At 59.0% G+C, this 56,966-nt stretch carries 52 protein-coding genes and 2 tRNA genes (2 of these 54 running past the window's edge); 18 read left to right on the top strand and 36 right to left on the bottom strand.

Translation table 11 applies throughout. The features are described from left to right. Both BMX80_RS02475 and BMX80_RS02470 read right to left on the bottom strand, forming a co-directional pair. Positions 1-235 carry the 5' end (the start) of an efflux RND transporter permease subunit gene (locus tag BMX80_RS02475; RefSeq protein WP_074864712.1) on the bottom strand. 2,819 nt of this gene lie to the left of the window's left edge, so the window shows 235 of its 3,054 coding nt (coding positions 1-235); its start codon is at positions 233-235; the stop codon falls past the left edge of the window. A 3-nt stretch (positions 236-238) separates the two neighbouring features. Continuing rightward, positions 239-1,369, bottom strand: a complete 1,131-nt coding sequence (locus tag BMX80_RS02470; protein WP_074864709.1) for an efflux RND transporter periplasmic adaptor subunit — start codon at positions 1,367-1,369, stop codon at positions 239-241. 92 nt (positions 1,370-1,461) lie between these two features. Here BMX80_RS02470 and BMX80_RS02465 point away from each other — a divergent pair, with 92 nt between their 5' ends. Then, positions 1,462-2,097, top strand: coding sequence for a TetR/AcrR family transcriptional regulator (locus tag BMX80_RS02465; protein WP_074864706.1), 636 nt, complete (start codon positions 1,462-1,464; stop codon positions 2,095-2,097). Here BMX80_RS02465 and BMX80_RS02460 read toward each other — a convergent pair. The 3 genes from BMX80_RS02460 to BMX80_RS02450 are packed head-to-tail and all read right to left on the bottom strand — an operon-like array spanning position 2,085 to position 5,991. Continuing rightward, on the bottom strand, positions 2,085-3,092 hold the full coding sequence (locus tag BMX80_RS02460) for an AraC family transcriptional regulator (protein WP_074864703.1): 1,008 nt from the start codon (positions 3,090-3,092) through the stop codon (positions 2,085-2,087). The genes BMX80_RS02465 and BMX80_RS02460 overlap by 13 nt on opposite strands. 41 nt (positions 3,093-3,133) lie before the next feature. Next, positions 3,134-4,321: a CaiB/BaiF CoA transferase family protein gene (locus tag BMX80_RS02455; protein ID WP_074864702.1), complete on the bottom strand. Its 1,188-nt coding sequence runs from the start codon at positions 4,319-4,321 to the stop codon at positions 3,134-3,136. Next, the gene (locus tag BMX80_RS02450; RefSeq protein WP_074864699.1) at positions 4,318-5,991 is read right to left on the bottom strand and encodes an AMP-binding protein; all 1,674 of its coding nucleotides are present in this window, start codon (positions 5,989-5,991) and stop codon (positions 4,318-4,320) included. Before BMX80_RS02450 ends, BMX80_RS02455 begins: the two co-directional genes overlap by 4 nt. A 185-nt stretch (positions 5,992-6,176) precedes the next feature. Between BMX80_RS02450 and BMX80_RS02445 the strand changes: the two genes are divergently transcribed. Together BMX80_RS02445 and BMX80_RS02440 are read left to right on the top strand one after the other, a co-directional pair. Beyond that, complete coding sequence (locus BMX80_RS02445; RefSeq protein ID WP_074864697.1) at positions 6,177-7,175, top strand: AraC family transcriptional regulator; 999 nt, start codon at positions 6,177-6,179, stop codon at positions 7,173-7,175. Further along, positions 7,175-8,320: a glycerate kinase gene (locus BMX80_RS02440; protein WP_074864694.1), complete on the top strand. Its 1,146-nt coding sequence runs from the start codon at positions 7,175-7,177 to the stop codon at positions 8,318-8,320. Before BMX80_RS02445 ends, BMX80_RS02440 begins: the two co-directional genes overlap by 1 nt. Positions 8,321-8,362: 42 nt before the next feature. Here BMX80_RS02440 and BMX80_RS02435 read toward each other — a convergent pair whose 3' ends face one another. Further along, entirely contained in the window at positions 8,363-9,190 is an 828-nt protein-coding gene (locus BMX80_RS02435; RefSeq protein ID WP_074864692.1) for a peroxiredoxin family protein, read from the bottom strand. Between the two features lie 294 nt (positions 9,191-9,484). Between BMX80_RS02435 and BMX80_RS02430 the strand changes: the two genes are divergently transcribed. From BMX80_RS02430 to BMX80_RS02415, 4 genes are all read left to right on the top strand, one after another. Continuing rightward, the gene (locus BMX80_RS02430; protein WP_074864689.1) at positions 9,485-11,074 is read left to right on the top strand and encodes a GMC family oxidoreductase; all 1,590 of its coding nucleotides are present in this window, start codon (positions 9,485-9,487) and stop codon (positions 11,072-11,074) included. A gap of 215 nt (positions 11,075-11,289) precedes the next feature. Further along, positions 11,290-12,054, top strand: coding sequence for a flagellar motor protein PomA (gene pomA / locus BMX80_RS02425; RefSeq protein WP_071872117.1), 765 nt, complete (start codon positions 11,290-11,292; stop codon positions 12,052-12,054). A 9-nt stretch (positions 12,055-12,063) separates the two neighbouring features. Beyond that, positions 12,064-12,945 (top strand): MotB family protein, encoded by an 882-nt coding sequence (locus BMX80_RS02420; protein WP_074864686.1) that lies wholly within the window; start codon positions 12,064-12,066, stop codon positions 12,943-12,945. A gap of 17 nt (positions 12,946-12,962) precedes the next feature. Beyond that, positions 12,963-13,361 carry an anti-virulence regulator CigR family protein gene (locus BMX80_RS02415; RefSeq protein WP_074864683.1) on the top strand — a complete coding sequence of 133 codons (399 nt, stop codon included), beginning with the start codon at positions 12,963-12,965 and terminating at the stop codon, positions 13,359-13,361. 16 nt (positions 13,362-13,377) lie between these two features. On the opposite strand, the gene BMX80_RS02410 is transcribed toward BMX80_RS02415, so the two are convergent. The 29 genes from BMX80_RS02410 to BMX80_RS02270 form a co-directional block, all read right to left on the bottom strand. Continuing rightward, a complete protein-coding gene (locus BMX80_RS02410) occupies positions 13,378-13,989 on the bottom strand; it encodes a hypothetical protein (RefSeq protein ID WP_071872157.1) in 612 nt (203 codons plus the stop codon). A gap of 142 nt (positions 13,990-14,131) precedes the next feature. Next, a complete protein-coding gene (locus tag BMX80_RS02405) occupies positions 14,132-14,731 on the bottom strand; it encodes an FMN-dependent NADH-azoreductase (RefSeq protein WP_074864681.1) in 600 nt (199 codons plus the stop codon). Between the two features lie 168 nt (positions 14,732-14,899). Further along, on the bottom strand, positions 14,900-16,039 hold the full coding sequence (locus BMX80_RS02400) for a sodium ion-translocating decarboxylase subunit beta (protein WP_074864678.1): 1,140 nt from the start codon (positions 16,037-16,039) through the stop codon (positions 14,900-14,902). A 12-nt stretch (positions 16,040-16,051) separates the two neighbouring features. Further along, positions 16,052-17,827, bottom strand: a complete 1,776-nt coding sequence (oadA, locus tag BMX80_RS02395; protein ID WP_074864675.1) for a sodium-extruding oxaloacetate decarboxylase subunit alpha — start codon at positions 17,825-17,827, stop codon at positions 16,052-16,054. A 25-nt stretch (positions 17,828-17,852) separates the two neighbouring features. After that, positions 17,853-18,116, bottom strand: a complete 264-nt coding sequence (locus BMX80_RS02390; RefSeq protein ID WP_074864672.1) for an OadG family protein — start codon at positions 18,114-18,116, stop codon at positions 17,853-17,855. Between the two features lie 205 nt (positions 18,117-18,321). Continuing rightward, positions 18,322-19,755, bottom strand: a complete 1,434-nt coding sequence (mgtE, locus tag BMX80_RS02385; protein ID WP_071872110.1) for a magnesium transporter — start codon at positions 19,753-19,755, stop codon at positions 18,322-18,324. Between the two features lie 140 nt (positions 19,756-19,895). Further along, positions 19,896-19,972: transfer RNA gene (locus BMX80_RS02380), tRNA-Arg, on the bottom strand. Between the two features lie 145 nt (positions 19,973-20,117). Beyond that, positions 20,118-20,208, bottom strand: a tRNA-Ser gene (locus BMX80_RS02375). A gap of 59 nt (positions 20,209-20,267) precedes the next feature. Beyond that, positions 20,268-20,453 carry a carbon storage regulator CsrA gene (gene csrA / locus BMX80_RS02370; protein ID WP_071872109.1) on the bottom strand — a complete coding sequence of 62 codons (186 nt, stop codon included), beginning with the start codon at positions 20,451-20,453 and terminating at the stop codon, positions 20,268-20,270. 176 nt (positions 20,454-20,629) lie between these two features. Beyond that, positions 20,630-21,862, bottom strand: coding sequence for an aspartate kinase (locus BMX80_RS02365; protein ID WP_071872108.1), 1,233 nt, complete (start codon positions 21,860-21,862; stop codon positions 20,630-20,632). A gap of 81 nt (positions 21,863-21,943) precedes the next feature. Continuing rightward, a complete protein-coding gene (alaS, locus tag BMX80_RS02360) occupies positions 21,944-24,562 on the bottom strand; it encodes an alanine--tRNA ligase (RefSeq protein ID WP_074864670.1) in 2,619 nt (872 codons plus the stop codon). A 180-nt stretch (positions 24,563-24,742) separates the two neighbouring features. Then, positions 24,743-25,747, bottom strand: coding sequence for a succinylglutamate desuccinylase (gene astE, locus BMX80_RS02355; protein ID WP_074864667.1), 1,005 nt, complete (start codon positions 25,745-25,747; stop codon positions 24,743-24,745). A 114-nt stretch (positions 25,748-25,861) separates the two neighbouring features. Continuing rightward, positions 25,862-26,149, bottom strand: coding sequence for a GTPase (locus tag BMX80_RS02350; protein ID WP_074864664.1), 288 nt, complete (start codon positions 26,147-26,149; stop codon positions 25,862-25,864). Between the two features lie 15 nt (positions 26,150-26,164). Then, entirely contained in the window at positions 26,165-27,511 is a 1,347-nt protein-coding gene (gene astB, locus BMX80_RS02345) for an N-succinylarginine dihydrolase (protein WP_074864659.1), read from the bottom strand. Then, a complete protein-coding gene (gene astD / locus BMX80_RS02340; protein ID WP_175474871.1) occupies positions 27,511-28,977 on the bottom strand; it encodes a succinylglutamate-semialdehyde dehydrogenase in 1,467 nt (488 codons plus the stop codon). Before astD ends, astB begins: the two co-directional genes overlap by 1 nt. Further along, positions 28,978-29,997 (bottom strand): arginine N-succinyltransferase, encoded by a 1,020-nt coding sequence (astA, locus tag BMX80_RS02335; protein ID WP_074864653.1) that lies wholly within the window; start codon positions 29,995-29,997, stop codon positions 28,978-28,980. It abuts the gene before it with no gap. A 9-nt stretch (positions 29,998-30,006) separates the two neighbouring features. Then, entirely contained in the window at positions 30,007-31,029 is a 1,023-nt protein-coding gene (gene aruF, locus BMX80_RS02330) for an arginine/ornithine succinyltransferase subunit alpha (protein WP_074864650.1), read from the bottom strand. 56 nt (positions 31,030-31,085) lie between these two features. Beyond that, a complete protein-coding gene (locus tag BMX80_RS02325; protein WP_074864647.1) occupies positions 31,086-32,306 on the bottom strand; it encodes an aspartate aminotransferase family protein in 1,221 nt (406 codons plus the stop codon). Positions 32,307-32,670: 364 nt separating this feature from the next. Further along, positions 32,671-33,657, bottom strand: a complete 987-nt coding sequence (locus BMX80_RS02320; RefSeq protein WP_074864644.1) for a GlxA family transcriptional regulator — start codon at positions 33,655-33,657, stop codon at positions 32,671-32,673. 4 nt (positions 33,658-33,661) lie between these two features. Continuing rightward, entirely contained in the window at positions 33,662-34,426 is a 765-nt protein-coding gene (locus tag BMX80_RS02315) for an ABC transporter ATP-binding protein (protein WP_071872156.1), read from the bottom strand. Between the two features lie 14 nt (positions 34,427-34,440). Continuing rightward, positions 34,441-35,559, bottom strand: coding sequence for a succinylglutamate desuccinylase/aspartoacylase family protein (locus BMX80_RS02310; RefSeq protein ID WP_074864641.1), 1,119 nt, complete (start codon positions 35,557-35,559; stop codon positions 34,441-34,443). A gap of 2 nt (positions 35,560-35,561) precedes the next feature. Next, on the bottom strand, positions 35,562-36,260 hold the full coding sequence (locus BMX80_RS02305) for an ABC transporter permease (RefSeq protein WP_074864638.1): 699 nt from the start codon (positions 36,258-36,260) through the stop codon (positions 35,562-35,564). Further along, positions 36,257-36,946: an ABC transporter permease gene (locus BMX80_RS02300; RefSeq protein WP_074864635.1), complete on the bottom strand. Its 690-nt coding sequence runs from the start codon at positions 36,944-36,946 to the stop codon at positions 36,257-36,259. Before BMX80_RS02300 ends, BMX80_RS02305 begins: the two co-directional genes overlap by 4 nt. Positions 36,947-37,073: 127 nt before the next feature. Continuing rightward, positions 37,074-37,850, bottom strand: coding sequence for an ABC transporter substrate-binding protein (locus BMX80_RS02295; RefSeq protein WP_074864632.1), 777 nt, complete (start codon positions 37,848-37,850; stop codon positions 37,074-37,076). Between the two features lie 290 nt (positions 37,851-38,140). Then, positions 38,141-40,096 carry an acetate--CoA ligase gene (gene acs / locus BMX80_RS02290; protein WP_074864629.1) on the bottom strand — a complete coding sequence of 652 codons (1,956 nt, stop codon included), beginning with the start codon at positions 40,094-40,096 and terminating at the stop codon, positions 38,141-38,143. A 120-nt stretch (positions 40,097-40,216) separates the two neighbouring features. Further along, complete coding sequence (locus tag BMX80_RS02285; RefSeq protein ID WP_083394213.1) at positions 40,217-40,999, bottom strand: substrate-binding periplasmic protein; 783 nt, start codon at positions 40,997-40,999, stop codon at positions 40,217-40,219. Positions 41,000-41,208: 209 nt separating this feature from the next. Next, positions 41,209-41,709: a methyl-accepting chemotaxis protein gene (locus BMX80_RS18070; protein WP_407922771.1), complete on the bottom strand. Its 501-nt coding sequence runs from the start codon at positions 41,707-41,709 to the stop codon at positions 41,209-41,211. A 628-nt stretch (positions 41,710-42,337) separates the two neighbouring features. Continuing rightward, entirely contained in the window at positions 42,338-42,904 is a 567-nt protein-coding gene (locus tag BMX80_RS02275) for a response regulator transcription factor (RefSeq protein WP_074864624.1), read from the bottom strand. Position 42,905: 1 nt separating this feature from the next. Continuing rightward, on the bottom strand, positions 42,906-44,180 hold the full coding sequence (locus BMX80_RS02270) for an ATP-binding protein (RefSeq protein ID WP_074864991.1): 1,275 nt from the start codon (positions 44,178-44,180) through the stop codon (positions 42,906-42,908). A gap of 274 nt (positions 44,181-44,454) precedes the next feature. Here BMX80_RS02270 and BMX80_RS02265 point away from each other — a divergent pair, with 274 nt between their 5' ends. The 7 genes from BMX80_RS02265 to BMX80_RS02235 all read left to right on the top strand — a co-directional run bounded on the left by BMX80_RS02265 (position 44,455) and on the right by BMX80_RS02235 (position 51,336). Next, complete coding sequence (locus tag BMX80_RS02265; RefSeq protein WP_074864621.1) at positions 44,455-46,050, top strand: ABC transporter substrate-binding protein; 1,596 nt, start codon at positions 44,455-44,457, stop codon at positions 46,048-46,050. A 62-nt stretch (positions 46,051-46,112) separates the two neighbouring features. Beyond that, complete coding sequence (locus BMX80_RS02260) at positions 46,113-47,123, top strand: ABC transporter permease subunit (protein ID WP_074864617.1); 1,011 nt, start codon at positions 46,113-46,115, stop codon at positions 47,121-47,123. 9 nt (positions 47,124-47,132) lie between these two features. Then, positions 47,133-48,035 carry an ABC transporter permease subunit gene (locus BMX80_RS02255; RefSeq protein ID WP_074864615.1) on the top strand — a complete coding sequence of 301 codons (903 nt, stop codon included), beginning with the start codon at positions 47,133-47,135 and terminating at the stop codon, positions 48,033-48,035. A 10-nt stretch (positions 48,036-48,045) separates the two neighbouring features. Further along, on the top strand, positions 48,046-49,014 hold the full coding sequence (locus tag BMX80_RS02250; protein ID WP_074864613.1) for an ABC transporter ATP-binding protein: 969 nt from the start codon (positions 48,046-48,048) through the stop codon (positions 49,012-49,014). Then, positions 49,011-49,982, top strand: coding sequence for a peptide ABC transporter ATP-binding protein (locus tag BMX80_RS02245; protein WP_074864611.1), 972 nt, complete (start codon positions 49,011-49,013; stop codon positions 49,980-49,982). The genes BMX80_RS02250 and BMX80_RS02245 overlap by 4 nt, the downstream gene beginning before the upstream one ends. Positions 49,983-50,069: 87 nt before the next feature. Further along, positions 50,070-50,774 (top strand): SIMPL domain-containing protein, encoded by a 705-nt coding sequence (locus tag BMX80_RS02240; protein ID WP_074864609.1) that lies wholly within the window; start codon positions 50,070-50,072, stop codon positions 50,772-50,774. Positions 50,775-50,970: 196 nt separating this feature from the next. Beyond that, positions 50,971-51,336 carry a histone-like nucleoid-structuring protein, MvaT/MvaU family gene (locus BMX80_RS02235; protein WP_071872084.1) on the top strand — a complete coding sequence of 122 codons (366 nt, stop codon included), beginning with the start codon at positions 50,971-50,973 and terminating at the stop codon, positions 51,334-51,336. 212 nt (positions 51,337-51,548) lie between these two features. On the opposite strand, the gene sbcB is transcribed toward BMX80_RS02235, so the two are convergent. Then, on the bottom strand, positions 51,549-52,967 hold the full coding sequence (gene sbcB, locus BMX80_RS02230) for an exodeoxyribonuclease I (protein ID WP_074864607.1): 1,419 nt from the start codon (positions 52,965-52,967) through the stop codon (positions 51,549-51,551). Positions 52,968-53,127: 160 nt separating this feature from the next. On the opposite strand from sbcB, the gene BMX80_RS02225 reads away from it, so the two are divergent. The 4 genes in view from BMX80_RS02225 to BMX80_RS02210 are tightly spaced (each overlapping or abutting the next) and all read left to right on the top strand, a layout consistent with a single transcriptional unit that may run on beyond the window. Beyond that, positions 53,128-53,829 (top strand): RDD family protein, encoded by a 702-nt coding sequence (locus BMX80_RS02225; RefSeq protein WP_074864605.1) that lies wholly within the window; start codon positions 53,128-53,130, stop codon positions 53,827-53,829. Further along, positions 53,826-54,800, top strand: a complete 975-nt coding sequence (locus tag BMX80_RS02220) for a stage II sporulation protein M (protein WP_074864601.1) — start codon at positions 53,826-53,828, stop codon at positions 54,798-54,800. Before BMX80_RS02225 ends, BMX80_RS02220 begins: the two co-directional genes overlap by 4 nt. Continuing rightward, positions 54,787-56,382 carry a DUF4129 domain-containing protein gene (locus BMX80_RS02215; RefSeq protein ID WP_074864599.1) on the top strand — a complete coding sequence of 532 codons (1,596 nt, stop codon included), beginning with the start codon at positions 54,787-54,789 and terminating at the stop codon, positions 56,380-56,382. Before BMX80_RS02220 ends, BMX80_RS02215 begins: the two co-directional genes overlap by 14 nt. Beyond that, a protein-coding gene (locus tag BMX80_RS02210; protein WP_074864597.1) for a DUF4350 domain-containing protein crosses the window boundary here: on the top strand, positions 56,379-56,966 show its beginning. It continues 693 nt past the right edge of the window; only the first 588 of its 1,281 coding nucleotides appear in the window; the start codon lies at positions 56,379-56,381; its stop codon lies beyond the right edge, outside the window. Before BMX80_RS02215 ends, BMX80_RS02210 begins: the two co-directional genes overlap by 4 nt.

Raw genomic sequence — 56,966 nt, 5'->3', positions numbered from 1 at the left:
CGCCGGTTTCCATCAGCTTCTTCTCGATGCGCTCGGTCACTTGCCGCGACACATCCTCAGCACTGGCACCCGGCCAAATGGTACGCACCACCATGGCCTTAAAGGTAAAGGGCGGGTCTTCGCTCTGCCCTAAGCGGTCGTAAGCAAAGAAGCCGGCCAGCGCCAACAGCACCATCAGGTAGCGCACTAACTCGCGGTTACGCAGCGCCCAGGCGGATAAGTTAAAACGCGACATAGCTTATTCCTCGCCAACCGTGGCGGGGCCGCTGACATTCAGCGGGCGATTCTCGCGGTCAATCGGCTTGACCTCTAAGCCATCGCGCAGCAATTGCACGCCGGCAGCAACCACGTAATCGGCCGCGCTCAAGCCTTCCAGTACCGGCACTAAGCGCTCACTAAAGGCGCCTAAGCGCACCGGAGTTTTCTTCACGGTAGAGGTTTGCGCATCGAGCACAAACACGTAGGCCGCGCCCTCTTCGGCGCTCACCGCCGACAGCGGCACGGCAAGGCCGGCGCTCTCACCGATTAAGAAGTACACCCGCGCACTCTGGCCGAGTTCCGCCGGCACTTGGTTGTCAGAAAACGCCACGCGTGCCGCGTAGGTTCGGGTCACCGGGTCCGCCGCTGGGGCTAGCTCACGCAGCTTGCCGATAAAGCGCTTACCGGGCTTAGTCCACAGCTCCACGCCCACTTCTTGACCAAGCTTAAAGGCCTCGATGCCTTGCTCCGGCAGGTTGATGGATACTTCACGCTCGCCATCGGTGGCCAAGGTGAACACGGTTTGCCCCGCGCCGACCACTTGGCCAGACTCGACCAAACGGCGCGAAATCACCCCGTCGCTCGGCGAGCGCAGAATGGCGTAGTCGTTTTGATTTTTCGCCACATCCAGCTCGGCACGCATTTGCTTAACGCGCGCAGCGGCGGCTTTGTAGACATTCTCGGCGTTCTCAAACTGCGATCGGCTAACCAACTGACGCGACACCAGCTTGCCGTAGCGGTCGCGCTCGGAGCGCGCCAAGCTCATGTCTGCCTCGGCAGCCGCCAGCTGAGCTTGCGCGGCTTGCAGACGCAGGTTGACGTCTTCAGCACTCAGTTCAGCCAGCGGTTGGTCTTTCTTCACCCGCTCGCCAACTTCGACTAAACGGCGCGCTACTTTGCCGCCAATGCGGAAGGCCAGCTCGGGCTCGTAACGGGCGCGAACTTCGCCGGGATAGGTTTCCAGCACGCCGCCACTGGGCACGGGCTGAACAAAAATCGCCGGACGGACCTGCTTCTCGACCACTTCTTCTTGGCCGCAGGCCGCCACTAACAAGGCCAGTGAGGTAACAGCACCGGCTTTCGCCAGACGGGGTAACATGGACTTAAACATTTCGCTGCGCTTCCCAACTAAGTTTCGGGATTATTTATACTGGCGAGTATACTAAGATTACAAAACCCATCAGTCCAGTTTTAGACAAAAGCATGAACAAGACAAAAAAGCCACGTCAGAAGCCAGGTCGGCCAAAGGATCTGGAAAAGAAGCAGGCCGTGCTGGACGCCGCCAAATGTCTGTTCTTAAGCCAAGGCTATGACGCCACCAGTATGGACGCGATTGCCCAGAGCGCTGGGGTGTCCAAACTGACCCTGTACAGCCACTTCAATGACAAGGACACCCTGTTCAGCCACGCCGTGCGCTCGCACTGCGAAACGCAAATGCCCTCCGAGCTGTTTAACTACAAGCCCGAGCAAAGCATTGAGCAGCAGCTGCGCAACATTGCCTATGCGGTGGTCAGCCTGATTTACGACCCCGAGGCCATTCAGCTGCACCGCCTGATTGTGGCTGCCTCGCAGAAAGACAATCGCCTCGCGCAGCTGTTTTTCGACGCCGGCCCCAAGCGTTTGATCATGGAGCTTGAGCGCCTGCTGCGTGACGCCTGCGCCGCCCAGCAATTACAGATTGCCGACCCAGCCCAAGCCGCCGATCAGTTCTTTTGCTTGGTGAAGGGGCTCAACCATATGCGCGTGCTAACGGGCTGCCTCGACACCCCTGCCCTGCCCCATGAGCAAGAGCACATCGACGCAGCGCTTGAGCTGTTCTTAAAGGCTTACCGCGCCTGAAGGCGAAACTGATAGGGCGTGCTGCCCGTCCAGCGTTTAAAGGCATGAATAAACGCCGCCGGCTCGCTGTAGCCCAGCTGCGCGGCGATTTGTTCAACACTGTGCTGGCTGCGTAGCAGCAACTGCTCTGCTTTATAGCGCCGTGCTTGCGCCAGCAGCTCGCGAAAGCTCACTCCTTCTTCGGCCAAGTAGCGACGCAAGCTACGACCGCTGAGGCCTAAGCTGGCCGCGACCTGATCGGCATCCGGGTATTGGCCCTGAAACACACTCAAGTGCGCCAGCACCTGATCGCGCCAGTACTGCGCCGATTGCATTTGCGCCGCCAAGAGCTGCTCGCACTGTTGCAGATACAGGCTATGCCCGCTTCGATCAGCCACCGGTAGGCTATGACGCAGCGCGCTATTGCTCACGGTAAAACCGGCAGTGGCACAGCCAAACTGCACGGGGCAGGCAAAAAACGTCGGGTAACGCGCGGCATCCGCCGGCTTAGCGTAAGGTAGCTGCACCGACTCTAGCGGCACCGTCACCCCCAGCAAGGCAGTTAAGTCTTTCACCAAGCGCAAGGTGCCGGCCATTTCCGCATCGACGCGAAAGCGCAGCAGTGCCTCCGGTAGCCCAGCAGGTTCGAGCAGCAGCTGGCTGCTCTCGCGACCGGGCACAAAGCGCAGTTGGCAATACAGGTAAGTCAGCTGCTGAAAGCGCACGCCGAGCTGCACGGCTTCCAGCAGATTGGTGCAGGTCATCAGCAGCATGCTGAGCACGCCGTAACCGGCAAAGCGGTATTCATCGCCCACGGCTAGGCCGCAACCGGGGTCACGCAGATTCGGCGCTAAGTCGCTGAGAATCGCCAGTTCTAATTGCCGGCTGATTTGCCCAGCGGGGTCGAGTTGCTCCAGCGCCAAACCACGCTCGGCCAATACGCGCTCCACAGGCTCGCCCAGCGTTTGCAGCGCCTTAAGCACATAAATGAAGCCAAGCATGGGCCGCGTTGCCATAGAAACTCCGCCTTGTTATGCGGCCCACGCTAACACAGGCGTTAGGCGAGTACCTTGTCGGCACGCAGCTGGGCAATCTGCACCTCTGTTAAGCCCAGCTCAGCAAGCACCTCAGCGCCATGCGCACCTAAAGCAGCACCAGCAAAACGCGCTGCGGGCAAGGGCTCGGCAAAGCGAATCGGGCAGGCTAGCTGTGTTTGCACCTCGCTACTGCCGGCCTTGAGCGGCACCGACTGGGTCAGCTCGCGGGCTTTCAGTTGCGGATGTTTGCAAGCCTCGGCAAAGCTCAGCACCGGTTCAACGCAAGCGTCCAACGGCGCAAACACCTGCTGCCAGTGACTGCCGTCATGCTCGGCAAACGCTTCGGCAATCGCGGCTTTCAGCGCTTGTTGCACCTCAGGGCGCTGATCCAGTCCTTGCTTGGCCAGCTCTGGCTTACCCAGTGCAGCGCACAGTTGCTGCATAAATTGTGGCTCTAAACTGCCCACCGCAAACCATTGGCCATCGCGGGCTTGGTAATAGTCATAGAAGCTGCCGCCATTCAGCGCATGGCCTTCGCGCTCAGGCTCTTGGCCTGCGGCCAAATAACCGGCGGCGCTCATGGCATTCAGGCTGAAGGCGCAGTCGGTCATGCTGATGTCGATAAAGTCGCCCTGCCCGCTGGCTTGGCGCTTAACCACCGCGGCCAGAATGCCGATCACCCCGTGCAGCGAGCCACCGGCCACATCCGCCACTTGTAGGCCCAGCGGCAGTGGGCCGCTGTCTTTTCGGCCGGTGTAGGCACTGCTGCCCGAGAGGGCTAAGTAGTTAATGTCATGCCCGGCGCGATCTTTATACGGCCCGGTTTGCCCGTAGCCGGTAATCGCGCAGTAAATTAGCTGCGGGTTGACCGCTTTTAGTGCCGCATAGCCGATGCCGAGCTTATCCATTACCCCGGGGCGGAACTGATCGAGCACGATGTCGTACTCAGCCACCAACTGCTTAACCACCTCGATGGCCGCCGGCTTTTTTAAGTCCAGCGCCAGCGAGCGCTTATTGCGGTTGAGATAAGCATGGCTGGCCGAAGTACCGCGATCGTGCGGTGGTAGCACGCGGAGCAAATCCATCCGCGTGGGCGATTCGATGCGCAGCACCTCAGCGCCCATATCCGCCAGCAACATCGAGGCAAACGGCCCCGGCAACAAGGTGGAAAAATCCAATACTTTTAACCCTGCAAGCGGCGCACTCATGCCGGCTCTCCGATCTTTTGTGTGTGTTGCGCTTGCCAGAGTACCGGCTGCTCGGGCTTAAGCGCAGCGAGCGATTCGGCAAACAGGCTTTCTAAATGATTACGGCGAATCTTTAACGTCGGCGTCATGCAGCCGTTATCAATCGTCCACGGCTGGCTGACCACATAGGCAAAGCGCACCCGCTCGTGGGCCAATAGCTGACGATTGACGTGGCCTAGGTGTTCGCTTAGGCGCTGTTCAATCTCGGCCTGCGCCAGCTCGCCAGTGGCTGGCGCCAGCTCCAACAAGGCCACCGGTTGATCCATGCCGCTACCGAGCAAACAGACTTGCTCAATGAGCTCTGACGCAGCCAGCAAGCCTTCAATCGGCGCTGGGGCTACATACTTGCCTTTGCTGGTTTTGAAGATGTCTTTCACCCGACCAGTAATGGTTAGGTAGCCGTCGCTATCCAGCTCGCCTTTATCGCCGGTGTGCAGCCAGCCGTCTATCAAGGTTTCGGCGGTCTTTTCTGGCTCTAGGTAATAGCCCTGCATCAAGGCGCGGCTGCGGAACAGAATTTCGCCAGTCTCGCTGATACGCACTTCGTTATTCGGCATGGCCTTGCCCACGGTGCCATGGCGAATCTGCCCCGGCAGGTTAAAGCAGCCATAGGCCATGTTTTCGCTCATGCCATAGCCTTCGTTGAGGTGCAGGCCTAAGCGCGCGTACCACGTAAGCAAGCTGCGCGAGATCGGCGCGGCACCGGTGATCATGATGCGCGCCGCATTAAGCCCCAGCGCTTGGCGAATTTTGCGTGCTACCAGTCGATTAATCAGCGGCAGCTTGAGCAGTTTATCCAGCTTGGCGGCAGGCATTTTCTCCAGCACGCCTTGCTGAAAGCGCGTCCACAAACGCGGTACAGAGAAGAACACCGTCGGCTGCACATCGCGCAGGTCATCGGCAAAGGTCTCCAGCGACTCGGCAAAGCTCACCGGGGCGCCGCTAAACAGGCTGGCCATTTCCACCATAAAACGCTCGGCCACATGGCTTAGCGGCAAATAAGAGAAGAAGCGATCGTCTTCGTTAATCTGCATATGCGCCACCGCCTGCGCAGCGGCAAAGGCCATAGTGCGCGGGCTGTGCATCACGCCTTTGGGGTTACCTGTGGTGCCTGAGGTATACACAATCGTCGCCAGTTCTTCCGCGCTTTGCTGGTGTAGCTGCGCCAACGGCAGAGCTGCGTACTTGGCTTGCAAAGTGGCCCAATCATGCTGGCTAGGCAGATCACACAGCGGCATGGCGATGCGGATCACCTGTTCGGGCACGGCACTGTTTAAATCCGGCAGGTCATCCAAGCGACCAATAATCAGCACCTTGGTCTTGGAGTGCTCCAGCACATAACGCAAGCCGGTGGCCGACTGCGCCGGGTACAGCGGCACGCTGACCAAGCCAGCCATCATGATGGCCAAATCGCTGATAAACCACTCGGCGCAGTTCTTACCCCAAATCGCCACGCGGTCGCCGGGTGCGCAGCCCATTGCCTGTAAGGCTGCGGCTAGGCGGCGGGCTTGCTCATCGACATCTTGCCAGCGCAGGTTCAGCAGCTGCCCGGCGCGCGGCTGACGCAACCAAACACGCTCGGGGTGTTGTTCGACTTGCTGGCGAAACTTCGCCAAGGGTAAGGTTTCCATCCGCGGCCTGCCTTCACATGCATTGTTGTTATGGGCTCACGCAAAAAAACGCGCCGGCAGGTCTGCGACTTGCCAGCGCCAAGTCCATCGCGTGAATCAGCATTCAGACTATGAAGCGTAGCCGGTGCGCTCAATGACAGTAGCGCTCAACCCCATTGACCCAATCGGTCAGCAAGGACTCCCGCATGCCCGAAGCCAGCGTGCCGTTACATTTTGTGCGTGCCGCCCTGCGCGGTGCCGAACGCCACGGCCACGACACCCACGCGCTGCTGCTGCGCGCCGGCATTCGCCCGGCGCTGTTAAACGACCCGCGCACACGCATTGCCCCTGCGCCGTACACCCGGCTAATTCAACTGCTGTGGGAAGAACTCGACGACGAATACATGGGCTTTGGCAACAGCCGCAGCCGGCGTGGCACCTTTGCCATGATGTGCTTGGCGATTATTCACTGCCGCACCCTAGAACGCGCTTTGCAGCGTGGCAGCCGGTTTTATCAGCTGTTTCCCGAGGCACCGCACATCAGCCTAGAGCTGCACGGCGACATGGCGCACCTGCGCTATAACGATGCCGGGCGCTTCGACCCCGACCATTTTCTCTGTGAGTCGTTGCTGGTGATCTGGCATCGCCTAGGCAGCTGGCTTATCGGCCAACGCATTCAGCTGGCAGCCGCCAACTTCGCCTATCCGCGCCCTGGGCATGGCGACGAGTACCGTTTGTTATTCCCCTGTCCGCAAACCTTTGACAGCGCCGCCACCGAGCTGATTTTTCAGCGCCGCTATCTGGACATGCCACTGTTGCAAGACGAGCGCACGCTGAAAGAATTCCTCAAGCACTCGCCAGCTGACTTGCTCTCGCGCCCCGATGACGGCAGCAGCTTGCTGGGGCAAATCCGCCGTTTGCTGGGCCGCGATTGCCGCCACTGGCCAGACCTTGAACAAACCGCCGAACAGCTGCACATGAGCCCGCAAACCCTGCGCCGCCATCTGCGCGAAGAAGGTGCCAGCTTTCAAGAAATCAAAGACCAGCTGCGCCGCGATTTAGCCATTTACCTGCTCGAACGCGACGAACTAAGCCTGCAAGCGATTAGCGAGCAGCTGGGCTTCTCGGAGCCCTCGGCGTTTCACCGCGCGTTTAAAAAATGGACCGGGCAAACCCCCGGCGCTTACCGGCAGAGCGAGCACTGATGCGCATCCTGATCGCCTGCGATGCGTTTAAAGACAGTTTAAGCGCCGAGGCCGCCAACCAAGCCATCGCCCTAGGCTGGCAACGCGCCAGACCCCACGATGAGCTGGTACTGCTACCGATGGCCGACGGCGGTGAAGGCAGCCTTGCGGTGTTGTTAAGCGACGGTCAAGGCCAAGCTCAGCATTGCACAGTCGAAGGCCCACTGGGCCAACCGCGACAAGCGCAGTGGGGCCTGTGGCCCGACGGCCTCGCGGTGATCGAACTGGCCGAAGCCAGCGGCATTCAGCATATAGCGTCTAACGAGCGCAACGCGTTAACCAGCAGCAGCTTTGGCACGGGGCAGCTGATCAACGCCGCGCTGCAAGCGAGTGCCCGCGCTTTGCTGATCACCTTAGGAGGCAGCGCCTGTAACGATGGCGGCGCGGGTATTTTGCAAGCCCTCGGCGCACGTTTGCTGAATAAGCACGGGCAACCACTAAAACGCGGCGGCGCGGCGCTCACTCAATTAGCCACGCTTGATCTAACGCCTTTACCTGCGGCGCTGAAAACAATCCCCATCGCCATTGCCTGCGATGTAGATAACCCACTGTGCGGCCCGCACGGTGCCAGCGCGGTGTTCGGCCCACAAAAAGGCGCCAGCCCTGCCGAAGTGGCCGAGCTAGACAGTGCACTCAATCACTTTGCCGATGTACTCGCCCAAGCTTGTGGCCGCGATCTGCGCACGCAGCCCGGTGCCGGCGCCGCGGGCGGCGCGGCGTTTGCCCTGTTATCGATTGCCCCGCAAGCCACCCTGCAAGCGGGCCTCAGCCTCATTGCCGAACGCCGCCAGCTGCCGGAGCAACTTCAACACTGCGACTTACTGATCACCGGCGAAGGCCGCCTCGACGGACAAAGCCTTGGCGGCAAAACGCCCGTCGCCCTCGCTCGTTTAGCCCAGCAGCACGGCATTCCCTGTATTGCCCTGTGCGGCAGCTTAAGCGCCGAGCCTGCGCAGCTGGCCGCGCAAGGCATTACGGCGGCGTTTAGCCTGTGCCATGCGCCGATGGACTTAGCCACGGCCATCGCTAACGGCGCGGCACTGTTAAGCCAGCAGGCAGAAAACGTGGCGCGGCTGTTGACCCTGCGCGAAACACTGTCGCCCTAATCTGCGCTGCTCCCAAGCATCTTGGAAACGCTGATGGCTGATTTAAGCCAAAGCCAGCTGATCCACCACCTGCAAAAACACCTCCGGCTCGGGGCGCACACGGTAGTTATCGGTCAAATCCACATAACGCACGATGCCCTCGGCATCGCTGATGATCACCGTGGGCAGCACGGTATCGCTGTCGTAACCCAAGGCCTCTAGGCCAGCGGGCGTGCCATCTTCGGCAAACAGTCCTAACTGCTTAGCCATGGCGCCATTGGTATCGACCAAAAAATCCATCGGCGCTTCGAAGCGCGCTGCCAACTGCGCGGTATGTGCTTGGCTTTGCGGGCTGATCAAGCGCACTTTCACGCCGCGCTGATCCAGCGCCCGGTAATGCGCAGCCACTTCTTTAATCTGCGCCATGCACAGCGGGCACCAGTTGCCGCGAAAGAACAACAGCAAACTAATCTCGCCCTGCCAATCCAAGCTGGATACCGGCTCGCCTTGGGCATTGTGAAAGGCCAACGCCGGCAACGGCTGACCAACCACCACACCAGCCTCGGGGCGCTCAAGGCGTGAATACCAAAACACATAAATGGCCCAGCCGAGCAGCGCCAACCCACTCACCGCAAGAGGCTGCCACGCGGGCAACGCCAACGCGCTGCCCAACAAACCTGTGCCAATCGCCAACCAATAACCGGGCAACAAGGCCGAGGTACGCGCCGCTGGCTGTAAAAACAAGCGCAGAAAAAACGCCAACCCTGCGGCACAAGCCACACAGGCAGCGAGCCACGCCAACCCACCCTGCTGATAAAACTGCCAGCCGGCATAGGCCAACAACAGCGGCAAGAGGCTTAAATAGGTTGAGATATACAGTCGCTTGAGCATGCTTTCCCCTTCTGTGCACGAGCCCTGCGGCCGCCTAAGCAAACCAGCAACCACAGTTCAGCGGCACGACAGCAAAGTACCGCTAACCACGGCACAGGTTGATGATGGATTGGGCGATTGTCGTGCATGCCCTGCGGCATAACGGCCAATCCAAAGCACAGACTGCGCACCCACTGGCGTTTAAACGCACAGCTTGACGTTTTGTTACACACAGCGCGCTTGCCTTATGGCAAAAAAGCACTCACGGTTAAGCGCGAAAAGTGACTTGCCCAACATAACAACAAGGAGGCATGCATGGAGTTCGACTACATCATCGTTGGCGGTGGCTCGGCCGGTTGTGCCCTCGCCGCGCGACTGAGTGAAAACGCCAGTAACAACGTTCTGCTGCTCGAAGCCGGCAAAGCCGACAAGTCACCGCTGATTCACTGGCCGATTGGCGTGGTCGCCATGCTGCCCCGGCCGCTCTACAACTGGGCCTATGAAACCGTACCGCAACCGGGCCTAAATGGCCGCCGTGGCTATCAACCGCGTGGCAAAGCGTTAGGCGGCAGTAGTTCGCTGAATGCGATGATTTATATCCGTGGCCACCAAAGCGATTACGACGACTGGGCCGCGGCCGGCAACCCTGGCTGGGGCTGGCAAGACGTATTGCCATACTTCTTAAAGTCAGAGAACAACGAGCGCGGCGCCAATGAATGGCACGGCGACGCGGGCCCGCTCTCGGTGTGTGACGGTCGCTCGGGGCTTGCCGCCTCGGACCGCTTTGTCGAGGCCGGCGTGCAAGCCGGTTACAAGTTCAACCCCGACTTTAACGGCGCCGATCAAGAAGGCGTTGGCCTGTATCAGCTCACGCAAAAGAACGGCCGCCGCTGGAGCGCCGCCCGCGCATACTTAGGCCCCGCCGAAGCAGAAAAGCGCAGCAACCTAAAGGTCATGCCAGAAAGCCACGCACTGCGCTTACTGCTCGACGGCAAAACCTGCACTGGTATTGAAGTGCTGCAACGCGGCCAGCCGGTCACCCTTAAGGCGCGCAAAGAAGTCATCTTAAGTGCCGGTGCGTTTGGCTCGCCGCAACTGCTGATGCTCTCAGGCATTGGTGATGCCGAAGAGCTAGGTCGCCACCAAATTGCCGTGCAGCACGAGCTGCCGGGCGTCGGCAAAGGCCTGCAAGACCACATCGACTACATCTTGGGCTACCAATGCCCGCGCAAGGACGTGTTCGGCATCACCGCCGGCAGCGCGCTGAAAGTCGCCAGCGAAGCGCCGAAGTTCTTTGCCGGTGGTCGCGGCATGATGAGCTCCAACTTTGCCGAGGCCGGCGGCTTCTTACGCTCGGACAAACGCTTAAAGCGCCCGGATTTGCAGCTGCACTTTGGCGCCGCGCTGGTGGAAGATCACGCCCGCACCCTGTACCACGACTACGGCATCGCCTGTCACGTATGCGTGTTGCGCCCTAAAAGCAGCGGCTCGCTACGCTTAGCCTCGGCCAACCCGCTGGATGCCCCGCTGATCGACCCCGGCTTTTTAAATGAAGAAGCCGACCTTGAGCTGCTGCTTAAAGGCACCCGCATGACCCAAGAGATCATGGAGCAATCGGCGCTGCGCGATTACCGTGGCCGCTCACTGCACAAAGAGGCCTATCTCAGCGACGAGCAACTGCGTCGACTGATTCGCCAGCGCGCCGACACTGTGTATCACCCCGTTAGCACCTGCCGCATGGGTAAAGATGAGCTGGCGGTGGTCGACCACACCTTACGTGTCAAAGGCCTAGAGAACCTGCGCGTGGTGGATGCTTCAGTCATGCCCACCTTGATTGGCGGCAACACCAACGCCCCGTCGATCATGATTGGCGAAAAAGCCGCCGACTTGATCAACAACGCTTAATCCCTCGGCAGGCTGTGTGGCCCTCACGGGCCACAATTTCTTCATGCAAAGCCGCACGCACACTTCTATCCTTTAAAGAAATCGGCATCACGACCGACACAAGCACGGCCTGCGCTAAGGTCACAGTGCACAGTCGCCGCTGAGCCTTTACACTGCGCTCAGTCGGGCGTTGGTCGCCTTAGTGGATCAGCCCTTTTTCGCGTTAAGGAGTACAAGTGGATCTCGCAACCTTAGTAGGCCTGATAGGCGCCTTGGGGATCATTCTGGCCGCCATTTTCTTAGGCGGTGACCCCAACTCATTCGTTGACGTGCCCTCCATCCTTATCGTGCTTGTTGGTTCACTCTTTGTGGTGATGGCCAAATTCAGCCTCGGGCAATTCTTGGGCGCGGTAAAAGTGGCTGCGCGGGCCTTCTCGTTCAAGCTCCCGAGCACCGAAGACACCATCACTGAGCTGGTTGAAATTGCCGGTATTGCGCGCAAAGAAGGCGTGCTGGCACTGGAATCTCGCGAGTTCAGCTCGCCCTTCTTAAAGAAAGGCATGCAACTGTTGATCGACGGTCAAAGCGCCGAAACCGTGCAAGAGCTGCTCAACAAAGAGCGCGTACTGACCATTGGCGAAAACAAACTGGGGGCGAAAATCTTCCGCGCCTTGGGCGACGTAGCCCCAGCCATGGGCATGATCGGTACGCTAGTGGGCTTGGTGCAGATGCTGGCCAACATGTCCGACCCTGCGGCGATTGGCCCGGCCATGGCAGTAGCGCTGCTCACTACTCTTTACGGCGCCATGGTCGCCAATATGTTCGCCCTGCCCATCGCCGACAAACTCGACCTACGCGCCGGTGACGAAGCACAAAACCAAGCGCTGCTGATCGACGCCATTATGTCGATTCAAGAAGGCCGCAACCCCCGCATCATTGAGCAAATGCTGCGTGCCTACCTACCGACCGCCAAGCGCGACCTACCCGCCGCAGAAGGTTAAGGAGCCACCATGGACGAGCCGCAAGACGATCCACCAGCAGGCGCCCCCCTGTGGCTGGCCACCTTTGCCGACTTAATGTCGCTGCTGATGTGCTTCTTCGTACTGCTGTTGTCATTTGCCGAGATTGACGCGAAAAAGTTCAAGCAAATTGCCGGCTCTTTGCAAGTCGCCTTCGGTGTGCAGCGCGATGTGTACGCCATGGACGTGCCGATGGGTACCAGCGCTATTTTCGATAAGTTTTCCCCCGGTAAGCCCGAAGAAACTCCGCTGGAAATCGTCCGCCAAGTGACTAGCCAAGAAACGCCCAACTTGGAAACCAACACCAGCCAAATACTCAAAGAAAAAGAACAACAAGAAACCGAAGAAATCACCAAGCAGATCGAGCAGCTGACCGCCAGCTTGAAAGAAGAAGTCGCCCAAGGGCGCATCTCCATCGAGCAAGAGCCCAAGCGCATCATTGTGCGTGTGGAAGAAAAAGGCTCGTTCCAGTCTGGCTCGGCCTACGTGACCGACGCCTTCTTCGACATGCTGCTGCGCATGGCCGATGTGCTGGCCGATATCGAAGGCACCATCACCATCGAAGGGCATTCCGACAACATCCCGATCAGCACTGCGATGTTTCAGTCCAACTGGGACTTATCCGCCTCACGGGCCGCCGCCGTGGCCAACGTGTTGCTGTCTAGCGAAAAGCTAGACCCGTTACAGTTTCGTGTCTCCGGCTTCGCCGACACTAAACCTCGCGTGGATAACGACACAGCAGAGAACCGGGCACTTAACCGCCGCGTCGAAATCATCATCGACAAGAGCAACGGCGAAGGCCACGATGAAAGCAAACAAGCCTTGGGCGATGCGATTCCGGATGATTTCCGCGACAGCATCGACATGAACTAACCGTGTTGAGGTTTTCTATGCTGCGCACACTGTCACTATTTGCTATCAGCCTATGTGTGGCGTTTAACGCCCACGCTGGCAACCACAAAGACAAACATCAAGGCCAGCATGGCAAGCAGGAAGCAGCGGCGCACCATCAAGACGCGCCGCTGATTAACAGCGAAGAGATTCGCCGCATTCTGCTCGGCCAACGTGAGGCCATCGGCCCCGTGAAAGCACTGCCGCCGGGTATGCAAAAGCGCCTTGCCAAAGGTAAGCCGCTGCCGCCGGGCATTGCTAAGCGCTTCTCGCCCAACGTGCTCAGCCAACTACCCCGCTATCCCGGTTATGACTGGGAAATAGCAGGCACCGACGTGGTACTGGTAGAAACCGCCACCCGCGTGATTGCCGATGTGTTGTATGGGGTGCTGCAGTAATCAGGGAAATGCTGGCTTAGCTGTGGTGCTGAAACAAGGCAATCAGATGATCCGCAATGGCGCGACGCAGCATTTGTCGGCTCAGTGCTGATAAATGCTCAAGCCGATCTAAGCGCACACGGTGCAGATGCAGCGAAGGCAAGCGCGATTCGTACTCGCGCAAGTCGCCTTTCACCAGCACCGGCAAAAAGGTATCCCCCGCCGCTTTATAACGCTGCACTAAATCTTTTAGCCCCTCGCGAAAAGGCAGCTCTTTTGAGCCGGCAAGGCGGTTTAAACCCGGTATTTTCAAGTACAGCCCAGCATGGCCCATGGTTTCGCCGGGCATGATATGGATGCCGGTTTCTTCTACCGCGCAGGCGGGAATATCGTGGAAGGTGTCATGCCAGTTGCGCTCGTCGGGCAAGATGGTCAGCGCACCACGCTCGTCATCCTCGGGCACCACAAAGCTGTAAGCGCTGTAGAGTTTTTCGACAAAGCCCGAATAAATACACAGGCGATTCTCAAAGCGGCGCAGAAAATCGATAGCCTCACGGCGATTGGTGATGCTGTCTAAGTCCCACTCTAAGTGCGACTCTTTTTCTAGGGCATCCCAATCATTAACCAGTGGCTGTGGTGAGGCGGACATAGCGGTAATTCCCAACAACGATGCCAAGCGCATCGCAAAAAACACGCCAAACAAGGCGTAACCGGCTGCCGGGCAGCAGCACGGCGATAGCACCGCGCCAGCCTGCCCGAAAGTGTCACATACAGCCTTTAGCTGGCTACCCTCAAGCCACCCGAGCTAGAGCTTGCTGCGCCTTGTTAAGCCCTTGCGTGGCGCTGTCTTGCCCCATATTTAGGCCTTCAGCGTGAACGAACTGCACGTCATCAATGCCCATAAAGCCGAGCACTTGGCGCAGATAAGCCTCCTGATGATCGCTCGGCAAGCCGGCATGCACGCCGCCGCGGGCAGTAAGCACCACCGCGCGCTTACCGCTGAGCAAGCCTTGCGGGCCTTGCTCGGTGTATTTAAACGTCACGCCAGCGCGCAGCACATGGTCAAACCAGGCCTTTAACGTGCTGGGAATACTGAAGTTGTACATGGGCGCAGCCAGCAGCAAAACATCGGCGGCCAAGAGTTGCTCAATGGCCTGATCGGAACGCAGCACAGCGGCTTGCTGGGCGGCTGTCTGCTCCGCCTTGGGCAACATCCAACCGGCGAGCAAATCGCCATCCAAATGCGGCAAGGGCTGTTTAGCCACGTCGCGCACCACCACCTGGGCGTGCGGCTGCTGTGCCTGCCACTGGGCAATAAAGTCTTGTGTGAGCTGGCGGGAGATGGAGCCCTCATGGCGGGCGCTAGATTCGATGACTAATAACTGCGACATGGCGAGATACCTCGGTCAGTGACTGTGCAGCCACAATACCTAGCGATATATCGATAAAAAAGCACAAAAAAACCATCATTAATATCGACATATCTGATGAATAGCCAGCGCATCGCCCAAAGCAACAAGGCGCCCTAAGGCGCCTTGTACATAACCACCAGCGATTAACTAGCCTGCTGCAAACGTCAGCAGCACACCGGCTGCCACCGCAGAGCCAATCACCCCAGCCACGTTCGGGCCCATGGCATGCATCAACAGGAAGTTCTGCGGGTTGGCCTCAAGGCCTACCTTGTTCGACACCCGCGCTGCCATCGGCACCGCCGACACACCGGCCGAGCCAATCAGCGGGTTAATCGGTGTCTTACTGAACTTGTTCATGATCTTCGCCATGATCACCCCTGCAGCGGTACCACCACAGAAGGCCACCATACCCAGCACCATGATGCCGAGGGTTTTGATCTGCAGGAAGGCTTCTGCCGACAGCTTGGCACCCACGGTTAAACCCAGCGCGATGGTGACAATGTTGATCAGCGCGTTGCGGGCGGTATCCGCCAAGCGCTCAACCACACCGGACTCGCGCAGCAAGTTACCGAAGCAGAACATGCCCACCAGCGGCGCGGCGTCTGGCAGCAACATACCAATCAGCAAGCACAGCACGATGGGGAAGACGATCTTCTCGGTTTGCGACACCGGACGCAGCTGCGTCATCACGATGGCGCGCTCTTCCTTAGTGGTCAGCGCACGCATGATCGGCGGCTGCAACAGCGGCACCAAAGCCATGTAGGAGTAGGCAGCCACAGCAATCGGACCGAGCAAATCAGGCGCCAGCTTCGAGGTCACGAAGATCGACGTTGGGCCGTCGGCCCCGCCGATAATCGCAATCGACGCGGCTTCTTGCAGGCTGAAGTCCATGCCCGGAATACCGGCAGCGGCCAGCGCCAAGGCACCCAGCAAGGTGCCGAAAATACCGAACTGCGCGGCAGCACCAAGCAGCAAGGTTTTCGGGTTGGCCAGCATAGGCCCGAAGTCGGTCATCGCACCGACGCCCATAAAGATCATCAGCGGGAACACAGTGGTCGGCAGGCCAACCTCATACAGCAGGTGTAGCAAGCCCGCGCCTTCCGCCATGTTAGCCACTGGAATGTTGGCCAGAATGCCGCCAAAGCCAATCGGAATCAGCAGCAAGGGCTCGAAGCCCTTTTTAATCGCGAGACAGATCAATCCCGCGCACACGCTGATCATCAAAAACTGGCCAAACTCGAGGTGGTAAATCCCCGTGTTGTGCCAAAGCTGCAACAACTTATCCATGCTGCAGTCCCCTTAAGCGATGGTCAGCAGGGTATCGCCAACGGACACGGCATCGCCGACCTTGACGTTCACACTGGCCACAGTGCCGGCCTTAAAGGCGCGGATTTCGGTTTCCATTTTCATGGCTTCGAGAATCATCACCAGCTCGCCGTCTTCCACCTCTTGGCCTGGCTGCACCAGCACCTTGAAGATGTTGCCGGCCAATGGCGCGCTTTGCGGCTCGCCATCACCACTGGGTGCGGCCACCGGCGCCGGGGCACTGGCAGCGCCACCCACAGCCTTGATGCCGCTGATATCGCCGCCGTCGCTAACTTCCACCACGTAGCTCTTGCCGCTGACGTTAACGGTGTAGACCTCTGGCTTACCGGCTTCACGGGCCACAGTTTCTTGGCCAGTCGGCACGGGCTCGAAGGCCTCTGGGTTGCCACGGTTCTCAAGGAACTTCATGCCAATCTGCGGGAACAGCGCCACGGTCAGCACATCGTCGATCACCTCGGCGGCAAGCTTGATGCCCTTGCTCTTCGCTTCGCTGGTGACTTCGGCAGTCAGCTTGTCCATTTCTGGCTCCAGCAGATCAGCCGGGCGACAGGTGATGGCCTCGGCGCCATCCAGCACGCGCGCTTGCAGTTCAGCGTTGTAAGCCGCCGGCGCTGCGCCGTATTCGCCCTTGAGCACGCCTGCGGTTTCTTTGGTGATCGACTTATAGCGCTCGCCAGTGAGCACGTTGATCACCGCTTGGGTACCAACGATTTGCGAGGTTGGTGTTACCAGCGGGATAAAACCTAAATCCTCACGCACACGCGGGATTTCTTGCAGCACTTCGTCAAACTTGCCCGAGGCGCCCTGCTCGCGCAGCTGGTTTTCCATGTTGGTGAGCATGCCGCCCGGCACTTGGGCGACCAGAATGCGCGAATCGACGCCTTTCAGGTTGCCTTCAAACTTGGCGTACTTCTTGCGCACATCGCGGAAATACGCGGCGATCTCTTCCAACAGGTTGAGATCTAAGCCAGTGTCACGGTCGGTACCTTGGAACATCGCAACAATCGACTCGGTTGGCGAGTGGCCGTAGGTCATCGACAGCGAGGAAATCGCCGCATCCACCGCATCCACACCCGCTTCAACGGCCTTAAGAATGGCCGCACTGGAAAGCCCAGCGGTGGCATGGCAGTGCAGCTGCACCGGAATCGACAAGCTGCTCTTTAAGCGCGATACCAACTCAAACGACACATAAGGCGTGAGGATACCGGCCATGTCTTTAATGGCCACCGAGTCGGCGCCCATGTCTTCGATTTGCTTGGCCAGATCAACCCACATATCCAGCGTATGCACAGCGCTGGTGGTGTAAGAAATCGTACCTTGCGCGTGCTTGCCCTGCTTCTTGACTGCTTTGAGTGCGGTGTCGAGGTTGCGTGGGTCGTTCATCGCATCGAACACGCGGAACACGTCTACGCCATTGGTGGCGGCGCGCTCAACGAACTTTTCCACCACGTCATCGGCGTAGTGGCGATAGCCCAACAGGTTTTGCCCGCGCAGGAGCATTTGCTGAGGGGTGTTGGGCATGGCTTTTTTCAGTTCGCGGATGCGCTCCCACGGGTCTTCGCCCAAGTAGCGGATGCACGAGTCGAAAGTCGCCCCACCCCAAGTCTCCAACGACCAGAAGCCGACCTTATCGAGCTTCTCGGCAATCGGCAGCATGTCGGCCAAACGCATACGCGTGGCCAGAATAGATTGGTGCGCATCGCGCAGCACCACATCGGTGATACCTAGCGGCTTTTTCGCTTGAGTCATTTAAACGCTCCCCAAAATAAAACGATCAGCCGCGACGTGCGCGGTGCTGGCTAATGGCGGCCTGCAAAACGGCCAACAGTTCGGCATCTTGCTCGGGTGCGGCAGCCCCGGCAGCAGCGACCTTCTTCGGTGCCGCTTTAATCACCGGCGCAGGCGTCGGCGCAAAGCGGGTCACCAAGGCCGACATGGCTTTGGTGGCAAAGATCAGCAGAATGAGAAAGGAGAAAACGATACCCATGCCAAGCAGCATGAGTTCGAACCCTTCTAGGAGAAGCTCGTTGGCAGTCATGAAAGCTCCAAAAGGCGACGGCTCGCTGGCCGTACTTTCTTATCGATGCACGATACCCCATGGTGAATATCGCAACGGTAAAACCGCCAGAACCTTACCCCACCCCCTAGGTACTGGCAAACCTCTTGGATCAATTTTCGACCTATTCATATGAAAAAACGACACGCCTGGGCTTGGCGTTTTTTCTAGCCAAGCCAGCGCCAGGTTAGAGCAAGAACAGACTGGCCAGTCCGAGAAAGATAAAGAAGCCGCCGCTGTCGGTCATCGCCGTGATGATCACGCTAGAACCCAGCGCCGGGTCGCGGCGCAAGCGCACCTGCAGCATAGGGATGAGCACCCCCATCAACGCCGCCAGCAGCAAGTTAAGGGTCATCGCCGCGGTCATCACTAGGCCCAGCATGGGGCTGTCGTACAACAGCCAGGCGACTAAGCCCAACACGCCACCCCAAATCATGCCATTGGCCAGCCCCACCCCTAGCTCTTTGAGCAACAAGCGGCGGGTATGGCTGGTATCGACTTGGTCCAGCGCCAAAGAACGCACGATCATGGTGATGGTTTGGTTGCCCGAGTTGCCGCCGATGCCGGCGACAATCGGCATCAGCGCCGCTAGGGCCACCAATTGCTCGATGGTGCCCTCAAAGGCATCGATCACCCGCGAGGCAATAAACGCTGTGACCAGATTGATCGCCAGCCAACCCCAACGGTTGCGCACCGAGCGCCACACGCCGGCGAAGATATCTTCTTCCTCGCGCAGGCCGGCGCGCTGCAGGGCTTCTTGCTGACTTTCTTCGCGGATATGGTCGAGCACTTCATCGACCACCAAACGCCCCACCAAACGCTGTTGGTGATCGACCACCGGGGCGGTAATCAGGTCATAGCGCTCGAAAGCTTCGGCGGCATCGTCGGCGTCATCTTCAGGGGCAAATGTCACCGGCTCCTTGGCCATGACCTCACTCACCAGCCGTTCGGGGTCAGCCACCAACAAACGGCGCAGCGGCAGGACCCCCACCAACTGACCGCCCTCATTAACCACAAACAACTTGTCAGTGTGCTCGGGCAGCTCTTTAAAGCGCCGCAGATAGCGCAGCACGGTTTCTAGGCTGACGTCCTCACGAATGCTCGGCAGCTCGAAATCCATCAAGGCGCCGACTTGATCCTCGCGATACGACAGTGCCGAGCGCAATCGGGCACGGCGCGCTACATCTAGGTTATCGAACAACTCACGCAAGGTACGCCGCGACAGGTCTTGAGCCAGATCGGCCAGCTCATCCGGGGCCAAATGCTCCGCCACCTGCAGGATGGCGGCGTCATCCATTTGCTCCAGCAGATGCTCACGCACCGCATCAGAGACTTCCAGCAGCACCTCGCCATACAGCGCTGGACGCAGATGCTGCCAAACCAATAAGCGCTCATTGAGCGGCAAGGCTTCCAGCACATCGGCGATATCCGCTGGATGCAGCGGGGCTAGGCGGCGCTCTAAGTCGACCAGGGCCTGACGGTGGCTGAGTAGCTCAACACGTTCTGGTTGCAGGCCATGCTGGCGATGCGCCAACTCATCCAGACGGTGCAAACGCAGTAAAGCGTCGCGCACTTCATCCAAACGGGCTTGTTGAGTGAGATTGTTGCCTGGCTGATGCATAACGGCCTCCACGGGTTCGCCGGGCAGCTTACGCCAGCATGCCTGAACCGAACCTGAACGCCGGCCAGCATACCCAGCACGCGTGACAAAAACAGCAGACAAAGAAAAAGGGCTTGCATTGCTGCAAGCCCTTTTCTATTTGGCGCATCCGAGAGGATTCGAACCTCTGACCGCTCGGTTCGTAGCCGAGTACTCTATCCAGCTGAGCTACGGATGCGTTTCGTGGTGCGCATTATAGAGTGTTACGCTTCACTGTCAAGCAACTTTTTTCAGATTTTTCAGAAACTTAGGTGATTTCTGAACTCTTCAAAACTTGCTTTCCCGACCCTTGTTAAAACACTTGGCTATAACAAGAAAAGGGATGGCGGTGAGGGAGGGATTCGAACCCTCGACACCCTTTTGAGGTGTACTCCCTTAGCAGGGGAGCGCCTTCGGCCTCTCGGCCACCTCACCGCAACGGGGCGCATGATACTCATGTTCACCCCAATTGCAAAGCAAAAAATTCAACAAAATTAGTGGTTTGGTTCGTTCTCTTTTTCTTTTTGAATACGTTGATAAATTTCTTCACGGTGCACGGCCACTTCTTTCGGGGCGTTTACACCAATGCGCACCTGATTGCCCTTTACGCCGAGCACGGTGATGGTGACTTCGTCACCGACCATCAGGGTTTCGCCAACTCGACGAGTCAGAATCAGCATTTCCTTATCTCCTTTCCCTTCCCGGGAAGTTTTAGTCTGCAAAAAAAGTAAAGTCAGTCAGGCGGACCATTTCAACACGGCCTCTTAGAAGTATCGTTGAGTCTGGGCAAAAGGAAAGTTTGCCCAGTTCAAGAAAAAAGGCGCGACTGCCTGAAGTCGCGCCTTTTTTGCTGGCGTTAACCCGCTTGTACGGGGCTGTCCAGCTCGAATGCGGTGTGCAGTGCACGCACAGCCAACTCTAGGTATTTCTCTTCGATCACCACAGACACTTTGATTTCTGAGGTGGAGATCAACTGAATGTTGATGCTTTCCTTGGCCAGCGCTTCAAACATCTTGCTGGCCACACCGGCGTGCGAACGCATGCCCACACCCACGATCGACACCTTGGCGATCTTGGTATCGCCAATGGTTTCACGCGCGCCGATTTCCCCGGCGGTCTTTTTCAAGATTTCCAGCGCGTTGTTGTAGTCGTTGCGGTGCACGGTGAAGGTGAAGTCGGTGGTGCCGTCTTGCGAGACGTTCTGCACGATCATGTCGACTTCAATGTTCGCCGCGCTCACCGGGCCAAGAATCTTGAACGCTACGCCCGGAATATCCGGCACGCCACGTACGGTCAGTTTGGCTTCGTCGCGGTTAAAGGCGATACCGGAAATGATCGGCTGTTCCATGGATTCCTCGTCATCAAGGGTAATGAGGGTACCCGGACCCTCCTTGAAGCTGTGCAGCACGCGCAGCGGGACATTGTATTTGCCGGCGAATTCAACCGAGCGGATTTGCAACACTTTCGAGCCCAAGCTGGCCATTTCCAGCATTTCTTCGAAGGTGATTTTTTCTAAGCGACGCGCCGCTGGCACCACACGCGGATCGGTGGTGTAAACGCCATCGACGTCGGTGTAGATCTGGCATTCGTCGGCTTTCAGCGCTGCGGCTAAGGCCACGCCGGTGGTGTCCGAACCACCGCGACCCAGCGTGGTGATGCTGCCGTTTTCGTCGACGCCTTGGAAACCGGCGACCACCACGACCTTGCCTTCAGCCAAGTCGGCGCGAATGCGCTCGTCATCAATCTTTTGGATACGCGCTTTGGTATGTGCACTGTCGGTGAGAATGCGCACTTGGTTACCGGTGTAAGACACCGCCGGTACACCGCGTTTTTTCAGCGCCATGGCCAGCAGGCCAATAGTCACTTGCTCACCGGTGGAAACCATCACATCCAGCTCGCGCGGGTCGGGCTGTTCCATCACCTGCTTAGCCAGCTCGATCAGGCGATTGGTTTCACCGCTCATGGCGGAAACCACCACGACCAGATCATCACCGGCTTCGCGGAACTTCTTTAGCTTTTCAGCAACCGCCTCGATGCGCTCGACCGAGCCCACGGAGGTGCCGCCAAACTTCTGTACGATCAGTGCCACTGCGTATCCCCTTGCAACACCGCCCTCAGCTGCCTTACTGGGCAAAACGCGCTCGGCGGGCGTAGACCGAGCGCAAGAAAATCAACCGGCGACGAAGGCCTCAGCCAGCGCCAGTGCTTGCGGCAAGGCGGCGGCATCGGTACCGCCCCCTTGCGCCATATCCGGACGACCGCCGCCTTTACCGCCAACAGCGGCAGCGGCTTGCTTCATCAAGTCGCCGGCTTTGAATTGCTTGGTCAAATCTTGTGTTACGCCGGCGACCAGCACGACTTTGTCGTCAGCCACGCTGCCGAGCAAAATCACCGCACTGCCCAGCTTGTTTTTCAACTGATCGACCAGCGCCAGCAAGGCTTTGCCGTCTAAACCGTCGAGCTGCACGGCGAGTACTTTCACGCCATTAATGTCTTTAGCTTGGCCGGCCAGATCATCGCCAGCGGCGCTAGCAGCCTTAGCCTTGAGCTGCTCGAGCTCTTTTTCCAGCTGACGATTGCGATCGAGCAGCGCGCCGAGCTTATCGAGCAGATTGTCGCGGCTGCCTTTGACCAAGCCAGCGGCTTCTTTGAGGGTGTCTTCGGCGCCGTTTAAGTACGCCAGTGCGGCTTCGCCGGTCACCGCTTCGATACGGCGCACGCCAGCGGCTACGCCGCCTTCGCTAATAATTTTGATCAGGCCGATGTCGCCGGTGCGCTGCGCATGAATACCACCACACAGCTCGACCGAATAACCGCCGCCCATGGTCAGCACACGCACGCTGTCGCCGTACTTCTCACCAAACAGCGCCATAGCGCCTTTGGCTTTGGCGGCATCGATATCGGTAACTTCGGTTTCTACCGCGCTGTTCTTGCGAATCTCGGCATTCACCTGCGCTTCCAGTGCCTTGATCTGCTCGGGCTTGATGGCCTCGAAATGGCTGAAATCAAAGCGCAGGCGCTGGCTATCCACCAACGAGCCTTTCTGTTGCACATGCTCACCCAGCACATTACGCAGCGCGGCGTGCAGCAAGTGGGTGGCAGAGTGATTGAGCGCGGTGGCGTGACGCACCTGCGCGGCCACATCGGCCTTCACGCTGGCACCGACACTCAGGCTACCTTGCGCCACAATGCCGTGGTGCAAATGCGCGCCGCCGGCTTTGGTGGTGTCGCGCACGTCGAAACGTACGCCAGCGCCGGTTAAGGTGCCGCAGTCGCCCACTTGGCCACCGGACTCGGCATAGAACGGCGTGGCATCCAGCACCACAACGCCCTGCTCGCCTTCATTGATTTGCTCAACCGCTTGGCCGTCTTTAAACAGGGCCACGATGGTGCCGCTGCCAGCCACGGCGGTGTAACCGTCGAAACGGGTGTCGGCATCAACTTTCACCAAGCTGTTGTAGTCGAGACCAAAGTTGCTGGCCGAGCGCGCGCGCTCACGCTGCGCTTCCATCTCACGCTCGAAGCCGGCTTCGTCAATCGACAGCTCTCGCTCGCGGGCGATGTCGGCGGTCAAATCCACCGGGAAGCCGTAGGTGTCGTACAGCTTGAACACCACATCACCGGGGATCACTTGGCCTTTCAGGCCGGCCAAGTCTTGCTCAAGAATTTTCAGGCCTTGGTCGAGCGTCTTGGCGAACTGTTCTTCTTCGGTTTTCAGTACGCGCTCGATCTGCCCTTGCTGGCTTTTCAGCTCGGCATAGGCATCGCCCATTTCGGCCACCAGCGCGGCGACGATCTTGTGGAAGAAGGCACCCTGCGCACCCAGCTTGTTACCGTGACGGCAAGCGCGACGAATGATGCGGCGCAGCACATAGCCACGACCTTCGTTGGACGGCGTGACGCCATCGGCAATCAAGAAGCTGCACGAACGAATATGGTCGGCGACCACTTTCAGCGAGGCCTGGCCTTCATTGGCGCAGCCGATGGCTTGAGCGGCGGCGTTAAGCAGGCTTTGGAACAGGTCGATCTCGTAGTTGGAGTTCACATGCTGCAGCACGGCGCTGATGCGCTCCAGGCCCATACCGGTATCCACCGAGGGTGCTGGCAGCGGGTGCATCACGCCATCGGCGGTGCGGTTGAACTGCATGAACACGTTGTTCCAAATTTCGATATAGCGGTCGCCGTCTTCTTCTGGCGAGCCAGGCGGGCCGCCCCAGATGTGTTCGCCGTGGTCGAAGAAGATTTCGGTGCACGGGCCGCACGGACCAGTGTCACCCATCGCCCAGAAGTTGTCCGAGGCATACGGCGCGCCTTTGTTGTCGCCGATACGCACCATGCGTTCTGCAGGGATGCCGACTTCTTGCGTCCAGATGTCATAGGCTTCGTCATCGCTGGCGTAGACGGTGACCCAGAGCTTGTCTTTGGGCAGGTTCAGCCACTGTTCGCTGGTGAGAAATTCCCACGCATAGTGGATGGCGTCACGCTTGAAGTAGTCGCCAAAGCTGAAGTTACCCAGCATTTCAAAGAAGGTGTGGTGACGTGCGGTGTAACCGACGTTTTCCAAATCGTTGTGCTTGCCACCGGCACGCACGCACTTTTGGCTGGTGGTGGCGCGGGTGTAGGCGCGCTTCTCAAGACCCAAGAAACAGTCTTTAAACTGATTCATCCCGGCGTTGGTGAACAGCAGGGTCGGGTCGTTGGCCGGAATCAGTGAACTAGAGGCAACACGGGCATGGCCCTTTTCTTCAAAGAAACGCAAGAAGGCTTCACGGATTTCAGCGCTTTTCATAGATCCTTTCCGAGCAGACACGCGCAAACGGCGGCGAAAAAACAAAGACGCGCATTATAGGCGTACTTTGTTGAGCCGTGCACGGGCCTAACAGCCTTGAAAACCTAGAGAAAAGCGCTTTTCGTCGCCTAACAAACCCAGCAGCCGCCAATGCGGCTGCCAGTTAAAGATGCCCAAAGCCTATGCAGGCACGATCAGCAAGCCCGCACGCAGGCCATTCTTCACCCTCGGGTTGGGGAAGATGATGCGCGCGCCGGCTTCTTCGACCACAAACCGCTCGCCGCAGTCTTCGGCCAGCAGGTAGCCGGTTTCCAGCTCGGTGAAGTTTTCCACGTCATCGGCCAAGTGCAGGCGGAACGATTCGCTGTGCTTAATCACCTCGCGCGCCACTTGGTAGAGCTGGGTGTGCTCTGGCTGGTAGGCGTTGTCGTCCACATCACCGCCGCTGATAAGCGTGGCGAGCATGGCTTCCAGCGCTTCAAGGTTCACTCCTTCGTTGTGGCCAAAGGGGCGCGCCTTGCCGAGCTCTAAGGTGAACGATTCGGCGTCTAAGTGCGTGGCGGTAAAGGCCGAGAAGGTGCTGGCGTGGCGATTTTGCTTCAGCACGGTATTCACCGCACCGGCTTGCAAGCGCGCCAAAGAGCGCTCTGGCAGTTCGCGCCCTTCCACAAACGGGTACAGGGCGAATTTTTCCACTCGCGAGCCACGAATCGCCGTGTGCAAATCAAAGTGCAACCGCTCGCGGGCGTGGCCGTTGCTTTCAACGCCTTGATAGAAAGCGATGCAGTATTTTTCCAGCTCATCGGCGCGCAGCGCTTCGCTGCCTTCGGCCATTTCGTGTTTGCCGCTAAATAAGCGGTTTAAGTCTTCTGCCAGATAGCGCTCGCCTTTGCGCATGGCTTCAAGATTGCCGAGCACAAACAGCACCCGCGTACCGACCTTGAGCTGATTGCTGGCGATGCGCACCAACAAGCGGTCGAGCAGTTCGATGGGAGCGGTTTCGTTGCCGTGAATACCAGCAGAGAGAATCAAGTCGCGACCGCAGTCACTCGCTGACGGCGGGACGACTTCCAGCACACCTTCACCGCGCCAGTGCAGGCGGGTGCTTTCGGCATTAAGTTGGATTTTTTCGCACGGCTCACGGCCAGTCAGCGACAGTTCGAGAAACTTGCCCAGTGACAGCATGGGGCTTCCTCCTTGGCAGACGGGCAATGCCCGTCACTCGGTGGCCGCCTGCTGACGGCAAGCACCGCGCAGTGAACGCCGGCACCGCATGAGTGCCGGCTGGTAGGTATCAGTCTAGTGGCTATGTTGGTGATCGTCACAACCGCAGTCGGGCAAACACTCCTCACCTTCGGCGGGCTCCAGCGCCACGCTTAAGTTGAGCTGGTTCACCGCTTGCGGCTTGACCACCAACACGGGGATTTCGTCGTCGCTTTCGTGGGCTTCGGCGTAGATCACCAAGCCGCCTTTGCCATCGGACTCCAGCCACAGGTCGCGGTCATTCAAGCGAATGCCTAAGCGTGCAGTGTGGGTCGAACGCTGTTCGCCAGTTTGGTCTTCAAGCAGGATCGGCAAGCTTTCCATATCAGAATCTCTTCATTAAACGCGCTGGAATGGGTACACCGAACCGAGGCCCAAAATCTGCGTTAGCTCATCCAATGCGGTACGGCACTCGATAAGTAATTGCGGATCGGCCAAGTCGGTTTCACTGAGGCGGTCACGGTAATGTTTGTCGACCCACGCGACAAGCGTGTCGTGCAGTTGGTCGTTCATCAGCACCTTAGGGTTAACCGCCGCCAGCTCTTGCTCGTTCAGCGCCACACGCAAACGCAGGCAAGCGGGGCCGCCGCCGTTTTGCATGCTTTGCTTTAGGTCGAACACTTTAACTTCCGCAATCGGGCCGTTGCCGCTGGTTTGCTCTTGCAGGTACGCCCACACGCTAGCGTTCTGCCGGCACTCATCCGGCACCACCAGCATCATGCGACCATCGGCGCGACAGAGCAGCTGGCTGTTGAACAGGTACGACTTGACCGCATCTTGCACGCTGACTGCACTGCTCGGCACACACAGGTGAGTGAACTGGCCACCCACTACGGCGAGTTTGTTGCGCAGCTCATCGAGCGTCTTGTCGGTGTCGAGGAAGGCTTCTTCGTGATAGAACAGCAGCTCGGCATTGCCCACGGCGATCACGTCGTTATGGAACACGCCTTGGTCGATCACCGCCGGATTCTGTTGGGCATACACCACGCCGGCGTCGTTAAGGCCGTGCAAACGCGCCACGGCCTGACAGGCTTCCAGCGTTTGTCGCGCGGGGTAGCGCTGCGGCGCGGGGTAGCGCGGGTCAAACGCGCTGCGACCGAAGACGAAGAATTCGACGCCCGGATTGCCGTAACCGTTGCAGAAGCGCGTGTGATTGGCCGCACCTTCATCACCAAACTGACCCACCGCAGGCAGCGCGGCGTGATGGGCGAAGTGCTGCTCGTTGGCGAACATGGCGCCCAAGATGCGCGAAGTCACCGGATGCTCGATCGAGCGGTGAAACTTGCAGTTCAGGTTCGCCGCGGTGAAGTGCACCTTGCCGTCGGCGGTATCGGCACTCGGGCTCACGGTGGCGGCGTTGGCCGTCCACATGCTGGAGGCCGACGAGCAGGCCACTAACAGCGGCATAGCTTCTTTTGCGGCCTTTTCGATCACTTGCGCATCGCTGCCGGTAAAGCCCAGCGCGCGCAGAGTGCCAACATCGGGGCGCTCTTGCGGGGCGAGCACGCCTTGCTGAAAGCCCATGTCTTTCAGCGCCTTCATCTTGGCCAAACCTTGCTTAGCCGCCTCGCGCGGGTTGGAGACCGCCTGCGAGTTGCTCTGCGAGGCCACGTTGCCGTACGACAAACCACCGTAGTTGTGGGTAGGGCCCACTAAGCCGTCGAAATTCACTTCATAAGCGTTCATCACAACGTCACTCCGGGGGTCAGGGTCGCCGGCAGGCTGACGCTATCAGCTTCCAACGAGGCAACGGGGTAAGCACAGTAATCGGCTGCGTAATACGCACTGGCGCGGTGGTTGCCCGAGGCGCCAATGCCGCCAAACGGCGCGCTACTGGCAGCGCCGGTCAGTTGCTTGTTCCAGTTGACGATGCCGGCACGGCTTTCTAGCAAGAACTGCTCGTAGCGCTCACGCGAGGGCGACAGCAGGCCAGCGGCCAAGCCAAAGCGGGTGTTGTTAGCCTCGGCAATCGCCGCGTCGAAATCGGCATAGCGAATCACTTGCAGCAGCGGCCCGAAGAACTCTTCGTCCTCACGACCTTTTACGGAGGTCACATCAATAATGCCGGGGGTCAGCAGCGCGGCATTGGCTTCTGGCTGCGTCATCGCCAGCAGGCTAGTCGCGCCGGCGGCTTGTAGGCGGCTTTGCGCGGCAAGCAAGTCGGCAGCGGCTTTAAGGGAAATCACCGAGCCCATAAACGGCGCATCGGCATCATCAAAGCGGCCGACCTTGATGGTGCGCGCCACTTCGGCCAAGCGCGCCAGCAGGCTGTCGCCCCACGCGCCTTGCGGCACCAGCAGGCGGCGCGCACAGGTGCAGCGCTGCCCGGCGGAGATAAACGCCGACTGGATAATGGTGTACACCGCAGCATCCAGATCGGGCATCTCTTCGACGATCAGCGCGTTATTGCCGCCCATCTCGAGAGCGAGAATTTTCTGCGGTGCGCCAGCAAACTGCTGGTGCAGAATCTTGCCGGTGCTGCTGGAGCCAGTGAAGAATAAGCCGTCGATATCGGCATGACTGGCCAGCGCAATACCGGTATCGCGCGCGCCTTGCACTAAGTTGAGCACGCCATCGGGCAGACCAGCGGCTTGCCAGCAGCGCACGGTCAGCTCGGCCACGCGCGGGGTCAACTCACTGGGTTTAAACACTACTGTGTTACCCGCCAACAGCGCCGGCACGATGTGCCCATTGGGCAAGTGGCCAGGGAAGTTATACGGGCCAAACACCGCCACCACGCCATGCGGCTTATGGCGCAGCACGCTTTGCGCATCGCCCAGCGGCGCGCCACGCTCGCCAGTGCGTTCGCGGTAGGCGGTGACCGAGATCGCCACCTTGTTGACCATGCTGGTGACTTCTGTGGCGGATTCCCACAGCGGCTTGCCGGTTTCTTCGCCAATCGCTTGCGCCATATCGGCACTGCGGTTTTTCAGCTCGGCGGCAAAGCGCTCTAAATACTCGATACGGGCTTCTACCGATAAGCGCGCCCAAGCGGGGAACGCGGCACGAGCAGCTTTAACGGCACTATCGACTTGCGTGCTGTCGGCTTCCAGCCCTTGCCACAGCAGGGCTTGGCTAACCGGGTTGAGCGACTGTAGCGGCGCACCGTGGCCGATCTGCCACTGGCCAGCAATAAAATGCGTAGACATCAATTAGGCCTCCCGCGCTGACAGCGGCACGGCACGCACCGAGCTACCAGCGGACATCTGTAAACGGCGTGCGGTGGCGGCATCCACCACCAGCGTGCCTGCAGCCACTTTCGCCGACGCCGCAGTAATGCGGCAGCCTTCGCGACTGCGGTTAGAAATTAAATACGGTTTGGCATCGTCACCCAGCGAACCCACTTGCAGCACCAGCACTTGCGAGTCGCGCACCGCGCGAATCTGACTGCGCTCGCACTCAATCGCCGGGCCCGCATCGAAGATGTCGACATAGCCCTGATAGCGGAAGCCTTCGCCGTTAAGCATGGCCAGCGCGGGCTCGGTTTGCGGGTGTACCTTGCCGATCACCTCACGCGCTTGCTCGTCTAAGAAGCAGGTGTAGAGCGGGAACTTGGGCATCAACTCGGCGATAAACGCCTTGTTGCCCACGCCGGTTAGGTAATCGGCTTGGGAGAATTCCATTTTGAAGAAGTGCCTACCGAGGCTTTCCCAGAACGGCGACTTGCCCTCTTCATCCGACATGCCGCGCATTTCGGCGATCACTTTGTCGCCAAATAGCTCGGGGAACTCGGCCATAAACAAGAAGCGCGACTTAGAAATCAGCCGGCCATTTAAGCCGGTACGCGAATCCGGATGGACAAACAGCGAGCACAGCTCGGAATGGCCGGTTAAGTCGTTGGCCAAGAACAGCGTAGGGATCTGCCGGTGAATGCCCAGCTCTTGCGAGGCGCTCACGGTTAAGCCCACGCGGTAGTTGTACCAAGGTTCACGCAAACCCACGGCGGCGATCAGGCCACTGATGCCATGCACTTTGCCGGCATCGTCTTCGAGCACGAACAAGTAGTCGCAGTCGGCCATCTCGGCTTGGCCGGCAAAGGCTTTTTCAGCCCAGGCCAGACGCGCGCCAAGGCGGTCTTCGTTAGCCGGCAGGCTGGTCACGCCGACGCCGGTGCTTTTGGCCAGCTCAATTAAGGCTGGCAGGTCGCTCAGTTTGGCAGGACGAACAATCATAGGGACCTCTTACACCGCCACCAGGCGAACGTTGGAGCCTTTCTCCACCCCCAGTGCTTCGGCTTGCGCCGCACTTAAGGTGACGGGACGACCGGGAGCCCAGTCGAGGGTCGCGACGATGGCGCGGAAATCTTGCAAGCGCCCGTGCGCGACCAGATACGGCCGGCCATTGGCACTCGGCTCGCCCACCATTACCGCCGCCAAACGGCTTTGCGCGATGGAGCGAATGCTGTCGCAGCGTGCATGCAAGGTTGGGCCACCGTCGAAAATATCGATGTAGTGATCGGTCTCGAAGCCTTCGCGCATGAGGATGTCGAAGTTGATCTCGGCACCGGGATGCACTTGGCCCATGGACTCTTGCGCGGCATCGGAGAGCAGCGGCACATAGATGGGGTAACTGGGCATCAGCTCGGCCAAGAAGGTGCGGCTCTTTTGCCCGCACAGCACTTCGGCCTCTTCGTAGCTCATGTCGAAGAAGTTCTTGCCCACGGCATCCCAAAACGGCGACTGGCCTTGCTCGTCACTAAAGCCGACGATCTCGACCACCACCGAATCGGCAAAGCGCTCCGGGTGGGTAGCGACGAACAGCAAGCGCGAGCGCGAGTTCAGCTCGGCAGCGGCATCGTGCTGAGCGGCGGCGCCGGGCTCGACGAAGAACGAGGTCAGCAGGCTATTGCCGGTCAGGTCGTGGCACAGCGACAGCACATGAATCTTGTTGTGGATTTTCAGCTCACGCGAGGCGTGCACGAACGTCTCGTTACGGAAGCTGTAAAAAGGTTCGGAATACCCCGCCGAGGCGACAATGCCGCTACAGCCGACCAGCTCACCACGGGTTAAGTCTTCGAGCACGAAGAAATAGCTTTCTTCGCCGTTGAAGCTCACATCCGAAGTGAACGAGGCCTCTGAGGCCAGGATTTTCTCGCGCAGGCGTTCGTCATCATCCGGCAGCGACGTCACGCCGATCAAACTAGCAGCGGCCAGTTTGCGGACTTGCGCCAGATCAGACAGTTGCGCAGGGCGCATCACCAGCATTGGCATTCCTCCCAAAATGGGCAGGAGCGCTGGCTCCTGCCCGGTCTATTGCAAAATCAACCGGCGACGACCTTGGCCACCGCACGTTCGAGGCGCGCGAGGCCCTCGTCAATTTCTTCGTTCGTGATCACTAAGCTCGGCGCCAAACGCACAACGTCTGGGCTGGCTTGCAGCACCATCAAGCCTTCGGCTTCGGCGGCGCTCATAAAGTCTTTGGCGCGGCCTTTGTAGGCCTCGACCAGCGGGCAGCCGATCAACAGGCCCAAACCGCGCACGGTCTGGAAAACGCCGTATTTAGCATTGATCGCCTCAAGCCCTGCTTTAAAGCGCGCATGACGTTCGGCCACACCGGCCAAACATTCCGGCGTATTGACCACATCGAATACGGCCTCAGCCACCGCGCAGCCCAGTGGGTTACCGCCGTAGGTGCTGCCGTGGGTGCCCACACCAAAGTGCGCGGCAATCTCGTTGGTGGTAAGGATGGCGCCGATGGGGAAACCACCGCCCAGGCTCTTAGCGCTGGAAAGGATGTCCGGCGTCACACCGTAATGCTGGTAGGCATACAGGTGGCCGCTACGGCCCATGCCGGTTTGCACTTCATCGAACACCAGCAGCGCGTTGTGCTGGTTACACAGCTCACGCACGGCTTTGAGGTACTCGGCATCGGCCGGCAGAATGCCGCTCTCGCCTTGCACGGGCTCCAACACCACAGCGCAGGTTTTATCCGAGATCTGCGCCTTTAAGGCTTCCAAATCATTAAACGGCACATGGCTGATGCCTTCGAGCTTAGGGCCGAAACCATCGGAATACTTCGGCTGACCGCCAACGGTCACGGTAAACAGGGTGCGGCCGTGGAAGCTGTTCGTCGCGGCGATGATTTCGTGCTTTTCAGGGCCGAACTTGTCGTGCGCATAACGGCGCGCCAGCTTGAAGGCGGCTTCGTTGGCTTCCGCGCCGGAATTGGCGAAAAACACTTTGTCAGCGAAGGTGGCGCTGGTCAGCTTCTTGGCTAAACGCAGGGCTGGCTCGTTGGTCAGCACGTTAGAGACGTGCCAGATTTTTTTCGCTTGCTCGGTGAGCGCTGCCACCAGCTTGGGGTGGTTGTGGCCCAGCACGGTCACGGCGATGCCGCCGGCGAAATCGATCAGCTCACGCCCGCTCTGATCCCACACACGCGAGCCTTCGCCACGCACGGGAATAAACGCCGCAGGGGCGTAGTTGGGGACCATTACTTGGTCAAAATCGGCGCGTTGCACCGGCATATCAGATACGGACATTGCTAGCTCCTGTCGCAAGCGTTGACAGTGGATTTAATGATTGTAGGGACTGGTTTGCGGCGAGCCTTGCCGCCATGCGACAACTTATTACAGCGGGCTTTTTCCGCGCCAATAGCTAAGGAGGCATTGCTTGAATGCCTGCACGACTTAATCACGGCGTTGTGCGGTGCTCGCAACCTCACCTACCACAAGGTATGTCTCGGTTGCTGCGCTCCGTACGCCTTGTGCTTAAGCCGTTCGCCGATTCAATCAGCGCCTCCTAGGCTGCAGCCCCTCGCAGGGCTGCCATTAAACCGCAGATCGGCCAATAACAGCGAGATTTAAGCCAACCGTGGCAACGCCGACATATCAGCGCTCAGCCGCGTTATTGCTCGGGCGGCAGCGCCGCCACACCCTCAACCGCACCACTGGCGCGACGCTGATTACGGTCGTCACGCGGAGTGACGCCAAAGAAATTGCGATAAGCGCTCGAGAAGTGCGGCCCAGAAGAGAAGCCGCACGACAGGCCAATCTGAATAATCGACTTGCTGGTTTGCAGCAGTAACTTGCGCGCGCGGTTTAAGCGCAGCTCTAAGTAGTACTGGCTGGGCACGCGATTTAAGTATTGCTTGAAGATGCGCTCGAGCTGGCGACGCGACACGCACACGTGTGTGGCGATTTCGTCGGTGGTGAGCGGTTCTTCGATATTGGCTTCCATCAGCATCACCGCTTGGGTGAGCTTAGGGTGCGACGAGCCCAAGCGATTGCGCAGCGGAATGCGCTGCCGTTCGCCGCCATCGCGGATGCGCTCGACCACTAACTCTTCCGACACCGAACCTGCCAGCTCGCCGCCAAATTCGCGGCCTAACAAGGCCAGTGCCAAATCCAGCGTGGCCATGCCACCGCAGGCGGTGACGCGGTGCTTTTCCCACTCAAACAAATGCGTGGTAGCGATCACCTTAGGGAAGCGTTCGGCAAAGTCGTCTTGCCAACGCCAGTGCACGGCGGTGCGCACACCGTCGAGCAAGCCCAGCTGGGCCAACACGTACACCCCCGCCGAGATCGCGGTTAACGGTACCGAGGCACGCGCTGCTTGGCGCACCGCATTGGCAGTGGCGGTGGGCAGCTGCGCCATGGGCTCGTCAGCCAGCACGATCAAGCGATCGTAGCCTTCTAGCGAGCTGGGCAATGGGGCAAATTCGATACCCGGAAAGCTCATGCTGCTGGCGTCGCCTTCGGCCACCCACCAGCTGCAATGCAACGCCGACTCCTTGCTCACGCGCGCAGCCACCCGCAGCGCTTCATCCAGCAGGGCTAGGGTCAGCGGCCGGGTGCTAGGCCAAACGAGGAATCCGATGCGTTTAATGGGCATGTGCTTACTTTAGGCTACCGGTGAGAAATTGTTGCAGTCGTTGCGAACTCGGATTGGCCAACACTTCACGCGGGCAACCTTGTTCTTCGACACGGCCTTGATGCAAGAAGATCAGCTGGTTCGACACTTCGCGGGCAAAGCCCATTTCGTGAGTGACCACCACCATAGTGCGACCTTCTTCGGCCAAGTCACGCATGACTTTAAGCACTTCGCCGACCAGCTCCGGGTCGAGCGCCGAGGTGGGCTCATCAAACAGCATCACTTCCGGCTCCACGGCCAGCGCACGAGCAATCGCCACACGCTGCTGCTCGCCGCCGGACATATGCGCAGGATAGGCATCTTTGCGATGCGCGACGCCGACCTTGTTCAAGTAATACTCCGCTTTTTCCAGCGCTTCTTTCTTCGACACGCCAAGCACATGCACCGGCGCTTCGATGATGTTTTCCAGCGCGGTCATGTGTGACCACAAATTGAAGTGCTGAAACACCATGGCCAAACGCGAGCGAATACGCGCCAACTGTTTGGCATCGGCGGCTTTTAGTTCGCCGTGCTTGTTCTTCACCAGCTTGAGCTCTTCGCCGTTGAGCACAATGCGCCCTTCGTACGGCTGCTCCAGCAGGTTAATGCAGCGCAGGAAGGTGCTCTTGCCCGAGCCGCTGGAGCCGATAATGCTGGTCACATCGCCCGCCTTGGCGGTGAGGGTGACGCCTTTAAGCACCTCGTGGCTGCCGTAGCGCTTGTGCAAATCGTGAACTTCGAGTTTGTACATGGTCATTTCTCGCATTAATCGCTGAGCAGACGTCCGTGACGCAGCGTCTTTTCACCAGCCACTTTGGCCAGCCACAAACCCGGCAAGGCGTATCGCAAACGCTCGCGGGCATAAAGCACCCCGTCGGTGCGGCTGGTCACCACACTGACGCGATCGGTAATCGGGTCTACCACTTCAAACACCGCCTCGCCCTGCTTTACCCAGGCGCCCAGCGGCTTGAGAAAACTCACCACACCAGCATGCGGAGCGAGCAGGTAATCGGCGCCAGCAAACGGGCACGCCGGGGCGGCGTCTTGTGCGCGCGCCGGCCATTGCCCGGTGAGCAAACCTTGCTCAGCCAAGTAAGCCAAAATCGCCTCGGCATCGGCTGCGGCTTGTTCTGCATCAGTATCCAACATGCCACGCAACTCTAGGGTTGCTGCCGCGCATGCCAAAGGAATCGGTTGCTCAGCAAAGCGCGCCGCTAAACGCGCCCACGGCAACGAGCAGGCTTCATCAAAGGAGAAACCGCCCGAATCTTCGGCCAGCAAGGTCATGCCCGCGCCTAAGCGCTGCGCTAAAGGCTCAATCTGCGGCCACAGCTGCGGCAAGGTGTAGAGCAGCAGGATGGATTCAAAATCACAGTGCAGATCGAGCACCACATCGGCATCGCAGGCGTGACTGAGCAGCAAGCGGCGTAGGCCTTCTAGCTCGCTACCCGCCGGCGGCAAGGTAGCCAGCGCGTCACGCATGGCTTGGCGGATCAGCGCGACGTTAGCCGCAGCCTCATCACTTAACTGGCCCTCAAGGCGCTCGGCCACTAAGGCCGCTAAATCGGCAAAGTCACGGTTAAAGTTACTGCCGCTACCCAGCTCAAAACGACCTTGCTGCTGGGCGTACACCGCTTGTGCCAAACCAATCGGATTGGCTACCGGCACCAGCTCGATACATCCGCTGATCTGCCCCGCCGCTTCCAGCACCTGCAAGCGCTTTTTAAGCGCCCACGCCACGCGCATGCCGGGCAACTCATCAGCATGCAGGCTGGCTTGGATATAGGCCTTGCGTGGGGCGGCGGCGTCACCAAAGCGGAACACGCTGAGCGTGCGCTTGGTGCCTAGGCTGCCCCACGGCAGGGGATGATCGATACGCTGCACGGTTAGGCCTTGCGCGGCGCCAAGTAGGCTAAGTAGCGGCCTTCTAAGTGCTTAAACAAGCGCACCAAACAGAAGGTCAAACACAGGTAGAACACCGCTGCAGTAATAAACGCCTCAAACGGCATGTAGTACTGCGAGTTCACCGTGCGCGCCGCGCCGGTGATATCCACTAAGGTCACCAGCGAAGCCAGCGAGGTGGTGTGCAGCATCATGATCACTTCGTTGCTGTACTGCGGCAGCGCACGGCGCAGCGCCGAGGGCAGCACAATGCGGCGGTACATCATCAGGCGCGGCATGCCGATGGCTTTGGCCGCTTCAATTTCGCCGCCGGGGGTGGCCTTCAAGCTGCCAGCAAGAATCTCGGCGGTGTAGGCACTGGTGTTAATTGCAAAGGCTAACCAAGCACAGAAGCTGGCCTGCGACAGCCAAGGCCACGCCCAGCTTTCGCGCACGGCTTCAAACTGACCCAAGCCGTAGTAGATCAAAAACAGCTGCACCAGCATCGGCGTGCCGCGAATCACATAGGTGTACAGCCATGCTGGGAAGTTGATCAGCGGGTTCTTCGATACCCGCATCAAAGCCAGCGGCACGGCCAGCAGCAGGCCCACGCCCAAAGCGATCAGCAGCAGTTCAAGGGTGACTTTAAGCCCACTGAAGAACAGCGGCAGGCTGGCCCAGATTACGTCGAAGTCGAGCATCATAGTTCGGCCGCCTTAACGCCAGCGCTGTAGCGTTTTTCCAGATAACGCAGGGCCAATAGCGACACACTGGTGAGCACCAGATAGGCCGCCGCCACAGCCAAATAAAAAGTAAACGGCTCACGCAGGGCATCGGCCGCCTGCTTGGCCTTAAACATCACATCCTGCAAGCCCACCACCGACACCAGCGCGGTGGCCTTGGTGAGTACCAACCAGTTGTTGGTAAAACCGGGAATGGCGAAGCGGATCATCTGCGGCACCAGAATGCGGAAAAACACCTGCATGCTGCTTAAGCCATAGGCCACGCCGGCTTCGGCCTGCCCTTTGGGGATGGCCATAAAGGCGCCGCGGAAGGTTTCCGACAGGTACGCACCAAAGATAAAACCTAAGGTGCCGACGCCAGAGATAAACGGGTTGAGGTCGATGTAGTCGTCATAGCCCACCAACGGGGCGACTTGGTTGACCACCTGCTGGCCGCCGTAGAACAACAGCAGAATCAGCACTAAATCCGGGATGCCGCGCACCACGGTGGCGTACACCTCGCCTAAAAACGCAATCCATTTCACCGGCGACAGACGGAAAGCCGCGCCAATCAAACCCAACACAACAGCCAAGGCAATTGATGACAAGGCCAATTGCAGGGTGAGCCAAGCGCCATCAAGCAGGCTTGCGCCATAACCATGCAGCATGGAGTGCACCTCTTAGGGAGGGTCGGAAATCACCACACAAGCGTAGCGAGGCCGCTAACACCTTGCGCAGACCGACAACAATCGAAGGGACGCCGGGCGCTTAAGCGCCCGGCATCAGACAGCGGGTTTATTCGCCGTAGACGTTGAAGTTGAAGTACTTGTTTTGCACTTCTTGGTACTTGCCGTTGGCGCGGATAGCGGCGATGGCCTTGTTGATCTTGCCAGCCAGCTCGGCATCGCCTTTACGCACGGCGATACCAGCACCGTTGCCGAAGTACGCCACTTCGGTGAAGTCCGGGCCGGCGAAGGCAAAACCTTTACCGGCGTCGGTCTTCAGGAAGCCGTCGTCGATGTTCACCGAGTCAGCCAAGGTGCCGTCCAAACGCTTGGCGGTCATGTCGAGGAAGATTTCGTTCTGGGTGCTGTAGCGCACCACTTCAACGCCGGCCGGGATGAATTTGTCGGTGGCGTAACGGTCGTAGATCGAGCCGCGCTGCACGCCGATTTTCTTGCCTTTAAGGTCGGCAGCCGGGTCGTTAACCGCTGCGCCTTCAGCCATCGCCAGCTTAGCGGGGGTGTGGTAGTACTTGTTGGTGAAGTCCACTGACTTCAAACGCTCCGGGGTGATGCTCATCGACGACAGCACAGCGTCGAACTTACGCACTTTAAGGGCAGGAATCAGGCCGTCGAACTCTTGCTCAACCCACTTACACTCAACTTTCATCTCGGCGCACAGAGCGTTGCCGATGTCGTAGTCAAAACCGCTGATGGTGCCTTCGGGGGTTTTGAAGGCGAAGGGCGGGTACGCCGCTTCAATACCGATGCGCAGCGGCTTTTCCGCCATGGCCGGCATAGCAACAACCGCAGACAGGGCCATCGCACCCAGCAGCATTAACTTTTTCATCGCAACTCTCCTTTGAGTTTTTTTATCAATCAGGAGCCAATCGACCGTCCACGTACGGCCGCGACTGAAATCTCAGGCTTAGCACCTGATGATCGTTGCGAGGCATTTTAGCGATGCGCCAGTAAAGCGAGTTTCGTCAAAGCGACATGTATATAACTGGCAACAAAATTGCCAACTTTGTCGGTTGACACCCCTAACGCAGATGCGTAGCGATTTGTTACCAAGTTACACAGCACACAAGCCCCGCCAAGCACAGGCTCAGCGGGGCTTTTGTTTGGCTAACAAGCGCGTTAAGCGGCTTGCATGCCCTGATGGGTATCCACCAACTGCTGCACCACGGCTGGGTCGGCCAGTGTGGAGATATCACCCAACGCGCTGTATTCGCCCACGGCAATCTTGCGCAGAATGCGCCGCATGATCTTGCCCGAGCGCGTCTTGGGCAGCCCCGGCGCCCACTGGATGACATCCGGCGAGGCAATCGGGCCGATCTCTTTACGCACCCACTGGCGCAGCTCTTGACGCAGCGCTTCGCTAGCCTCGACGTCGGCATTTAAGGTCACGTAGACATAAATGCCCTGCCCTTTGATGTCATGCGGGAAGCCCACCACGGCGGCCTCGGCAACGTCTTTATGCGCCACCATGGCACTTTCGATCTCCGCAGTGCCCATGCGGTGCCCGGAGACGTTCAGCACGTCATCCACACGCCCGGTAATCCAGTAGTAGCCGTCTTCGTCGCGGCGCGCGCCGTCGCCGGTGAAGTACATGCCCTTAAAGGTTTTGAAGTAGGTCTGCACAAAGCGGTCGTGATCGCCGTACACGCTGCGCATCTGCCCCGGCCACGAGTCGAGAATCACCAGATTGCCTTCAGCCGGGCCTTCGATCAGGTTGCCTAAGTTATCCACCAGCGCCGGCTGTACGCCGAAGAAGGGCCGTGTGGCTGAACCCGGCTTGAGCGCCGTGGCGCCCGGCAGCGGGCTGATCAGAATGCCGCCGGTTTCGGTTTGCCACCAGGTATCGACAATCGGGCAGCGGCTCTGACCCACGGTTTCGTGATACCAGTGCCAGGCCTCTGGGTTGATCGGCTCACCCACCGAGCCAAGCAGGCGCAGACTCTTACCGCTGGAGCCTTCTACGGCTTTTTTGCCCTCGGCCATCATGGCGCGAATCGCGGTGGGCGCGGTGTAAAGGATATTCACCTGATGCTTGTCGATGATCTGGCCAATGCGCGAGACATCCGGGTAATTGGGGATGCCTTCATACAGCAAGGTGGTCGCGCCGTTGGCCAGCGGGCCGTAGATCATGTAGCTGTGGCCGGTGATCCAGCCCACATCGGCGGTACACCAGTAGACCTCACCGGGCTTGTAGTCGAACACGTATTCGTGGGTCATCGAGGCGTACACCAAGTAACCACCCGTGGTGTGCAGCACACCCTTGGGCTTACCGGTGGAGCCGGAGGTGTACAAGATAAACAGCGGCGCTTCGGCATCCAACTCTTTCGGCGCACAGTGGCTGGAGGCGACTTTCATCACGTCGTGATACCAAACGTCGCGGTGGTTATGCCACGGCACTTGGCCGCCGGTGCGCTGCACGACCAATACTTGCTTCACGCAGTGGGTAGAGGGGTTGGTCAGCGCTTCATCCACATTGGCTTTCAGTGGCACACGCTTACCACCACGCACACCTTCATCGGCGGTGATCACCACCTTCGATTCGCTGTCGGCAATCCGCCCGGCCAGCGCTTCGGGCGAGAAGCCGCCAAACACTACGGTATGAATGGCGCCGATGCGCGTACAGGCCAGCATGGCCACTGCGGCTTCGGGAATCATCGGCATATAGATAGTCACCACATCACCGCGATTCACCCCCTGCCCGCGCAAGGCGTTAGAGAACTTGCACACTTCTTCGTGCAGTTCGCGATAAGTGATGTGGCGGTGCTGATCGGGTTCGTCACCTTCCCAGATGATCGCCACCTGATCGCCACGGGCTTCCAGATGACGGTCGAGGCAGTTGTACGACACGTTGGTGGTGCCACCTAAGTACCACTTGATGTCCACATGCAGGTCATCAAAAGAAGTCTGCTTAACGCGCTCGAACGGCTTGAACCAGTCGATACGTTTGCCTTGCTCACGCCAGAAGCCTTCGGGATTGATCACCGACTGCTGGTACATCTCCTTGTACTTATCCTGGTTGATCAGCGCTTGGGCGGCGAACGCCTCAGTAACGGGATACAGATTGGCCACGCTCATGTCACACCTCGTCGGGAGTTCTTGTTGTGCATGGCAAAAAGTGTCATACGCCACCACCCTGCCGACCATTGGACGTTGGTCGCACAGGGGCAGCGTTGGCGGGGGCTTAATGTGCGCAGGTTACGGCGCGCCGTTGCCGGCAGGAGCATCCTGCGGCTGCAGCATGGCGTCCCACAGCTCTTCGAAGCGGCCATTGGCCTTGAGTGTGCTCAGCCCCGCTTCAAACGCGCCCAACAACTCTTGTGCATTGTGGACTTTGCGCGAGATCAGCAGATGCCCGGTCATCTCCACCACGGGCTTGGGGTGATACTCCAGCAGGTGCGCGGTGCCCGGGGCAAAGCGCCGCGCCAAGATGTCGTAGGCCACCATAGGGTCGAGCAACAGGCCATCGATACGCCCACGCAACAACTTGGCGATGTTCTGCTCATCCTCCTGCACCAGCTCGACTTGCAGCAACCCGGTTTCTGCGGCCAACCAAAATTCGTGCGAGTAGGAGTAACCCGCCGTGGCCCCTAAGCGATAGGGGCGCAAATCGGCGAAGTTTTGCCAATCGGGCAAGGGCTTGGACTTATGGTAGAAGAACACGTACTGCTCATGCTTAAGCGCCGAGCTGCAGAGAAAGTCTTTCTCATTCTCTGCATTGCATTGCCAATACGATGACGCCTGGAGACGCCCGGCACGTGCCTCGCGCTTGGCGCGCTGCCAGGGTAAGTAATGGAACGCGACCCAATAGCCTTGTGCCGCGAAGGCCTCTTGCACCAGTTGATTAACCACCCCGCCGTGAGGCAGATCTGCCGAGGTAAACGGCGGAAACTCCCCAGTACTGATGGTCACCGTTTGCTGCTCGGCGTACCCCGGCATCACCAGCACAAAGCTGACCCAACCCAGCCAAGACATGCGCATAGCGGTTCTCCAGCCACTCACCCAGCATTATTGGGTATAGCAGGGAATCACCGACACAAAAAAAAAGGCGACACGTGGGTATCGCCTGCCTCAAAGGTCATTCCAGGGAATGGACAGAAACGCTTGCATCTCACGGCCAAGCCATAAGATGCGTACAGTGTGCCGCAGCCCCGTCAACGTGGGCTATTGCACCTTGGTCGTAGACGTCGCTAGAGGCGTTCCACGCCGTTGTGCAACTCATCGGGCACATTGGCCAAACAGGCACTTAAGTTTTCTGTACCGGGAATTAAGCACTCCAGCTGTTGTTGCAGCTGACTTAGGCCTTCGCCAAGACTTTGGTTGTGCTGATTGAGCGCGCTGAGCATTACCCCGCATTCGTCTAAATGCTGCATGCCCTGCTGGCCACGGGCATTTTGTGTTTCGATTTGCGCCAATACGCCTTGCGCTTGCTCGCGGATGGCTTCGACCATGCCGCCCACTTCGTTGGTGGCGGCAGAGGTACGCCCGGCCAAGTTACGTACTTCATCGGCCACCACGGCAAAGCCACGCCCGGTGTCGCCAGCGCGGGCGGCTTCGATAGCAGCATTCAGCGCCAGCAGGTTGGTTTGGTTGGCAATGCTGTCGATGGTTTGCGCCACGCCCTGAATTTGCTCGCTGGTTTGGTTGAGCTGGGCGATTAACTTAAGACTTTGCTCGCTTTGCTCGGTCATGCCGCCAAGTTGTTCGTCGGCCTGTTGCAAGGCGGTTCGCGCACGCTCGCTGGCTTGCTGCCAGTTTTCTAACTGAGCCACTAAGGCTTGCGCTTGCGGCAGGCTCTCGGCCAACAGGCCACGCAGCTGCTCGCCAATATCTTGCGCGGCTTGGACTTGTTCGATTTGCGCATGCAGGGTGCCGCGCAGTAATTCGCGCTCTTGGCTTTCGCGCTGCAACTCAGCGGCCTCGCGCGCTTGCTGCTGCTCGACTTGCTCGCGCAGGGCGGCGTGCTCTTCGATCACCTGTGCATCCAGCGGGTGCGGCGGCAAGCGCATCTCCACCGGCGAGAGCTTCCACAACCACGGCAGCCAGGCCAGTACCCACAGCGACAGCACACTCCACACCGATTGCAGCAGCTGCTGTTGATACAGCACACCCAACACAACGGCCAAGGCAACGCCGTGTGCTAAAGCCCAAAGGCGCTGTGCTTGCGTGGAGGAGGTATAAAGCATGGCGGATTCCCGTTACAGACAACTGGCTTAATAGACGGATATCCGCAGCTTAGCGAAAAAATTGAGGGTTCGCGGTTTTCGCGCCATGCCTTACAGAAAAGGATTGGCGCGATGCAGCCCTTCAAGCAATGCCTTAGCGGCGCACTGGGCGCTTCTGCAATTTGCGCTGCAAGGTACGCCGGTGCATGCCTAAGGCGCGGGCGGTGGCAGAAATATTGCCCTCGTGCTCGGCCAGCACACGCTGGATATGCTCCCACTGCAGGCGATCGACCGAGATGGGGTTATCCGGCACCAAGGCATCGGGGTCGGCGTCATCGCAGAGCAAGGCGGTGAGCACGTCGTCGGCATCGGCGGGCTTACATAAATAGTTGCAGGCGCCGCGTTTAATCGCCTCTACCGCGGTGGTGATGCTCGAATAGCCGGTGAGAATCACCACGCGCACCTCTGGCACCACCTCGAGCAATTGCGGCAGCAAGACCAGCCCCGAGTCACCGGGCATTTTTAAATCCAGCACGGCAAAATCCGGCGCATCGGCGCGGGCTTTGGCTAGGGCTTGTTCGGCGTCGGCGGCGGTGGTCACGCGCAAACCACGACGGCTTAGGGCGCGGCCCAGCACATGGGAGAAAGTCTCATCGTCATCCACCAGCAAGATGTGCGGCGGGCTGTCGTTGCCTTCGAGTAATTCGTCTAAATCAGCCATGTCAGATTCCTTTACGCGGCAACACCAGCTCGCTGACGGTGCCGCCCTCTTCATGGTTATACAAAGTCACGCGCCCACCGGCACGGTTGACGCTGGCTTGGCTTAAGAACAAGCCCAAGCCCAAGCCGCCTCCTTTGGTGGTTAAAAACGGCGTGCCGAGTTGCTCGGCCATGCCCATCGGCAGGCCGGGGCCGTGGTCGCGAATGCGCAGGCACACTTCGCGGCTATCCCAGCTCAGCTCAAGGCGCAGGTTGTCAGCGCAGGCGTCAGCGGCGTTGTTCAGCAGGTTAAGCAGCGCTTGGGATAAATCCGCCGGCACGCTAAGCACCGGCACCTCGCCGGCTTGCACCTGCAAGCGCCAGCTGGCTTCCGGGCGCATCAAGCTAAAGCGCTCCAACACCTGCACCAACCACGCGTGGGCATCTAAGCTGGGCGCGCTGTGCTGACGCTCGCGCTCGGCACTGCGCACTAAGGTTTGTAGGCTGTGCTTGCACTGCGCCACTTGCGCTTGCAGCAAGGCGAGGTCGCCTTGCAGGGCGGGGTTGTCTTTGTGGTCTTGGCGCAACTCTTTCAGCAGCACGCTCATAGTCGACAGCGGCGTGCCTAGCTCATGCGCCGCACCGGCGGCTTGGGTGGCCACGGCCAGCAGCTGTTCATCGCGCAGCGATAATTCGCGGCGCTCGGCCTGCTGGCGCAACTGGCGGCGCAAAGAGGCGGCCATCGGCGCCACGAATAAGGTCAGCAAGCCGGCCGCCATCGCCAAGCTCAGCCACATGCCGAATAAATGCGTGCTCACCAGCAGCTCGCGCGCGGCGATGGTTTGCGCATGAATGGGCCGATAAAACAGCAGCAGCAGCGAGTAACCGCTGAGCGCCAACGCCGAGAGCATCACGCTCTGCCGCCACGGCACTGTGGTGGCAGCAATGGCCAACGGCACCAGGTAATACGACACAAACGGGTTAGTGGCGCCGCCGGAGAAATACAGCAGCGCAGTAAACAGCAGAATATCCAGCGCGAGGTGCACGCCGTATTCCAGATCAGTCACCGGCCAGCGCACGCGTAAACGCAGTACGGTAAACATGATCAAAGCGCCAGCGGCACTTAAACACACGGCGATGCCGGCATAGGGCAAAACGAAATCGCCCTGCCACCAGATCACCGCCACCGAACACACCTGCGCCAACCACACCGACAGGCGCAGCCACACCAAGCGCAGCAAATTCTGCCGGCTGGCCGAGAGCAACAAAATGGGTGGGCGAAACGCTGCATTAGACATGCGCGCAGTATAACCACGCACGCTAAGCCAGCGCCGCGACAATCGGTCGCACACTGCGCACTCATTTGGCACAGCGCCAATAGCAGCCACTGGCCAGCTTTTTAGCTAGCCGTTATCGCCATGCGACATCCACCAATCAACATGCGACAGCCCTGCTAGTTTTTGTGCTTAGCACTTGCCAGCGGTATGGGCATTGCTGTGAGTTATGCCCACGCGCATCGCAGGGTTTTGATGCGCCAGACATTCCCAAACCAATAAAACAAGAGGAATACCCATGCGTAGGAATGCACTTTCCCCGCTGGTTCTTGCGGTTGCTTTAGCCGGCGCCAGCAGCGCTGCTACGGCCGGCAACATGATTTTCTGCTCGGAAGGCAGCCCCGCCGGTTTCGACCCCGGCCAGTACACCACCGGCACCGACTTTGATGCCGCGGCGGAAACCGTGTTTAACCGCCTCACCCAGTTTGAGCGTGGCGGCACCGCCGTAGAGCCGGGCTTGGCGGAAAAATGGGAGATCAGCGACGACGGTTTGGTGTACACCTTCCACCTGCGCCCCGGGGTGAAGTTTCATAGCACCGAGTACTTCAAACCCAGCCGCACCTTTAATGCCGATGACGTGTTGTTCACCTTCGAGCGCATGCTCAACGCCGAGCATCCGTTCCGTAAGGCGTATCCCAGCGAGTTCCCCTACTTCACCGACATGGGTATGGACGCCAACATCGCCAAGCTGGAAAAGCTCGACGACATGACCGTGCGCTTTACCCTCAACACCGTCGATGCGGCCTTTATCCAAAACCTCGCGATGAGCTTTGCCTCGATCCACAGCGCCGAATACGCAGACCAGCTGCTCAAAGCCGGTAAGGCCAGCGATATCAATAGCAAGCCGATCGGCACCGGCCCGTTTGTGTTTGGCCGCTATCAAAAAGATGCGCAGATCCGCTTTAAGGGCAACCAAGATTACTGGCAAGCCGGTGAGGTGAAGCTGGATAACCTGATCTTCGCCATTAACACCGATGCCTCGGTGCGCTATCAGAAGCTCAAGACTGGCGAGTGTCAGGCCACTCTTAACCCGCGCCCAGCCGATTTGGCGGCGATGAAGGCCGACCCGAACTTAAAAGTCATCGAACAAGCGGGCTTTAACTTGGGCTACATCGCCTACAACGTCACCCACGCGCCGCTGGATAAGCTGGAAGTGCGCCAAGCGCTGGATATGGCGGTGAATAAAAACGCCATCATCGAAGCCGTGTACCAAGGCGCCGGACAAAAAGCGGTGAACAGCCTGCCGCCAACGCAGTGGTCGTATGACGAGTCTGTGCAAGACGCCGGTTACAACCCCGGCAAAGCCAAAGAGCTGCTCAAAGCCGCCGGCATTGCCGAAGGCACCGAGATCACCCTGTGGGCCATGCCCGTGCAGCGCCCGTATAACCCCAACGCCAAGCTGATGGCCGAGATGCTGCAGGCCGACTGGGCCAAGGTGGGCATTAAAGCCAAGATCGTCACCTACGAGTGGGGCGAGTACATCAAGCGCACCAAAGCCGGCGAGCACGACGCCATGCTAATCGGCTGGACGGGCGACAACGGCGACCCAGACAACTGGCTGGGTGTGCTGTACGGCTGCGATGCAGTGGACGGCAACAACTTCTCTAAGTGGTGTAACGCCGAGTTCGACCAACTGATCAAAGACGGCAAACGCCTCACCGACAAAGAGCAACGCACCGCCTTGTACATGAAGGCCCAGCACGTGCTCAAAGCCCATGTACCGATCACCCCGATTGCCCACTCCACGGTCAATCAGCCGCTACGGTTAAGCGTTGAAGACTTCAAGGTCAGCCCCTTTGGCCTGAACTCGTTCTACGGCGTAGACAATAAGTAAGCCCTGTAGCCCGCCATGGTTCACGCCATGGCGGGCTTTACTAATAAGAAGAAGGATTCCCCGTGCTGACGTTCATTCTTAAGCGCCTGGGCTTACTGATCCCGACGTTTTTTGGTGTCACCCTGCTGACCTTTAGCCTGATCCGCATGATTCCCGGCGACCCGGTAGAAGTCATGATGGGCGAGCGCAAAGTCGACCCCGAACTGCACGCGCAAGCCATGCAGCGCTTAGGGCTCGATCAGCCACTGTATAAGCAGTATTTCGATTACATCGGCCAGTTGCTGCAAGGCGACTTGGGCCAATCACTGGTCAGCCGCGAGAGCGTGTGGAGCGAGTTCACCGCGCTATTCCCCGCCACGCTGGAGCTGTCCATCGCCGCCATCCTGATTGCCAGCGTGCTCGGCCTTATCGCCGGAGTGATCGCCGCCCTTAAGCGTGGCAGCGTGCTCGATCACGGCATCATGGGCTTGGCGCTCACCGGCTACAGCATGCCGATTTTCTGGTGGGGGCTCATCCTCATCATGTTTTTCTCCGTGCAACTGGGCTGGACGCCGGTATCCGGGCGCATCAATTTGTTTTTCGATGTGCCGCCGGTGACCGGCTTTATGCTCATCGACACCTTGTATGTGGATGACGAAGGCGTATGGCTCGACGCCCTGCACCACCTGATTCTGCCCGCCGTGGTGCTGGCGACCATTCCGCTGGCGGTGATTGCACGCATGACCCGCTCATCCATGCTTGAAGTGCTGCGCGAAGATTACGTACGCACCGCCCGCGCCAAAGGCTTATCGCCGGCACGCGTGGTGTTTGTGCATGCGCTGCGTAATGCGCTGATTCCAGTGCTCACGGTGATCGGCCTGCAAGTCGGCACGCTGATGGCCGGCGCAGTGCTCACCGAGACGATTTTCTCCTGGCCCGGCATTGGCAAATGGCTGATCGACGCCATCAGCCGCCGCGATTACCCCGTGGTGCAAAACGGCATTCTGCTGATCGCTACCTTAGTGATTTTGGTTAACTTCGTGGTGGACGTGCTCTACGGCATTGCCAACCCGCGCATTCGCCACGCCGGTTAAGGACAACCCATGAGCACTCAAACATTTGATGATGTGATGCAGGCGCCACCCAGCCGCCTGCGCGAGTTCTGGCAAGCCTTCGCGCACAACAAAGGCGCAGTGGCCGGTTTGCTGTTTATGGCGCTGTTGGTGATCTGTGCGCTGTTTGCCCCGTGGCTGGCACCACACAGCCCGATTGAGCAGTACCGCGACTTCCTCCTCACCCCGCCTATGTGGCAAGACGGCGGCCAAGCGCGCTTCTTGCTCGGTACCGACGAGCTGGGCCGCGATTTGCTCTCACGGCTTATTCACGGTGCACGCTTGTCACTGCTGATCGGCTTGTCTTCGGTGATCTGCTCGCTGCTGCCGGGCATCTTGCTCGGCTTGTTGGCGGCGTTTTTCCCCCAGCGTTTGGGGCCAGTGATCATGCGCATGATGGATGTGATGATGGCCCTGCCCTCGCTGCTGCTGGCCGTGGCGATTGTTGCCGTGCTCGGCCCCGGCTTGCTTAACACCGTGATCGCAATTGCCATCGTCAGCCTGCCGGCTTACGTGCGCTTAACCCGCGCGGCCGCCATGGGCGAGCGGCAAAAAGACTATGTCACCGCCTCCCAACTGGCCGGTGCGGGTCTGCTGCGGTTGATGTTTATCTGCGTGCTGCCCAACTGTATGGCACCGCTGATTGTGCAAGCCACACTGAGTTTTTCCGCAGCCATCTTGGATGCCGCCGCGCTGGGCTTCTTAGGCCTCGGCGTGCAACCACCCACGCCGGAATGGGGCACCATGCTGGCCTCGGCGCGTGACTATATTCAGCGCGCGTGGTGGGTGGTGACTATGCCCGGCTTAACCATTTTGTTCAGCGTGCTGGCGATTAACTTAGTCGGCGACGGGCTGCGTGATGCGCTCGACCCAAAACTGAAAAACGCCGACTGAGGGCCCCACCATGTCATTACTTACCCTGCGTAATCTCAGCGTGCGTTTCGGCAGCCCTAGCGCCACCCCTGTGGTGGAAGGCATGGACTTAACCCTCGATGCCGGGGAAATTCTCGGCATTGTTGGCGAGTCGGGCTCGGGCAAGTCCGTCACTATGATGGCGCTGATGGGCCTGATCGACAGCCCCGGCATTGTCACCGCCGATGCCATGCAATTTGCCGAGCACGACATGCTCAACCTGCCGGCCCGCGCACGGCGGCAGATCATCGGCAAAGACATCGCGATGATCTTCCAAGACCCGATGACCAGCCTCAACCCCAGCTACACCGTGGGTTATCAGCTGATCGAAGTACTCAAGCAGCACCAAGGCTTAAAAGGCGCGGCTGCTCGGCAACGCGCCATCGAGCTGCTGGAGCTGGTCGAAATTCCCGGTGCCGCGCAGCGTTTAGACGCCTACCCACATCAGCTATCCGGCGGCATGAGTCAGCGCGTGGTGATTGCCATGGCGATTGCTTGCGAGCCGCGCCTGCTGATTGCCGACGAGCCGACCACCGCGCTGGATGTGACCATCCAAGCGCAAATCATGCAGCTGCTGTTGCGCCTGCAACAAGAGCGCAACATGGCGCTGATCATGATCACCCACGACCTCGCCGTGGTGGCCGAAATGGCCCAGCGCGTGTGCGTGATGTATGCCGGCCAAGCGGTCGAGGTGGGCAGCGTGCCGGAGATCTTTCAACATCCTGTGCACCCCTACACCGAAGCGCTGCTCAAAGCGATTCCCGAGCACAGCTTAGGCGCCGAGCGCTTAAGCACCCTGCCCGGCATTGTGCCGGGGCGTTACGACCGCCCGCGCGGCTGCTTACTCACCCCGCGCTGCCCGTATCGCCAAGAGCGCTGCCAAGACAGCCGCCCGCTATTGCAAGCACATACCACCGGCGCCGTGCGCTGCCACTTTCCGTTAACGGAGGCGCCCGCATGAGTGTGCCCGTACTGATCGCCGATGAACTGACCAAGCACTACAGCGTTTCGCAAGGCTTATTCAAACCCGCCGCCAGCGTGCGCGCACTCAATGGCGTGAGCTTTAGCGTGAATGCCGGCGAAACCTTGGCCGTGGTGGGTGAATCTGGCTGCGGCAAATCCACCCTCGCCCGCGCCCTAACGCTGATCGAAACACCCAGCAGCGGCGATTTAATGATCGACGGTATCGACGTCGCACGGGCAAACAAGCGCGAGCAAAAGCAGCTGCGCCAGCAGGTGCAGATGGTTTTCCAAAACCCCTACGCCTCGCTTAACCCACGGCAAAAAATCGCCAGCCAACTGGCCGAGCCGTTGCTGATTAACACCGCGCTGAATGCCGCCGAGCGGCGCGACAAAGTGCACGCCATGATGGCGCAAGTGGGCCTGCGCCAAGAGCACGACCAACGCTATCCGCACATGTTTTCCGGCGGCCAACGCCAGCGCATCGCCATTGCCCGCGCCATGATGCTACAGCCCAAAGTGTTGATCGCCGACGAGCCCACCTCGGCGCTGGATGTGTCGATTCAGGCGCAAGTGCTGAATCTGTTTATGGATTTGCAACAACAGCTCGGCACTGCCTACGTGTTTATCTCGCACAACCTCTCGGTGGTGCGTCATGTGGCCAATCAGGTGATGGTCATGTACCTAGGCCGCGCCGTCGAAGTCGGCCCCAGCGAAAGCCTCTACCAGCGCCCGCTGCACCCCTACACCCGTGCGCTGCTCTCGGCTACGCCGCACATTCATCCTGACCCAACACGGGTCAAGATTCGCCTTGAAGGCGAGCTACCCAACCCGCTGAGCCCGCCCTCAGGCTGCGCCTTTCATTTGCGCTGCCCACACGCCAGCGAGCGCTGTCGCAGCGAGCAGCCGGCACTGCGCAGCCTCGACGACCGTCAGGTGGCCTGCCACCACGCGGAAACAATTGCTTAAACCTTGGCCCCGGCTTCAACCCTGAAGCCGGGAATTTTCCTCCCGCACGCTAGTCCAAGCCACTTAACCTGTGGATAAGGACTCACCATGCGTCACCTCACCCCGCTTGCCAGCGCACTGGCACTCACCCTCGCCGCCGGCACAGCGCTGGCCGACACCCTGCATTACAACCAAGTGAACTTACGCGCCGAAGCCAGCCGCGAGATTCCCGCCGACTTAATGCAAGTCACCCTGTTTAGCGAGCAGCAAGATAAAGACCCGGCCAAATTAGCCGCCACCATTACTGAAACGCTGAATAAAGCGGTTAAAATCGCGCGCAGCGTTAACGGTGTCGAGATCGCACTAGGCAGCCGCAGCAGCTACCCCGTGTATGACCACAAAAACAACACGCGCAGCATTCAAGCGTGGCGCGAACGTGCAGAAATCCGCCTAGAAAGCCAAGACTTTGCTTCATTGTCGGAACTGACCGGCAAACTGCTTAAAGACCTGCAAATGGGTTCGATGAGCTTTGCGATTAGCGAAGCCAGCCGTAAGAAAAATGAAGAAGAATTGTTAGACGAGGCCATCGCCGCGTTTAAACAGCGCGCCAGTAAAGTCACAAAAAGCTTAGGCGGTAGTGACTACAAACTGGTGCAACTTAACTTAGGCGGCACCGGCTACCCACCACCGATGCCCATGCATCGCGGCAAAATGGCGATGATGGCCATGGACAGTGCCGAAGTAGCCCCGGATATTGAAGCCGGCAAACAAACCGTATCGGTCAGCGCCGACGGCACCATCCAAGTGCAATAAAAACTACCCGCTACGCGCGGCAACTTCTTGCTCAGTACGCCGCGCGTCAGCATTTTGCTCAGCCGCCGCTTAGTTATTCTTGCCAATAGGCTTATTTAACCCGCTATTTATTCATTTATTGCGTACGCAGTGTTTACTTTTGCGCAAGCCTGCCTAAAATCACAAAACCTGTCTCCCGATCAACAAAGGTTTATCCATGTCTCTGCTCAAGCAATACCGTGAACAAAAGCTGGCCATCCAGAAGCTGCAAGAAGAACTGCAAGCGCTGGAAAACGACGGCAAACTGCAAAAAGAAATCGAATTCGAAAACAAGCTGCGCGCCCTGATGGCTGAATACAACAAGTCGCTGGGTGATATCACCGACCTGCTGGACCCGAAAGGCACCAGCAGCCGTGGCGCTAAAGCGGGCGCTGGCAAGCGTACCCGTAAGGCCAAGCAGTACAAGAACCCCAACACCGGCGAAACCATCGAAACCAAAGGTGGCAACCACAAAGTACTGAAGGCGTGGAAAGCCCAGTACGGCAACGACGTGGTTGAAGGCTGGAGCACTGTTCTGGGCTAAGCCCTAACAGCAGCGAACAAAAAAGCCGGCATTGCCGGCTTTTTTATTGTCCAAAGAATCGCTTATTCAAGGGAACGCTGATTTAATCGCCGAACGCTTCAAGCGCAAGACGTACGGCGCGCAGCAAGCGAGACATACCAAGTTGCTAGGCGAGCTTGCGAGCACCCCACAACGCAGTGATTGGATCGTGCAGGCATTAAATCAACGTTTCCTTAACGGTATTGATTAGCCCGCTGCTCCGCATACGCCAACCACGCCGCCTGCAAGTGTTGCTGCTCGGCCGTTAGACGTTCTTCTTGCCACTGTTGCTTAAATGCGGCTAATGCTCCCGGCACATCATCCTCACCCCATAGCCGTTTCGCCACATGAGCGCGCCAATAAGCTTGCTCTTCGGCGGTTAAACTGGTGGGGAAATTACGTGCTTTATAGCGCAGCAATAAATCGGCTAGGCGCGCATCGTCAAACGGCCAGTGGGCGTGCATTAAGGTATCCACATCGGCATCACGCACTTGCTGCGCCAAGTTACGGTCACGGTTACCCAAAAAACCTTGGTACAAGCTGGCATCAACATCGCTATCAGCAAAGTCGCTGCCCTCGCGATATACCGCTTGCAGTTTTTCATGCACCACACGGTGCTGCGCCATTAATGCCTCGCCACGCGCTAATTGTTCGGCGAGATTAAGCCCTAGCCGCTGCTGATCCTCCGCGCGCAACACAGACAACGGCGCAACCACAGGGCAGCGATTGATATGCACAAGCTTTAGCGGGATCGGCAACTCACCTTCCGCCAGCTCATCACGACGGGTGTAGAGGCGCTGTTTGATCTGCTCGGCCGATAAGTTAAGCAGCGGCGAAATATCGTGATGTAAATCCACCACCACCCAGGCGTTGCGATTAACCGGGTGTTTGGCAATCGGCAACACCACACTTAAAAAATGCCGCTGCGCCGAAAAGCGACCGGAAATATGCACCAAAGGCTTACCTAAGGTGATCTGCGCCTCTACCGCCTGCTTGCGGCGCAAATTAAATAAATAGTCATACAACTTAGGTTGCTGCTGTTTAAGCAAGCGCGCCATGGCAATGGTGGCGCGCACATCGGCCAAGGCTTCGTGGGCATGGCCGTGGTCAATGCCATTGGCCTTAGTGAGTAACTCCAAACGCAGGCTGACTTGGCCGTCCACCTCGGGCCACTGAATGCCCTCGGGGCGCAAGGCATAGGCGCAGCGCAGCATGTCCAGCACATCCCAGCGGCTGTTATTGCCTTGCCACTCGCGGGCGTAAGGGTCGTAGAAATTCCGCCAGTAGGTGTAGCGCAGCATTTCATCGTCGAAGCGCAGGTTGTTAAAACCCACCGTGCAGGTTTCCGGCAGGCTGACTTCTGCGTGCAGGCGCTTAATAAACTCGGCTTCGCTTAAGCCCTGCTCTTGTACCGTTTGCGGGCTAATGCCGGTGACTAAACAGGCTTTGGCGTGCGGCAACACATCGTCACTGAGCTGGCAGTAGATATTCAGCGGCGTGCCGATTTCGTTGAGGTCTTCATCGGTACGCACACCTGCCACTTGCAGGGGGCGGTCGCCGCTAGGGCTAATCCCGGTGGATTCAAAGTCATACCAAAACAGACTGGCTGCCATGCCGTTATCTCCGCTAAAACGCCAACAAGTGCGCCAGTGTACAGGCTTGGTGGTTGCCTCTGGCGACAAGTCTCTCTAGCATCGGCAGCCTGTGCACGGATAGCTAGGGAAGCGTCGATCTCATCGGTGTTTGCCCTAAAACAAGAAGGCGCTGTTTCCCTTGCCCATATCTTCACCCGCTCTACTCGACACCCGTTACCCGCTAGAAACCCCCGAAGGGGTGGACCTGCTGCTGCAGCCCGCCGGCCTTTTGCCGCGTCTGTTGGCTTTTTTGGTCGACCTGATTATTCGCGGTGGCATCGTGCTGCTGTTCTCGATTGCCTTAGTGTCGCTGGGGCGGTTTGGCTGGGGCTTGTGGAGTATTTGTTTCTTCTTGATCAGCTGGTGGTATCCGGTGCTGTTTGAGGTGCTCTGGCAGGGCCGCACGCCGGGCAAACACTATATGGGTTTACGTGTAGTGCATGCCGATGGCACGCCGATTGGCTGGTCGGCCTCGTTAATCCGCAACTTGCTACGCACGGTCGACATGCTGCCGCTGTTCTACAGCGCCGGCATCATTAGCTTGCTGTTCAGCCAACGCCTGCAGCGTATTGGCGATTTAGCTGCCAACACCTTAGTGGTCTACCGCGAAGCGCCGCTTAACAGCGCGCCGCTGCCCGAAGCGCCCGAGGTGATCCCACCGCACAGCCTCCAGCTCGATGAACAACTGGCGATTCTCGATTACGCCGAGCGCTTTGCGCAGCTTTCGCCGGAGCGCCGCCAAGAGCTGGCCGACATCCTCTGCCCCAGCCTCAAACTGCGCCCTGAACATGCTCAAGCCAGCTTGCTGGGTATGGCGCGCTTTCTGCGGGGGCACGCATGAAACAGCAGCAATTTGAACAACTGCGCAGCGACAGCTGGCTGCACTTCGAGCAGCAATTGGAGCAGCTGGAAAAAGGCGACAAACACAAACGCCCCGCCGAAGACTTTCCTCAGCGTTATCGCGCCCTGTGCCAAGACAAAGCCTTGGCGCAAAGCCGCGCCTACAGCAACACCTTGGTCGAGCGTTTGCAGCAGCTGGTCAGCCGTGGGCACCAGCAGTTGTACCGCCATCGCAGCCGCAGCCTAAGCCGCATCGTGCAGTTTTTGCTCGCTGACTTCCCTCGCGCCGTGCGCCGCGAATGGCGCGCCGTGGGTATCGCCAGTGCCTGCTTTTATGGCCCCGCGCTGCTACTGGGCGTATTGGTGTACTTGTTCCCCGAGCTGATCTACAGCCTGATGGACCCAGCGCAAGTGCGCGACATGGAGCAAATGTACGACCCCAGCGCGCGCCGCTTTGGCGAAGGCGCACTGCGCAGCAGCGACAGCAACTGGGTGATGTTTGGCCACTACATCAGCAACAACATTGGCATTGGTTTTCGCACCTACGCCACCGGCATCATCTTTGGTCTTGGCAGTCTGTTTTTAGTGGTGTTTAACGGCTTAGTGATTGGCGGCGTGGCGGGCTACCTAAGCCAGCTGGGCTTTGTGGAAACCTTCTTCGGTTTTGTGATTGCCCACGGCGCGTTTGAACTGACCGCCATCACCTTTGCCGGTGCTGCGGGGTTAAAACTCGGCTGGTCGCTGATTGCCCCCGGCAACTTGTCGCGCCTGCAAGCCTTGCAACAAGCCGCCCGCGACAGCATGACGCTGGTCTACGGGGTGATTTTATTGCTGCTGATTGCCGCCTTTGTGGAGGCATTCTGGTCATCGATGAACTTGGCTTTCAGTACCAAACTGATAGTCGGCGGTGTGATGTGGCTGTGGGTTGCCGCCTACTTTGGCTGGATGGGGCGCACGCATGCAGCTGAATAACGCCCAAGTGGTGATTCGCCCGCGCAGCCCGTGGGAAGCGGTCGACCTCGGCACCCATCTTGCGCGGCAACATGCCGGGCTGTTGATCAGCGCGCAGTTCCTCGCCATGGCCGCTGTGCTGGGCGTGCTCAGCTTAGTGCTGATGGATTACCCCACTGTGGTCGCGCTGATCTTCTGGTGGCTCAAGCCGCTGTACGACCGCCTGCCGCTGTTTATTCTCTCGCGCGCCCTGTTTGGCGAACGGCCAACCCTCAAGCAAGCTCTACGCGCTTGGCCCAGCCAAATGAAAGCGCAGTGGTTTGCCAACCTCACCTGGCGACGCTTTAGCCCGTGGCGCTCGTTTCATCTGCCGGTCACGCAGCTGGAAGGCTTAAACGGTAAGCCCCGCACCGCCCGCTTAAATGTATTGAGCATGCGCAACAGCCAACCGGCTGCGGCGCTAACCATTGTCGGCGTGCATCTAGAAATCGTGCTGTATTTCGCCCTGTTTGCCTTAGTCGGCATGCTGCTGCCGCCCGAGGTCTATGACGGCTGGGATTTCAATCCTTCCGATTGGCTAGATGACGAGCCACTGTGGTTCGCCCACCTTACCAACTGGCTGTACCTGCTGGTGCTTGCCGTGTGGGAGCCCTTTTACGTGGCCGGTGGTTTTACCCTGTATTTAAACCGCCGCACCGAGCTAGAAGCGTGGGACACCGAGCTCACCTTCCGGCGCATCGCCGAGCGCCTGCAAAAAGGCTCCGCCGCCCTGCTGCTGTGCGCCGTGTGCCTGTTACCGGCGCTCTACAGCCCGAGCAGCTTGGCAGCCGAAGGCCTGTGCCTGCCGCCCAGCAGCGAGCAGCTGCCGCCCGAAGAGCGCCTGCTTAACCAAGCCCTCACCAGCCAAGCCTCCGAGAAAGCCATTCACGCCCTGCTCGACGAGCCGCCCTTCAGTAACCCCACCACCGAATACGAGCTGAAATGGGGTGAAGACGAGCCGGAAAAAGAAAAAACCGCCGAACGCGACGGCAAAACCCCGTGGTGGCTCAAGTGGCTAATTAATAGCTGGAAGAACTCCGGCGGCATCGCTCGCGCCTTTGAGGTTCTGCTGTGGCTGGTGGTGCTCTCGGCACTGGCTTGGTTGCTGTGGCATTACCGCCATTGGCTGGCCGATTTTGTTGGCCGCCTGCAAAACCTCAAACCCGCCGTGCGCCAGCGCCCCACAACCCTGTTTGGCTTAGAGCTGGACAGCGACAGCCTGCCAGATGACCTCGCCGCAGCCGCCGAAGCGCTGTGGCCCAACGACCCACGCCAAGCGCTAAGCCTGCTGTATCGCGGCCTGTTGGTGCACTTGCTCGACGAGCACCAAGTGGCGATTAAAAACTCGCACACCGAATACGAAGTGCTGGGCCTGATCAACGCCCAGCAGCTGCCACAACTGGCGCGCTACGCCAGCAACCTCACTCGCCACTGGATCAACCTCGCCTACGGCCATCAACTGCCCGCCGCCAGCGTTGGCCCAGCGCTGTGTCAGGCGTGGCGCATCGTGCTCAAAGCCGCCGCACCATTAACCGCCCCTGCAACACAGGCGGCCAGCGCATGAACCGTCAGCAACGCATTGTTCTGCTCAGCGTGATTCTCGGCGCCTGCGTGCTGCTGTGGTGGGCCAGTTTGCAAGTGCGCATTGTCGAAGTCAGCAAAGACGACGGCCCCAGCGGCGAAGCGCTGAGCAATCGTTATTTAGCCGCAGAGCTGTTTCTGCGTGACCAAGGCATCGCCGTGTTCACCCCAGAAAGCCCAGAAAAACTCTTTAAGCAGCGCGATAACCTCGGCAAAACCTGGCTGTATCTGGCCCCGCGCAGCAGCATGAGCCCGCGCCAAGCCGCCGACTTAAAAGCCTGGACCGAGCACGGCGGTCATTTGGTGGTAGTCGCCGAGCAGTTCTGGAATAAAGAGCGCCAACGTAGCGGCGACTTGCTGCTCGACTCGCTGGGCATTCAACTGAACTTCGCTCGCGATAAAGACGACGAAGACGCTGACGAGACAAACGATAGCGAAGAAGAAAACAGCGCAGAACAAGACGTCGAAGAAAGCGCCAACGAGGCCCTGCAAGAGCACGAAATTAAAGAAAAAGTCGCGCAAATCCTCGGCAAAGCCGAGCGCAAAGACCCCTTTGCCGATCTCACC

The sequence above is a fragment of the Atopomonas hussainii genome (assembly GCF_900109735.1).
Lineage (GTDB): Bacteria > Pseudomonadota > Gammaproteobacteria > Pseudomonadales > Pseudomonadaceae > Atopomonas > Atopomonas hussainii.
Note: the sequence above shows the minus strand (reverse complement) of the source record. Positions and strands in the feature narration are given on the sequence as shown.

What these genes read in the sequence shown, in the direction of transcription:
- BMX80_RS02460 (WP_074864703.1), bottom strand. Translation starts at nt 3,092, where the DNA reads ATGGCAACGCGGCCCATGCTTGGCTTCATTTATGTGCTTAAGGCGCTG.
- oadA (WP_074864675.1), bottom strand. Translation starts at nt 17,827, where the DNA reads ATGACTCAAGCGAAAAAGCCGCTAGGTATCACCGATGTGGTGCTGCGC.
- BMX80_RS02325 (WP_074864647.1), bottom strand. Translation starts at nt 32,306, where the DNA reads ATGTCCGTATCTGATATGCCGGTGCAACGCGCCGATTTTGACCAAGTA.
- BMX80_RS02400 (WP_074864678.1), bottom strand. Translation starts at nt 16,039, where the DNA reads ATGGATAAGTTGTTGCAGCTTTGGCACAACACGGGGATTTACCACCTC.
- BMX80_RS02450 (WP_074864699.1), bottom strand. Translation starts at nt 5,991, where the DNA reads ATGGAAACCTTACCCTTGGCGAAGTTTCGCCAGCAAGTCGAACAACAC.
- BMX80_RS02305 (WP_074864638.1), bottom strand. Translation starts at nt 36,260, where the DNA reads ATGATGCTCGACTTCGACGTAATCTGGGCCAGCCTGCCGCTGTTCTTC.
- astB (WP_074864659.1), bottom strand. Translation starts at nt 27,511, where the DNA reads ATGAACGCTTATGAAGTGAATTTCGACGGCTTAGTGGGCCCTACCCAC.
- BMX80_RS02245 (WP_074864611.1), top strand. Translation starts at nt 49,011, where the DNA reads ATGAGTGTGCCCGTACTGATCGCCGATGAACTGACCAAGCACTACAGC.
- BMX80_RS02270 (WP_074864991.1), bottom strand. Translation starts at nt 44,180, where the DNA reads ATGTCTAATGCAGCGTTTCGCCCACCCATTTTGTTGCTCTCGGCCAGC.
- BMX80_RS02470 (WP_074864709.1), bottom strand. Translation starts at nt 1,369, where the DNA reads ATGTTTAAGTCCATGTTACCCCGTCTGGCGAAAGCCGGTGCTGTTACC.
- BMX80_RS02465 (WP_074864706.1), top strand. Translation starts at nt 1,462, where the DNA reads ATGAACAAGACAAAAAAGCCACGTCAGAAGCCAGGTCGGCCAAAGGAT.
- BMX80_RS02215 (WP_074864599.1), top strand. Translation starts at nt 54,787, where the DNA reads ATGCAGCTGAATAACGCCCAAGTGGTGATTCGCCCGCGCAGCCCGTGG.
- BMX80_RS02440 (WP_074864694.1), top strand. Translation starts at nt 7,175, where the DNA reads ATGCGCATCCTGATCGCCTGCGATGCGTTTAAAGACAGTTTAAGCGCC.
- BMX80_RS02235 (WP_071872084.1), top strand. Translation starts at nt 50,971, where the DNA reads ATGTCTCTGCTCAAGCAATACCGTGAACAAAAGCTGGCCATCCAGAAG.
- aruF (WP_074864650.1), bottom strand. Translation starts at nt 31,029, where the DNA reads ATGCTGGTGATGCGCCCTGCGCAACTGTCTGATCTGGCGCAAGTCCGC.
- alaS (WP_074864670.1), bottom strand. Translation starts at nt 24,562, where the DNA reads ATGAAAAGCGCTGAAATCCGTGAAGCCTTCTTGCGTTTCTTTGAAGAA.
- BMX80_RS02285 (WP_083394213.1), bottom strand. Translation starts at nt 40,999, where the DNA reads ATGCGCATGTCTTGGCTGGGTTGGGTCAGCTTTGTGCTGGTGATGCCG.
- BMX80_RS02455 (WP_074864702.1), bottom strand. Translation starts at nt 4,321, where the DNA reads ATGAGTGCGCCGCTTGCAGGGTTAAAAGTATTGGATTTTTCCACCTTG.
- BMX80_RS02300 (WP_074864635.1), bottom strand. Translation starts at nt 36,946, where the DNA reads ATGCTGCATGGTTATGGCGCAAGCCTGCTTGATGGCGCTTGGCTCACC.
- astA (WP_074864653.1), bottom strand. Translation starts at nt 29,997, where the DNA reads ATGATTGTTCGTCCTGCCAAACTGAGCGACCTGCCAGCCTTAATTGAG.
- BMX80_RS02435 (WP_074864692.1), bottom strand. Translation starts at nt 9,190, where the DNA reads ATGCTCAAGCGACTGTATATCTCAACCTATTTAAGCCTCTTGCCGCTG.
- BMX80_RS02255 (WP_074864615.1), top strand. Translation starts at nt 47,133, where the DNA reads ATGAGCACTCAAACATTTGATGATGTGATGCAGGCGCCACCCAGCCGC.
- BMX80_RS02265 (WP_074864621.1), top strand. Translation starts at nt 44,455, where the DNA reads ATGCGTAGGAATGCACTTTCCCCGCTGGTTCTTGCGGTTGCTTTAGCC.
- BMX80_RS02315 (WP_071872156.1), bottom strand. Translation starts at nt 34,426, where the DNA reads ATGTACAAACTCGAAGTTCACGATTTGCACAAGCGCTACGGCAGCCAC.
- BMX80_RS02405 (WP_074864681.1), bottom strand. Translation starts at nt 14,731, where the DNA reads ATGTCGCAGTTATTAGTCATCGAATCTAGCGCCCGCCATGAGGGCTCC.
- sbcB (WP_074864607.1), bottom strand. Translation starts at nt 52,967, where the DNA reads ATGGCAGCCAGTCTGTTTTGGTATGACTTTGAATCCACCGGGATTAGC.
- BMX80_RS02220 (WP_074864601.1), top strand. Translation starts at nt 53,826, where the DNA reads ATGAAACAGCAGCAATTTGAACAACTGCGCAGCGACAGCTGGCTGCAC.
- mgtE (WP_071872110.1), bottom strand. Translation starts at nt 19,755, where the DNA reads ATGCATCAGCCAGGCAACAATCTCACTCAACAAGCCCGTTTGGATGAA.
- BMX80_RS02295 (WP_074864632.1), bottom strand. Translation starts at nt 37,850, where the DNA reads ATGAAAAAGTTAATGCTGCTGGGTGCGATGGCCCTGTCTGCGGTTGTT.
- BMX80_RS02275 (WP_074864624.1), bottom strand. Translation starts at nt 42,904, where the DNA reads ATGGCTGATTTAGACGAATTACTCGAAGGCAACGACAGCCCGCCGCAC.
- BMX80_RS02420 (WP_074864686.1), top strand. Translation starts at nt 12,064, where the DNA reads ATGGACGAGCCGCAAGACGATCCACCAGCAGGCGCCCCCCTGTGGCTG.
- BMX80_RS02350 (WP_074864664.1), bottom strand. Translation starts at nt 26,149, where the DNA reads ATGGAAAGCTTGCCGATCCTGCTTGAAGACCAAACTGGCGAACAGCGT.
- BMX80_RS02320 (WP_074864644.1), bottom strand. Translation starts at nt 33,657, where the DNA reads ATGCCCATTAAACGCATCGGATTCCTCGTTTGGCCTAGCACCCGGCCG.
- BMX80_RS02445 (WP_074864697.1), top strand. Translation starts at nt 6,177, where the DNA reads ATGCCCGAAGCCAGCGTGCCGTTACATTTTGTGCGTGCCGCCCTGCGC.
- acs (WP_074864629.1), bottom strand. Translation starts at nt 40,096, where the DNA reads ATGAGCGTGGCCAATCTGTATCCCGTTACTGAGGCGTTCGCCGCCCAA.
- BMX80_RS02430 (WP_074864689.1), top strand. Translation starts at nt 9,485, where the DNA reads ATGGAGTTCGACTACATCATCGTTGGCGGTGGCTCGGCCGGTTGTGCC.
- BMX80_RS02415 (WP_074864683.1), top strand. Translation starts at nt 12,963, where the DNA reads ATGCTGCGCACACTGTCACTATTTGCTATCAGCCTATGTGTGGCGTTT.
- astE (WP_074864667.1), bottom strand. Translation starts at nt 25,747, where the DNA reads ATGCTGTCACTGGGCAAGTTTCTCGAACTGTCGCTGACTGGCCGTGAG.
- BMX80_RS18070 (WP_407922771.1), bottom strand. Translation starts at nt 41,709, where the DNA reads ATGACCGAGCAAAGCGAGCAAAGTCTTAAGTTAATCGCCCAGCTCAAC.
- BMX80_RS02410 (WP_071872157.1), bottom strand. Translation starts at nt 13,989, where the DNA reads ATGTCCGCCTCACCACAGCCACTGGTTAATGATTGGGATGCCCTAGAA.
- BMX80_RS02390 (WP_074864672.1), bottom strand. Translation starts at nt 18,116, where the DNA reads ATGACTGCCAACGAGCTTCTCCTAGAAGGGTTCGAACTCATGCTGCTT.
- BMX80_RS02250 (WP_074864613.1), top strand. Translation starts at nt 48,046, where the DNA reads ATGTCATTACTTACCCTGCGTAATCTCAGCGTGCGTTTCGGCAGCCCT.
- BMX80_RS02240 (WP_074864609.1), top strand. Translation starts at nt 50,070, where the DNA reads ATGCGTCACCTCACCCCGCTTGCCAGCGCACTGGCACTCACCCTCGCC.
- csrA (WP_071872109.1), bottom strand. Translation starts at nt 20,453, where the DNA reads ATGCTGATTCTGACTCGTCGAGTTGGCGAAACCCTGATGGTCGGTGAC.